This is a genomic window from Sporosarcina siberiensis (assembly GCF_042681925.1).
GTDB classification, from domain to species: Bacteria; Bacillota; Bacilli; order Bacillales_A; family Planococcaceae; genus Sporosarcina; species Sporosarcina siberiensis.
In genome coordinates, this window is the sequence record NZ_JBHUGI010000001.1 from 1 (window position 1) to 50985 (window position 50985).

46 protein-coding genes are annotated in these 50985 nt (G+C 34.2%); 21 read left to right on the forward strand and 25 right to left on the reverse strand.

Translation table 11 applies throughout. The features are described 5' to 3' along the window. Positions 1-32: 32 nt before the first annotated feature. Positions 33-968 carry a coiled-coil domain-containing protein gene (locus tag ACFSFY_RS00005; RefSeq protein ID WP_381535025.1) on the reverse strand — a complete coding sequence of 312 codons (936 nt, stop codon included), beginning with the start codon at positions 966-968 and terminating at the stop codon, positions 33-35. A gap of 361 nt (positions 969-1329) precedes the next feature. Between ACFSFY_RS00005 and ACFSFY_RS00010 the strand changes: the two genes are divergently transcribed. The 6 genes from ACFSFY_RS00010 (at position 1330) to ACFSFY_RS00035 (ending at position 8018) form a co-directional block, all read left to right on the forward strand. Continuing rightward, positions 1330-2124 carry a ParA family protein gene (locus tag ACFSFY_RS00010; RefSeq protein WP_381535027.1) on the forward strand — a complete coding sequence of 265 codons (795 nt, stop codon included), beginning with the start codon at positions 1330-1332 and terminating at the stop codon, positions 2122-2124. Continuing rightward, positions 2111-2371: a hypothetical protein gene (locus ACFSFY_RS00015; RefSeq protein WP_381535030.1), complete on the forward strand. Its 261-nt coding sequence runs from the start codon at positions 2111-2113 to the stop codon at positions 2369-2371. Before ACFSFY_RS00010 ends, ACFSFY_RS00015 begins: the two co-directional genes overlap by 14 nt. A gap of 39 nt (positions 2372-2410) precedes the next feature. Then, a complete protein-coding gene (locus ACFSFY_RS00020) occupies positions 2411-4306 on the forward strand; it encodes a DNA methyltransferase (protein ID WP_381535033.1) in 1896 nt (631 codons plus the stop codon). Next, positions 4299-6920: a DEAD/DEAH box helicase family protein gene (locus ACFSFY_RS00025; RefSeq protein ID WP_381535036.1), complete on the forward strand. Its 2622-nt coding sequence runs from the start codon at positions 4299-4301 to the stop codon at positions 6918-6920. The genes ACFSFY_RS00020 and ACFSFY_RS00025 overlap by 8 nt, the downstream gene beginning before the upstream one ends. 103 nt (positions 6921-7023) lie before the next feature. After that, the gene (locus ACFSFY_RS00030) at positions 7024-7272 is read left to right on the forward strand and encodes a minor capsid protein (protein WP_381535039.1); all 249 of its coding nucleotides are present in this window, start codon (positions 7024-7026) and stop codon (positions 7270-7272) included. A gap of 197 nt (positions 7273-7469) precedes the next feature. After that, positions 7470-8018 carry a type II toxin-antitoxin system PemK/MazF family toxin gene (locus ACFSFY_RS00035; protein WP_381535042.1) on the forward strand — a complete coding sequence of 183 codons (549 nt, stop codon included), beginning with the start codon at positions 7470-7472 and terminating at the stop codon, positions 8016-8018. A gap of 192 nt (positions 8019-8210) precedes the next feature. Here ACFSFY_RS00035 and ACFSFY_RS00040 read toward each other — a convergent pair whose 3' ends face one another. Further along, positions 8211-8813 (reverse strand): recombinase family protein, encoded by a 603-nt coding sequence (locus ACFSFY_RS00040; RefSeq protein WP_381535045.1) that lies wholly within the window; start codon positions 8811-8813, stop codon positions 8211-8213. Between the two features lie 366 nt (positions 8814-9179). Between ACFSFY_RS00040 and ACFSFY_RS00045 the strand changes: the two genes are divergently transcribed. Beyond that, on the forward strand, positions 9180-11429 hold the full coding sequence (locus tag ACFSFY_RS00045; protein ID WP_381535048.1) for an ATP-dependent nuclease: 2250 nt from the start codon (positions 9180-9182) through the stop codon (positions 11427-11429). Next, positions 11411-13339: a UvrD-helicase domain-containing protein gene (locus ACFSFY_RS00050; protein ID WP_381535051.1), complete on the forward strand. Its 1929-nt coding sequence runs from the start codon at positions 11411-11413 to the stop codon at positions 13337-13339. The genes ACFSFY_RS00045 and ACFSFY_RS00050 overlap by 19 nt, the downstream gene beginning before the upstream one ends. Positions 13340-13628: 289 nt before the next feature. Here ACFSFY_RS00050 and ACFSFY_RS00055 read toward each other — a convergent pair whose 3' ends face one another. Continuing rightward, positions 13629-14597 carry an arsenic resistance protein gene (locus tag ACFSFY_RS00055; protein WP_381535054.1) on the reverse strand — a complete coding sequence of 323 codons (969 nt, stop codon included), beginning with the start codon at positions 14595-14597 and terminating at the stop codon, positions 13629-13631. A gap of 117 nt (positions 14598-14714) precedes the next feature. On the opposite strand from ACFSFY_RS00055, the gene merR1 reads away from it, so the two are divergent. The 9 genes from merR1 (at position 14715) to ACFSFY_RS00100 (ending at position 23324) form a co-directional block, all read left to right on the forward strand. Beyond that, a complete protein-coding gene (gene merR1, locus ACFSFY_RS00060) occupies positions 14715-15113 on the forward strand; it encodes a mercury resistance transcriptional regulator MerR1 (RefSeq protein WP_381535057.1) in 399 nt (132 codons plus the stop codon). Positions 15114-15274: 161 nt separating this feature from the next. Next, on the forward strand, positions 15275-16915 hold the full coding sequence (gene merA / locus ACFSFY_RS00065; RefSeq protein ID WP_381535060.1) for a mercury(II) reductase: 1641 nt from the start codon (positions 15275-15277) through the stop codon (positions 16913-16915). A gap of 298 nt (positions 16916-17213) precedes the next feature. After that, positions 17214-17561 (forward strand): ArsR/SmtB family transcription factor, encoded by a 348-nt coding sequence (locus ACFSFY_RS00070; protein WP_381535063.1) that lies wholly within the window; start codon positions 17214-17216, stop codon positions 17559-17561. Between the two features lie 15 nt (positions 17562-17576). Then, positions 17577-18875 (forward strand): arsenic transporter, encoded by a 1299-nt coding sequence (locus ACFSFY_RS00075; RefSeq protein ID WP_381535065.1) that lies wholly within the window; start codon positions 17577-17579, stop codon positions 18873-18875. A 24-nt stretch (positions 18876-18899) separates the two neighbouring features. Continuing rightward, positions 18900-19319: an arsenate reductase (thioredoxin) gene (gene arsC, locus ACFSFY_RS00080; protein WP_381535068.1), complete on the forward strand. Its 420-nt coding sequence runs from the start codon at positions 18900-18902 to the stop codon at positions 19317-19319. A gap of 88 nt (positions 19320-19407) precedes the next feature. Then, a complete protein-coding gene (arsD, locus tag ACFSFY_RS00085) occupies positions 19408-19767 on the forward strand; it encodes an arsenite efflux transporter metallochaperone ArsD (RefSeq protein ID WP_381535071.1) in 360 nt (119 codons plus the stop codon). 12 nt (positions 19768-19779) lie between these two features. Then, positions 19780-21555 (forward strand): arsenical pump-driving ATPase, encoded by a 1776-nt coding sequence (gene arsA, locus ACFSFY_RS00090; RefSeq protein ID WP_381535074.1) that lies wholly within the window; start codon positions 19780-19782, stop codon positions 21553-21555. A gap of 47 nt (positions 21556-21602) precedes the next feature. Continuing rightward, complete coding sequence (locus ACFSFY_RS00095) at positions 21603-21884, forward strand: HesB/IscA family protein (RefSeq protein WP_381535076.1); 282 nt, start codon at positions 21603-21605, stop codon at positions 21882-21884. A gap of 54 nt (positions 21885-21938) precedes the next feature. After that, the gene (locus ACFSFY_RS00100; RefSeq protein WP_381535079.1) at positions 21939-23324 is read left to right on the forward strand and encodes an NAD(P)-binding domain-containing protein; all 1386 of its coding nucleotides are present in this window, start codon (positions 21939-21941) and stop codon (positions 23322-23324) included. Between the two features lie 202 nt (positions 23325-23526). Here ACFSFY_RS00100 and ACFSFY_RS00105 read toward each other — a convergent pair whose 3' ends face one another. From ACFSFY_RS00105 to ACFSFY_RS00210, 22 genes are all read right to left on the reverse strand, one after another. Further along, on the reverse strand, positions 23527-25659 hold the full coding sequence (locus ACFSFY_RS00105; RefSeq protein ID WP_381535082.1) for a type IA DNA topoisomerase: 2133 nt from the start codon (positions 25657-25659) through the stop codon (positions 23527-23529). 143 nt (positions 25660-25802) lie between these two features. Next, positions 25803-26705, reverse strand: coding sequence for a hypothetical protein (locus ACFSFY_RS00110; RefSeq protein WP_381535085.1), 903 nt, complete (start codon positions 26703-26705; stop codon positions 25803-25805). A 12-nt stretch (positions 26706-26717) separates the two neighbouring features. Continuing rightward, the gene (locus ACFSFY_RS00115) at positions 26718-28634 is read right to left on the reverse strand and encodes an LPD25 domain-containing protein (RefSeq protein ID WP_381535088.1); all 1917 of its coding nucleotides are present in this window, start codon (positions 28632-28634) and stop codon (positions 26718-26720) included. Positions 28635-28639: 5 nt separating this feature from the next. Continuing rightward, complete coding sequence (locus tag ACFSFY_RS00120) at positions 28640-29572, reverse strand: DUF3991 domain-containing protein (protein WP_381535091.1); 933 nt, start codon at positions 29570-29572, stop codon at positions 28640-28642. A gap of 29 nt (positions 29573-29601) precedes the next feature. Then, on the reverse strand, positions 29602-29883 hold the full coding sequence (locus ACFSFY_RS00125; protein WP_381535092.1) for a hypothetical protein: 282 nt from the start codon (positions 29881-29883) through the stop codon (positions 29602-29604). Between the two features lie 22 nt (positions 29884-29905). Further along, positions 29906-30343, reverse strand: a complete 438-nt coding sequence (locus tag ACFSFY_RS00130) for a hypothetical protein (protein ID WP_381535096.1) — start codon at positions 30341-30343, stop codon at positions 29906-29908. 12 nt (positions 30344-30355) lie between these two features. Next, on the reverse strand, positions 30356-31501 hold the full coding sequence (mobP2, locus tag ACFSFY_RS00135; protein ID WP_381535100.1) for a MobP2 family relaxase: 1146 nt from the start codon (positions 31499-31501) through the stop codon (positions 30356-30358). Then, the gene (locus tag ACFSFY_RS00140; protein ID WP_381535104.1) at positions 31494-31745 is read right to left on the reverse strand and encodes a hypothetical protein; all 252 of its coding nucleotides are present in this window, start codon (positions 31743-31745) and stop codon (positions 31494-31496) included. Before ACFSFY_RS00140 ends, mobP2 begins: the two co-directional genes overlap by 8 nt. Positions 31746-31954: 209 nt before the next feature. Beyond that, on the reverse strand, positions 31955-32794 hold the full coding sequence (locus ACFSFY_RS00145; RefSeq protein ID WP_381535106.1) for a hypothetical protein: 840 nt from the start codon (positions 32792-32794) through the stop codon (positions 31955-31957). Positions 32795-32796: 2 nt separating this feature from the next. Beyond that, positions 32797-33426: a hypothetical protein gene (locus ACFSFY_RS00150; protein WP_381535109.1), complete on the reverse strand. Its 630-nt coding sequence runs from the start codon at positions 33424-33426 to the stop codon at positions 32797-32799. Between the two features lie 16 nt (positions 33427-33442). Beyond that, a complete protein-coding gene (locus ACFSFY_RS00155) occupies positions 33443-34555 on the reverse strand; it encodes a lysozyme family protein (RefSeq protein WP_381535112.1) in 1113 nt (370 codons plus the stop codon). After that, positions 34555-36510, reverse strand: coding sequence for a VirB4 family type IV secretion system protein (locus tag ACFSFY_RS00160; protein WP_381535113.1), 1956 nt, complete (start codon positions 36508-36510; stop codon positions 34555-34557). Before ACFSFY_RS00160 ends, ACFSFY_RS00155 begins: the two co-directional genes overlap by 1 nt. Before the next feature lie 19 nt (positions 36511-36529). Next, positions 36530-37162 carry a hypothetical protein gene (locus tag ACFSFY_RS00165; protein ID WP_381535116.1) on the reverse strand — a complete coding sequence of 211 codons (633 nt, stop codon included), beginning with the start codon at positions 37160-37162 and terminating at the stop codon, positions 36530-36532. 2 nt (positions 37163-37164) lie between these two features. Further along, on the reverse strand, positions 37165-37461 hold the full coding sequence (locus tag ACFSFY_RS00170; RefSeq protein ID WP_381535119.1) for a DUF5592 family protein: 297 nt from the start codon (positions 37459-37461) through the stop codon (positions 37165-37167). 75 nt (positions 37462-37536) lie between these two features. Continuing rightward, positions 37537-39606 carry a pLS20_p028 family conjugation system transmembrane protein gene (locus ACFSFY_RS00175; protein ID WP_381535122.1) on the reverse strand — a complete coding sequence of 690 codons (2070 nt, stop codon included), beginning with the start codon at positions 39604-39606 and terminating at the stop codon, positions 37537-37539. 49 nt (positions 39607-39655) lie between these two features. Further along, entirely contained in the window at positions 39656-40078 is a 423-nt protein-coding gene (locus tag ACFSFY_RS00180) for a hypothetical protein (RefSeq protein ID WP_381535125.1), read from the reverse strand. Continuing rightward, positions 40078-40317 (reverse strand): hypothetical protein, encoded by a 240-nt coding sequence (locus tag ACFSFY_RS00185; RefSeq protein ID WP_381535128.1) that lies wholly within the window; start codon positions 40315-40317, stop codon positions 40078-40080. The genes ACFSFY_RS00180 and ACFSFY_RS00185 overlap by 1 nt, the downstream gene beginning before the upstream one ends. Beyond that, positions 40314-42839 (reverse strand): VirD4-like conjugal transfer protein, CD1115 family, encoded by a 2526-nt coding sequence (locus ACFSFY_RS00190; RefSeq protein ID WP_381535131.1) that lies wholly within the window; start codon positions 42837-42839, stop codon positions 40314-40316. The genes ACFSFY_RS00185 and ACFSFY_RS00190 overlap by 4 nt, the downstream gene beginning before the upstream one ends. A gap of 15 nt (positions 42840-42854) precedes the next feature. Continuing rightward, positions 42855-43979 carry a hypothetical protein gene (locus ACFSFY_RS00195; protein ID WP_381535134.1) on the reverse strand — a complete coding sequence of 375 codons (1125 nt, stop codon included), beginning with the start codon at positions 43977-43979 and terminating at the stop codon, positions 42855-42857. 86 nt (positions 43980-44065) lie between these two features. Then, positions 44066-44293, reverse strand: coding sequence for a hypothetical protein (locus tag ACFSFY_RS00200; RefSeq protein ID WP_381535137.1), 228 nt, complete (start codon positions 44291-44293; stop codon positions 44066-44068). A 36-nt stretch (positions 44294-44329) separates the two neighbouring features. Next, on the reverse strand, positions 44330-44554 hold the full coding sequence (locus ACFSFY_RS00205; RefSeq protein WP_381535140.1) for a hypothetical protein: 225 nt from the start codon (positions 44552-44554) through the stop codon (positions 44330-44332). Positions 44555-44858: 304 nt separating this feature from the next. Beyond that, positions 44859-45347, reverse strand: coding sequence for a helix-turn-helix domain-containing protein (locus ACFSFY_RS00210; protein ID WP_381535143.1), 489 nt, complete (start codon positions 45345-45347; stop codon positions 44859-44861). 459 nt (positions 45348-45806) lie between these two features. Here ACFSFY_RS00210 and ACFSFY_RS00215 point away from each other — a divergent pair, with 459 nt between their 5' ends. The 4 genes from ACFSFY_RS00215 (at position 45807) to ACFSFY_RS00230 (ending at position 50445) form a co-directional block, all read left to right on the forward strand. After that, on the forward strand, positions 45807-46052 hold the full coding sequence (locus ACFSFY_RS00215; RefSeq protein WP_381535145.1) for a helix-turn-helix domain-containing protein: 246 nt from the start codon (positions 45807-45809) through the stop codon (positions 46050-46052). Positions 46053-46670: 618 nt separating this feature from the next. Further along, on the forward strand, positions 46671-48275 hold the full coding sequence (locus tag ACFSFY_RS00220; RefSeq protein ID WP_381535147.1) for a replication initiation protein: 1605 nt from the start codon (positions 46671-46673) through the stop codon (positions 48273-48275). Positions 48276-48593: 318 nt separating this feature from the next. Beyond that, positions 48594-48824 carry a YczI family protein gene (locus tag ACFSFY_RS00225; protein ID WP_381535150.1) on the forward strand — a complete coding sequence of 77 codons (231 nt, stop codon included), beginning with the start codon at positions 48594-48596 and terminating at the stop codon, positions 48822-48824. Positions 48825-49911: 1087 nt separating this feature from the next. Next, positions 49912-50445: a tubby C-terminal domain-like protein gene (locus tag ACFSFY_RS00230; RefSeq protein ID WP_381535152.1), complete on the forward strand. Its 534-nt coding sequence runs from the start codon at positions 49912-49914 to the stop codon at positions 50443-50445. The last annotated feature ends 540 nt before the right edge of the window (positions 50446-50985 follow it).

Below are 50985 nucleotides of genomic sequence, written 5' to 3' on the forward strand. Positions count from 1 at the left end.
TTTTTTTTTACGCAAAATAAAGTACAAGTAGTTTATTTTGCGTTATTTTTGTTTTCAATTTCTAGTTGTAGTTTTTCTATTTGAAGCTTATAGGATTTTTCTACTTCATATCTTTCCTTCTCTTTACGTTGTATTTCCTCCAAGTAAAATTCACGAATAGCAATTTCAGTCTCTTTTCGTGTTTCGCTTCGCACACTCTCTTTTTCTAGATTGAAACCTTCTAGTAGCTTTGTTTCTACTCTATGTTTTTCTTTCTCACATTCAAAAATTAACTGTTCTTCTTTCTTTTTGAGGGTTTCCCGATGAGCATTTTTCAAGTTCTCTATTTCGATATTAAGGCTGCTGTTCTTTACTTCCAGTTCTTTCTTCTGCTCAACGATTGGAGAAAATTCTTTCAACTGCTCATCTTTAGTTACAATGGTTTCATTTAACTTGTTAATTCTTGTTTCAAAGTCTTGGATGCGTTCAGTTCGGTCGGAAATCAACTGTTCTTGATCGCTGGTTCTTTTTATAAGAGTATCTCTTTCTTTTTGTAAGGAATCATTATCCTGTTCAAACTTAATGGCTTCTTGTTTCTTTGCCTCAAATTCCTCTTTCAAACCGATATATTTATTAAGTTGTTTCTCAAACGCTTCTTGTTTTTCCTCCAACTGTTTCGTTGTAGCTACGTGCCATTGATTCTTTTCTACAGAGATGTTTTCCATTTGAGAAACAAAAATAGAAAGAATCGAATTCGTGGCATTTTTTAATTTCTGCACATCACTTTCAAAGTGCTTGCGTAAATTCACTGAAATATTTTCATCATTTGTATCTGTTAGTCCCTTGATTAATAAATCGTTCACTAATTCCTCGAAAAACTCGGTGTCATTTTTCCCCGACTTCTTAATAATCTCATTGATTGCAGCAAGACTCTTTGGTGAAGCTTTAAATGCTTTCGTTTTGTCACGTTTTTCTTCAATATCACTCATAATGGCTTTCACTCCTTTAATCGTTTAGTAAACCCTAATATATAAAGTTTACCTCATAAATACACGGTTTACAACAGGTTAACTAAGTTACAATATGTTTTATAGTTTTTGTGCTTGATTTTAAGATCGGCCTGCTCAAATATGAAATAAGTCATCCTGTTCAACATTTTAATACGATTTGCCATTCAATACGACCGTCAAAGCCCTAAATTCAATATAAAGAGAAGTAAACCGTTTTATTACCGAAAGAACTTGACTAACCCCCTTGTTAGATATAGGTTTAGAGAGAGTCATAGAGAATAAACGTTTATTTCTTCGTTCTTTTATTCCAACATTTAAATCAAACTGTAGGGGTGATGAATTGGCGAAAACAATTACGATGGGTATCCAGAAAGGTGGATGTGGAAAATCCACGACAACAGGAATCTTAGCCCACTTAATGAAAGAGAATGACTATCGTGTTCTTGTAATAGATATGGATTCACAGGGTAATTTAACTGAACTTTTATCTGGAATGTCCTCGAATGAATTTATAGGGAAATCGGTTCTTGAAGCGATGCAGCAGAACAATGTGCATGATTATTTATATAAAGTCGAGGAAAATCTAGATTTGTTACCAGCTAACAATTTCTTGGCCACTTTCGCGAGATGGATGTACACCTCCAAAACCTACTCAGGCGATACAATTTCTTTTTCTGGAAGTCCAACGCTAATTTTGGACAACTTATTAGATCAAGTACGGGATGAATACGATTTTATTTTAATCGACACCCCCCCTTCTTTAAGCGAACAAACAACCAATGCATTGTGTGCAAGTGAGTTTGTTGTTGTGATGTATGAGTGTTCAAATTGGTGCTATTCTGCAATCCCTAACTTCATGGATTCAATTGAAAGCGCTTTTGAAATTGGAAAACGAAAGACAGAAGCGATTGGGATTTTACGAACGATGAATGATGTACGGAGAAGTGATTCAAAAGCTTTTAATGAAATAATTGCAGAAGACTTTCCGAATCTGGTATTTGAAACCGTAATCACAAGAAAAGCTCCTGTTGGACGATTATCGTTGTATGGGTTCAAAGAGAATAAAGAGCTTAAAAAAGCATTAGAGCAATATTTACATTTCTATGAGGAGCTGATGGAACGTGTCAAAGATTGAGGAAATTAAAAACTTGAAACGCCAACAAAATAGACTAACCCCTTCACAAGCTTTATCCGAAGAAGTAAAGGAAGAAACGTTTAATGAAAACAACGTTTCTTCCAAGGTTGAAAGGAAGAGGGTTTCATTTGACCTGCGGACGGATCTACACCAAGAGTTGAAGATGCAAGCGGTTATTCAAGACAAGAATATTTACGTAATGATTGAAGAGGCTTTGGTGGATTATTTTAAAGGGAAAGAAAGTTAAAACTATAATCAACAAGGAACTAGATAGGGGACTTTCCAAATGGAAACAAAACTAATATCAGAGATAAATGCTACATTGCTTGCATTCCCTGAATACTGGGAAAACAATACCTTAATAAAATCAAAAGTGATAGAGGATTTAAGAAGTTACCGTGTTGAATTATTAGAAGCGCTACTTTCAAATGAAAACGTTAAAGCTGCTTATTCATTAAAAGTAGAAAATGGATTCATCTTTAAGTCGGATGAATTTATTAGTATGCTGCGATTCAAAAATTATTGGGATAACAGTTATACAAAATTCAGCAATGAAATCGGTTTGACGAGCGATGGGAGATATTTAAAATACAATACCGATGTAGTAGTAGACTTCCCGCATAAAGACTGTGTGCTTGAAGGTGGCATGTCTACCGAGGATGTTGATAGGAATGAAATCTACTATCACAATGTTTTGGCAAAAGAAGAAATTGACATAATGCTCACGCCTAAAGTGTTATCAAATGTAAAAAAGTATAGTGAACATGGTGAACAAGAGATAAATGAAGTGAATGATAATGATAATTTAATCATTAAAGGCAATAACTTGATTGCACTGCATTCATTGAAAAGTCGTTATGCAGGAGAAATAAAGCAAATCTTTATTGATCCACCATATTATTTTATAGATAAAAAAAATGATGATACTTTTGGTTATAACTCAAACTTTAAATTATCCACGTGGCTTACTTTTATGAAAACCAGACTGGAAATCGCAAGGGAACTTCTAGCGGAAGATGGTTCATTATGGATTTCAATAGACGATGATGGGGCACATTATTTGAAAGTATTGTGTGATGGGGTCTTTGGATCAAATAATTTTATTAATAATGTTATTTGGGAAAAGAAGTTTTCACCACAAAATGATGCAACCTGGCTATCCGATAGCCATGACCATATCTTAGTATTTGCTAAAAACAAGAAAATATGGCGTCCCAATTTACTTCCAAGAAGCGAAGAAATGGATAGTAGATATAGTAATCCTGATAATGATTTAAGAGGAGTATGGACTTCTGGTGATTTGTCGGTAAAAAGTTATAATGCAAATACCGACTATACGATAACAACACCCTCAGGTAGAAAAGTTAATCCACCGAATACTTATTGTTGGAGGGTAACGAAAGACAAGCTAAATGAAATGATTAAAGATAATAGAATCTGGTTTGGTGTAGAAGGTAATAATGTACCACGTATTAAGCGCTTTTTAAGTGAAGTGAAAAATGGCGTTACCGCAACAACTGTTTGGAAGCATACAGAAGTAGGTCACAATCAAGATGCGAAAAAAGAAGTCAATACCCTTGAAGACGTTGATTCTTTTGCTACGCCAAAACCAGAACACTTACTACATCGAATACTTCATTTAGGTTCAAATGAAAGCGATATTGTATTGGATTTCTTCATGGGTTCAGGAACAACACAAGCTGTTGCTATGAAAATGAATCGTCAGTTTATTGGAATTGAACAGATGGATTATATTAATACTGTTTCTGTTCCACGCTTGCAAAAGGTAATCGAGGGGGAACAAGGTGGTATATCCAAAGATGTTGAATGGCAGGGTGGGGGTAGCTTTGTCTATGCAGAACTTCACGAATTAAATATGCACTTTGTCACTATGATTCAACAAGCAAAAAATGAAGGTGATTTAGGTGAAGCGATAGATGAATTAAATAAGTCGGCATTTTTGAACTTTAAAGTGGATATTGAAAAAGTTGCGATAGATAATAGTGATTTTTCAGGACTTTCATTAGAAGAAAAGAAACAGATATTAATTGAAACATTAGACATGAACCAACTCTATTTAAGCTATTCAGAAATGGATGATTCACAATTTGGTGTTCCAGAATCAGTTAAGAAATTTAACCATTCCTTCTATAAGAATGAGGGAGTGAGTGATAATGAGTAACGAAATATTACATGCTAGAATAGAAACACGTTTTAACGACATATTTGAGAAGCCACCAGAAGTACCACAATACATTTATGATAATTTAAGTCATGAAATGCGACCTTATCAAGAACAAGCACTTAGACAATTGATATACACCCAACAATCCGATGCTGCGGATATTTCTTTCAACCATTTATTGTTCCATATGGCAACTGGTTCGGGTAAAACGTTGGTGCTTGCGGGATCAATATTATATTTATTTAAAGAGAAGGGGCATCAAAACTTCATCTTCTTTGTTGATAGTGATGCCATCATTAGAAAAACGTATGAGAACTTAACGAATACGGCTTCATCCAAATATCTATTCAATCAAGAAGGTATTGTAGTCGATGGATTGCGAATACCTATTCAAGTTGTGGATGTCTTCCCAGCCAGTCCTGCGGATAATACTATTTATTTAAAACTTACAACAATCCATAAGCTACATGCGGATTTAAATAACCCGAAAGAAAATGGGTTGACGTATGATTCATTAGAGGATATGAAGCTTGTTCTATTAGCTGATGAAGCACATCATATTAACGCTTTGACCAAAAAAGATAAAAAAAAGTTGACGACAAAAGAAGCAGGAGAACGAACGTGGGAAAGTACAGTAAACCGTATACTTCGATTGAATCAAGCAAATAGACTGCTTGAATTTACAGCTACAATTGATTTAACAAATGATTCCTTGTTCGATAAGTACCAAGATAAAATCGTATATCAATATGATTTAAGAAGGTTTATGGAGGATCGTTATTCAAAGAACGTAGTACTCCTACAAACGAATGAAGAAGATGACCAAAAGATGTTACACGCAATGTTGTTAAGTCAGTATCGAAAATATATAGCAAAAGACAATGGGATTGATCTGAAACCAATCATTCTTTTCAAGTCGAACAAAATTGCTACATCACTTAATGCGAACAACAAATTTATTGCGATGGTTGAAAATTTATCAATTACACAACTAAAAAAATCAATAGAACATGGTCTTGCTGTATATCAAAACGCAGCAAGCATTTGGAGAAAGGTATTCCGTTATTATGAAGATAAGGATTTGATTCAGCTTGTACAGGACTTACAGTGGGATTTCACGAGTGAAACGACATTAAATGCGAACGATTCCTCTTTTATATCTGAAAGTAATGCCATTTTATTGAATAGCTTAGAGGAATCAGACAATCCGATTCGGACAATCTTTGCGGTCGCCAAATTGAATGAGGGATGGGATGTACTCAATCTGTTCGATATTGTACGGATAAGTGAAGGGGCTACACATACGAAGACGACGACGGATAGCGAAGCACAATTGATTGGTCGTGGTGCGAGGTATTACCCTTTTGTACAAGATAATCAAAACTCTTATCAAAGAAGATACGATCTAAGTGATAGTAAATTAAAAGTAATTGAAACACTTCATTATCACACCATAAACGAAAGTGCTTATATTAATAATTTAACAAAATCGCTCGAAGCAGCCAATATCCAGATAAAAGAAGATGGTGCGAGTCGATTAGAAGCAAAAATCAAATCCAAGTTTAAGAAGTCGGATTTGTTTAAGAACGGAAAGATATACATTAATAAAGTCATACCAACAACTTCTGCCGATTATCAATCGTTTAAGGATTACAATGTATCATCCTTTTTTGAAATGTCTTTTGAATCGTCAATTGAAAAGCAATTTGGCACAGATGCAGAAACTGAGTCTAGTACGCAAAGACGAGAAGAAAAACTTCATGTAACGAGGTCGTTATTGCAAAAAGCAATTCAACGAAACACGTTTTATAGATATAACAATTTGAAAGAATATATTCCTAGCATCACAAGTGTTAAAGAGTTCATCGAAAGTGATAAATTTTTAGGCAGCTTAGTCATTCAGGTATCAGTACCATCAGGTTTAACTGTTAATGAATTAGCCCCTGAACAAAAACTTTCTATTGTAGAGAAATTTTTATCGCAAGCTGAAAATAATATTAGGTTAAATTTTATGAAAGTAAGGGGTACACCTTATTTTGAAGGCGTTATGTTTACGGAACTAATAAAGGACTACTTTATTGAAATCAACCAAGTGCAAAGTCGTGTTAAAACCATGAATGAAGTCGTAAAAACACGGAATATGCGGGATCATGATTGGTATATATATGACCAAGCTATCGTCAATGGGCTAGAAAGTAATATGATTGACTTTATTAATGATTACATGGAACAGCTTCAACAAAAATACGAAGAGGTTTATTTGATTCGAAATGAACGAAAAGTAAAGATTGTTGAAATAGGTAGTACTAGGGGATTCATGCCTGACTTTTTATTGTATCTAAAAGATACTGAATGTACCTACCAAGTATTCTTAGAACCAAAAGGTGAACACTTACACACGCAAGATAAGTGGAAAGAAGATTTCTTGATGTCCTTATCTACTAATCCAGACATAGAGGTATTAAGCGAAAATGAAGAGATACGACTTCTTGGAATCAGATTTTATTCTGGTGATAAGGAATATAAACAAAAATTCAAAGAGGATTTCAGAGAAAAATTACTCGATGAAGAAGCGATTGTGTCGTCGAATTTATTTTCTATCAACGAATGATTCATTAAAGAATCCGTATGTTCCTAATACTTATTCGGATGAGCTAAATAAAGAGATTGGCTAATACTGTTTGTTAGAGAAAAAGAAAAGTGAGGTAAACATAATGGCATATGATAAACACCAAATGGCAAAGGAAAAACTTGATAAAGCATTAAAAGGAAATTCGGAAGGTCTTTTAATGTCTTATACTGTAAATACAATGGAAGATGAAAGGGTTCGTTCTAAATGTGCGAAGTTTGAAGGTCATACAGCGAATGTTTCAGAGGCATTAATAGGAAAGAATCATCCCCCTTTTCATGAAGATTGCCGTTGTTTTGCGACTTACCAAATTCAAAACATACGAAAGAAATAAAAAGCTGTAAATCATAACCCATACAAGATTTATTCAAAGAAATAAAGATAGAAACGTTGAATGGAAACAACGTTTCTTCTAAAGTTGAAAACAAGATCATGAGAATTGTCTATAACGAATATCATTTGGGCTGAAGATTGCTGATACAATAGAAGTAAAATGTGAGGGATCTTCACTCTAGAAAATGGGGAACAAATATGACTGATAAAAAACTATATGAAAATGAAGACTTAGCTATAAAATTAGCCCTTGAACTCGAAGACTTGAAAAAAACCATCGAACAAATGAATGAAAAAAGAGGTGGGATATTTTTAGATTGGATGAAAATCCAAAACAATTATCTACAATGGGAAGAAAGCTTTGATCCATCTTATTTGAGAGCCTACAAACGGGCAGAAATAGTCCTTGCTCATTTCGGTTTTAATGTAGGCGCTGAGTATGGAGGTATGCATTACGCGGTTGTAGTTAAAGACAGCTCGAAGAAGAATCCTAATTTAAATGTTGTTCCACTATCCTCTATGGATGATGATGAGGCTGTAGAAGACCTGCATAGAGATCGTGTTTTTCTTGATGTAATCAAAGCACTGAATGACAAAAGATCTGTTGCGATTCCTGATCAAATACGTCCTATAAGTAAACTAAGAATATATAAGCCGAGAAAGACAAAAGACGGTGTATTCAAGTTGAATGATATACAAATGGATTTAATTGATGATAAAATCAGACGCCTCTATACAAAAAAGTGAACTTTTCGCTTGATTTTTTGTGAAAAACGTTTAGTATAGAGAATGTAGAGAGTACATATACTAATATTGCCCTTGCAGATTTATCTGTAGTGCGGCCTAAAAGATATTACCTGATCGCATCGAGCGATCCAAAAAGGAAAAGCCATCTTCTTCGGAAGGTGGCTTTTTACGTTTCAAAAAATTAAAAATTAATTATAGACTTTTGTACGTCTTCACCATCTTATAAAACGACGTTTTCTTCATATCGGCTTCCTCCATCGCTTTAACTGCTGTAATTTCCCCAGACTGCCATTTATCATAAGCCTGAATGAATTCATCCGTTATTTCGATTGAAGGACGACCGAATTTTACGCCATTCACAAGAGCTGAATCAATACCTTCACGTTGACGGGTCCTAATTCTATCTCGTTCGTCTTCAGCAAGCCACGAAAGAACTTGGAGGATAAGATCCGAGATGAAATTACCAATACTGTCTTTATATTTTGTAGTATCTAACAAAGGCATATCAAGTACCACTATATCAGCCCCGATTTCCTTTGTAAGTTCTTGCCACTCGTTTAAAATATCATCTTTGCTACGTCCAAATCGATCCAAAGAATGAATATAAAGAATGTCCCCTTTTCTAATTATTCGTTTCATTAGTTGATATTGTTCGCGGTGAAAGTTCTTTCCTGATTGCTTATCGAGAAAAATATCACGGTTGCCAATTCCAATACTTTTCATTGCATCCATTTGACGACTCTCGTTTTGATCTTTTGAGCTTACCCGAACGTATCCAAATTTTCGATTCTCCAACTCGCACCTCCTAGAACGTTAGTTTCTATTATTATACCTTTATGTGTTCGTAAAAGTATACACAGAGAAAGGAACGTTCGCAAACTAATTTGTTAGTTTTACGGACATCCCTTTTTATGTTTTGCTATTCCTTTTAGTATGTTCGTAAAAGTGTACTTTTACGAACTAGTTTATCTTGATATTTCGGTTTAGATTTACGTAAATGGTAGAGGTGGATGACATTGGAACTTATAATTACGAATGCTATACTTACTGTACTACTTTCGCAAAATACAGTAGGTTCTGAGTTATAAAAAGAAATAAGACCTTTTGTAAAAATATATAGTTTTTAAAAAAGATAAATTATTGATGTGGAGTGTGAGAATTATGAGGATATCAAAAATAAAGATTGAAAATTTTCGTCTGCTCAAAAAAATCACAATAGAATTGCAAGATAATCTAAGCTTAATATTAGGAAAAAATAATTGTGGGAAAACCTCTTTATTACTTATATTAGATAAATTTTTAAATGGTAGCCCGTTTTCTTTTGATGATTTTAATAGTGATTTTAGAGATGAATTAAAATCACATTTGGAATCTGACTCTTATCCTAATGCAGCGGATGAACCTTTTCCTTTTTTAGGAATCTCTTTAAAATTATTTATTGAATATGAAGATAATGATGACTTGTCCAACATAGGGGATAAAATCATAATGGATTTAGACCCAGAAAACAAAGTAATTATACTCGGATTTGAATATAGACTTCTGGAAGGTGGATTTTCTGATTTTAAAAATGATTATACGGCTATGAATAGTCAAAGAAAATCGGAGTCTATTCAAAAGGTGGAGATTTTATCATTTCTCAAACAGAACTTCCAAAAATACTTTACAACATCAAAGAAAAGTATTCTTTATGATACTGAAACTGAGAATGGAAATGATAGTGTTTATACAGACTTATTAAAAGAAAAAATAAATATAGGAAATATAGTAAACTTCAAATGGATTAATGCCAGAAGAAATGTTTCAAATAAGGATAAGGAAAGAAGTCTTTCTACACAGTCAGCTAAAATCTATAAAAAGATGGAAGATGAAGATGTAAATAGGCCAGTAATTGATAAATTCAAGGATGCTTTAACTGAAACTGATAAGAAGCTTGAGGACATATATGGAGAGATGTTTAATGAAATCATTGAAGATGTAAGAAGATTCGGAGGGACAACACAGGATCAATCTTCAATTAGAATTACATCTACACTTCAACATCAAGAGTTGCTTCAGGATAATACTACAGTTGTTTATGGATCAGGCAATTCAGGTATTGAATTACCAGAAAGTTATAATGGGCTAGGTTATATGAATTTGATTAGTATGATTTTTGAAATAAAGATAATTCTTCATGAGTTTCAAAAGAGTAAAGATTCAAATCCCGCTGATATAAATCTTTTATTTATCGAGGAGCCAGAGGTTCACACCCATCCTCAGATGCAAAGGGTATTTATTAAAAACATAAAATCGTTATTAAGTGAGGGTATATCAGTTGGAAGTGGTAAAAAACCTCGGAAGCTTCAAACAATTATATCTACCCATTCTGCGCATATAGTTGCGGAGAGTGATTTTGAAGACATAAAGTATTTCAGGAAAAAAGGGAATGATGTTAAATCTAAAAGCCTAAAAGATTTAGAGGAAATTTACTGCGAAAAGAAAAACAACTATAAATTTTTAAAACAATATTTGACTTTACATAGATCGGATCTCTTTTTTGCTGACAAAGTCATTTTCATTGAAGGAGATACAGAAAGAATTATTCTTCCTGCTATGATGAAAAAAATCGATATTGAGGATGAACTAAATGAAATAGGAAATGATGGAACTACCTTACTACCTTTATTATCCCAAAATATTTCAATAATAGAAGTTGGAGCTTACTCACACGTATTCGAAGAATTCATCGATTTTGTAGGGATAAAATCTCTTATCATTACTGATATAGATTCTGTTAAAATCGATTTTGACATAGACGAAAAAGGGAATAGAAAATTAAATGCAGACGGAACAGAAAAAACAAAAGAAACGGCCTGTCGGGTTTCTGAGGGATGTGGTACTAGCAATTATTCTTTAAAATACTTCCTAGGAGACCATATAGAATTTGATTCCTTAACCAAATTATCACTTACTGAAAGAACATTGATTAAAAATAATGACGAAAACAATTGGGAAGTAAATAAAAAGGGACATGTTCTCTTTCAATATCAATCTGAAGAAAAAGATAAAGAAAATAAGCTTTACCATGCACGAAGTTTCGAGGACAGTTTTTTTCATATTAATAAAGAATTCATTAAGGATTACACGTTTAATGAAGAAGGAAAGTTTACAGGAAACATATATTTTCCAAATCTGACCCAAAAAATTATGAAAGAATTTGTGAAAGGTAAAATAGATTCTTATGACATGGCAAAAGGGGTTGATAAAAAACCTGCATTTGCAATGGAGATATTATTAAATAGTAAAACGAAAGAAATCGATATGTGTTGTATCAAAACCAGACAGGAAAGAACATTATACCAGGAGTATTCCAATTGGGAAATCCCTAATTATATTAAGGAGGGATTACAATGGTTGAAAGAAGAGTAGACTTGGAGAACGAAGTGCAACAAATATTTAAACATATAGACAGTGGATTTAATTTCCTGTTAAGTGGGGGCGCGGGCAGTGGTAAGACTTATTCGCTTGTTGGAGTAATAAATCAAGCCTTAATTGAAAACCCTACCGATAGGGTTGCTTGTATTACTTATACTAACGCAGCAGTTAATGAAATTGAAGGGCGTATTCAACATAAAAATTTAACGGTAGGGACTATTCATGAATTTTTATGGGATAATATAAAGTCATTTCAAATAGAATTAAAAAAAGTTTTGGCAGAATTAATTAATGAGCAGATACATAAAAGGCTTGTCCTTCCCGAGCGTATCGACTTTAATTATTTCAGTGAAGCGACTATTCAATATAAAGAATACCTGCTAATAAAGGAAGGAATAGTTTCACATGATGAAGTTTTGATTTTAGCCAACTTAATGTTTGAAAAATATCCAAAGCTTTGTAGGATAGTAAAAGATAAGTTTAAATTTATCTTTATTGACGAATATCAAGATAGCGATGAACTTGTAGTTGATATTTTTTTAAATCACCTTAAAAAAGGGAACGGAAAAAATATAGTTGGTTTCTTTGGTGATGCCATGCAATCTATCTACGATAGTGGTATTGGTGATCTTCAGAGTTATATCTCTGAAAATCAGATAAAAGAAGTTAAAAAGAAACAAAATAGAAGAAACCCTAAATTAGTTATTGATTTGGCAAATAAGTTAAGGACAGATGGGATAGTTCAAGAGCCATCAGACGATTCCGAAGCTCCCAATATGGAAGATGGAAAAATTAAAGAGGGAAAGATAAGCTTTTACTATACAACAAAAGAAGAAAAACTAAATCAATTGAAAAAAACTTTAGAATGGGATTTTGCTAATACAAATGAAACAAAAGAATTAAACTTGACGCACAATCTTATAGCGCCTCAAGCTGGATTTAAAGAATTAATGAAAATCTATGATGATGATAAGATTTTGGCTTATAAAGATAGAATTGTTAAATACATTAAGAATGAGGGCGATGTAACAATATTCAGTGGTTATTCATTTGGGGAAGTTATTGAGTCATTGTTGGAGGGGAAAACTGAAAGTGAAAAAAAATCTATTTTACCTACCCGAGGAATGCTTGAATTTATCAATGAAAATCTAGAACTATACGAGAGTGCTAAAAAAGTTTCATTTGATAGCTTTAGAAAAATATACTTGGATAAAGATATGTTGATAGACGATAAAAAGGATAACAGTGATGATCCTTCTAAACCAAGTTCCAAAAGGGATGAAATCATAAAACATCTATTTAAGATTCAAGATAACATTAATCTTTATGAACAAGAGGAGTATAATGAATTTTTAAGAAGAACGGAATTTAAAATAACATCTATAGCGGATAAGAAGGAAATAAAAAGGATTATCGAAAAAATGCAAGATATGTCAGATAGCAAAATTGAAGAAGTAATTGAATTTGCACACGAAAATAGAATATGCAGGAAGGATGACAATTTCAATTCTTTTAAAGAGAAAAAGAATTATGTATATAATCGAGTGAAGGAAGTTCGGTTTAAAGAGTTTCAAAATTTATATGCTTATCTTAATGGAAAAACCCCGTTTTCGACACAACATAAAATAAAAGGTGAAGAATATAATAATGTCTTAGTTTTATTAGATAACGGAAATTGGTCAAACTATAATTTTGAATATTTATTCGATGATAATATATTGAGTAGTTTAACTACCTCAAAAGGTCAGTCATACCCGAAAATTTTAAGACGTACGGAAAAGTTGTTTTATGTATGTTGCACAAGGGCGAAAGAGGATTTAGTGGTTTACTATCATAATCCAACACCACCAATAATAAACAAGGCTAAAAGTTGGTTTGGTCTTTCAAATGTACACCTAATATAATTAAGTTATATTAGGTGTATAAGCTTCATTTATGTTGAAAAAACAGAAGAAATACGTCCAATCACCGGTTTTCAAGGTATTTATTTCCTAAGAATAGAAAACATATAGGATTATAGAAAATATTTATCCTTGTAAATGTACAAATCCTGCCTGTACCCTATTGTTAAATTCCTTGGTAGCGTGCGGTAATTCTTACTGCAATTGAATATTGCGGACAGATCGGCTAATTCGTAATAAAGCCTTTATGCCGGAAACGGGCCAAGATTGCGGAAAATAAAGGTTATCCTGATTATACAGGATAACCTTTATTTTCACTCTTTTTTCTTGTGAATAGTAGTATTTGGGACACAATTGCAAGTATGGGTAATTCAATCAAAGGTCCAATAACTAAAGCTAAAGCAATGAGAGGTTGATCAGGAAATGCTGTCACAGCTATAGCTAAAGATACTGGGGAGTTCCTAGCAATAATCGTCATATTTAGGCTAACCGAATCTTCATAAGAAAACTTTAAAAACTTTCCAACGAAGCGTCCTACTACATAGTTAATAATAAAAAATAACAAAATGGGAATAATTAAAATATAAATAATCTCTATACTTTCGAGTAAATAGGAACCTTGGGAAGCAAACATTGCCATAATAGCCAATGATAAAACGAAAACCTGACCATTGGCGAAAAAAGGGATAACCTTATTATTTAAAACAGTCTTTTTCCCAAATAAGAATCGTGTGAGATGGGCAAGTGCAAATGGAATAACCAATACAATCACTATACTTTCTATAAGCGTTGATATGGGGATTGATTCAATAGTTCCAGCAAAAATCAGCAAATATACTGGCAAAAGTATGACTTGTAGAATTAAATTAATTGGTAAAACTGATGTTGAGAGAGATACGTTTCCTTTTGCTATGCTAGTGAACGCGAGATACCAATCTGTGCAAGGTGTCACCATAAGCATGATAAAACCAATCCATAAAGCTGGATAATCAGATAAGAAAATGGATCCTAAACCCCAAGCTAATACTGGTGTCCACAAGAAATTAATGATTGTGTTAGCTCCAAGGAATTTAATGTTTGAAAAAGCTTTTCTTAATTGTTTCAATGGAATTGTTAAAAACAACCCATATAGCATTAACAATAGAAACGGAGTAATTAGATTTACTGCATATTGTTCAATTATATTTACCTGTCCTAATAAAAGACCTAATCCAACAGCAAATAGCATGATAAAGGTTTGTAGTTTATCTAATGTTCCCAAAGATTAATTCCCCCATTAAAAAATTCACTATAAATTAGTATACAACATGCGGTAAATAATACTTCCCTTGACCTTGTACTATAGTACAGGGTTTATACTTTGTATGAGGTGAGATAAATGCAATTTCGCACTGGAGAACTGGCTAAAAAGTGTGGTGTTAATAAAGAAACCATTCGATATTATGAGCGTATAGGCATAATTCCAGAGCCTGATTGTACTGAAAATGGATACCGAATGTATTCGCAACAAATAATCGATCGATTGAATTTCATAAAGCGAATGCAGGAACTGGGCTTTTCCTTAAATGAAATTGACAAGTTGCTAGGGGTTGTCGATCGCGATGAAGCGAAGTGCCGTGATATGTATGATTTTACTGTTCTTAAAATAGAGGATATTCAGCGTAAAATTGAAGATCTCAAAAAAATCGAAAAAATGTTAACAGATCTTAAAGAAAGATGTCCAGAAAACAAAGATATTTTTGAATGTCCTATTATTGAAACCTTAATGAAGAAATAAAAGGTGGAACAGGTAGAAGCCATTGTCAAAACAGCCATTTAAGTCAGTGATAGCACGGGCGAAGTAACGGTTTCCTTTGATGATAGAAAAAAACTTACAGGCAATCGAGACGGCAATTTAGAAATTTAGTCTTGGAGTCGAGTAAAAGGAGGAATATTGATATGAAAAAGTATCGAGTAAACGTTCAAGGGATGACTTTCACGGGCTGTGAAGAGCGTGTTGTTGTTGCTCTTGAAAACATGGGTGCAGGAGAGATTGAAGTAGATTTCCAACGTGGCGAAGCTGTATTTGAACTACCGAATGGTTTAGGGGTTGAAACAGCGATAAAAGCAATTGTTGAAGCGAAATATCAACCAGGAAATGCACAAGAAGTACAATCGCAAGAAAAGGTTGTTTTAGGTGATGAAGATGATTATGACTACATCATCATTGGCTCTGGTGGGGCTGCCTTTTCATCTGCTATCGAAGCCGTGAAATACGGGGTAAAAGTAGCCATCATTGAACGTGGTACGGTAGGTGGAACATGCGTTAACATAGGCTGTATTCCTTCAAAGACTTTGCTGCGGGCTGGAGAAATTAATCGTCTGGCAAAAGATAATCCATTCATCGGATTGCACACATCAGCGGGCGACGTTGATTTGGCACCGTTGATTATGCAGAAAAATGAGCTAGTGACAAACCTTCGAAACTCAAAATATGTGGATCTGATTGAAGACTACGGCTTTGAATTAATCAAAGGCGAAGCAAAATTCGTAGACGAAAAAACAGTTGAAGTGAATGGCATGAAGTTATCAGCAAAAAGATTCTTAATCGCGACAGGTGCTTCACCAGCAGTGCCCAACATTCCTGGACTGGATGAGGTTGATTATTTAACAAGCACGACATTGCTTGAATTAAAGAAGGTACCCAAACGTCTTACGGTCATCGGTTCTGGCTATATTGGTATTGAATTGGGACAACTCTTTCATAACCTAGGCTCAGAAGTCACATTGATGCAAAGAAGCCCGCGTCTGTTAAAGGAATATGATCCCGAGGTTTCAAAAGCAATCACGCAAGCCTTGATGGAACAAGAGGTCAACTTAGTGACGGGAGCATTTTTTGAACGAATCGAACAAGATGGAGACACTAAAAAGGTCTATGTTGAGGTTGATAGCAAAAAGAGAACCATTGAAGCAGATCAATTGCTGGTTGCTACTGGAAGAACGCCAAATACGGAAAAATTGAATTTACAGGCAGCAGGTGTTGAAGTAGGCCCCCGTGGTGAAATAGTAATTGATGATTATTCGAAAACAACGAATTCACGCATCTATGCAGCAGGTGATGTCACGCTTGGTCCTCAATTCGTCTATGTGGCAGCTTATCAAGGTGGAATCGCAGCTGGAAACGCTCTCGGTGGACTGAACAAAAAGCTGAATCTGGAAGTAGTTCCAGGAGTTACGTTTACAGCCCCAGCGATTGCTACGGTTGGTTTAACAGAACAACAAGCGAAAGAGAAAGGCTATGAAGTGAAAACATCAGTTTTACCATTAGACGCTGTCCCAAGAGCCTTGGTTAACCGCGAAAAAACAGGTGTTTTTAAATTAGTAGCAGACGCTAAAACACTAAAGATATTAGGAGCTCATGTAGTCGCCGAAAATGCAGGAGAAGTAATTTATGCGGCGACACTGGCAGTAAAATTTGGTTTGACCATAGAGGATCTTCGCGAAACACTTACACCATATCTGACAATGGCAGAAGGATTGAAGCTTGCTGCCCTCACGTTTGATAAAGATGTCTCAAAACTTTCGTGCTGTGCAGGTTAAAGCTCCTTTTTAGGAGAGTTTCCACCTTGCCTTCTGCTACAAACGGGTGCTGTTTGCGTGAAATCAAGAGTCGTGAAGACTAGCGAATAAAGTTCATCTAACGATAAGAGACAAAAAGCTGACCCGTGAAGAATCAGCTTTTTGTCTTTTCTTATTGATGCTCATTTACTAAATAATCCACGTCAAAAAACAGTCGTTATGCAAGTAGTTGTTTATTATTTCAATATAATTCCAAAGTAACACACTTGACTATATAAGCATATGCTTATATAGTGATTATGAAACGGAGGGATGATAGATGAATAAGACAGAAACGATTAACATTCATCGTGCGTCACAATTATTAAAATTGCTCGGAGATCCAACTCGTTTGACGATGATGAAGTTACTCAAGTCACACGAATGCTGTGTCTGTGAATTTGTTGAAATTTTTAAAATGAGTCAGCCTGCTATTAGTCAGCATTTGCGTAAACTGAGAGATATTAAATTGGTGAAAGAAGAACGGAGAGGACAATGGATTTTCTTCTCCATCAATGAAAGTCATGAAGATTATCCATTTGTCAAAAGTATTCTTGAACATCTTCCTGAACAAACCGACTCGATTACTGAACTAACAGCACAAGGACTTCGAGTTTGTTGTGAATAGGGAGGAGAAAGTTCAATGACTTCAGTTGTTATCGCATCATTAATTTTTGTAATTACACTTGTTTTTGTTATATGGCAGCCTAGAAATTTATCGATTGGATGGTCTGCATGTATTGGTGCGATCATTGCGTTGTTAGTAGGCGTTGTCAATTTTCAGGACGTCATTGACGTAACAGGAATTGTCTGGAATGCAACACTCGCCTTTATCGCAATCATTATCATCTCATTGATTTTAGACGAAATTGGATTCTTCGAGTGGTCTGCCCTTCATATGGCCAGATTAGCTAAAGGCAGCGGTATTCGCATGTTTATTTACGTCAGTCTTCTAGGTGCAGTCGTTGCAGCTTTGTTCGCAAACGATGGGGCTGCCCTTATACTAACGCCAATTGTGCTCGCGATGGTACGAAATTTAAATTTCAATGAAAAAATGATTTTCCCATTTATTATTGCCAGTGGATTTATTGCAGACACGACTTCGTTGCCGTTAGTCGTGAGTAACTTAGTCAATATTGTTTCCGCAGACTTTTTCGGTATTGGCTTTGTCGAATATGCATCTCGAATGATTGTCCCGAATTTATTTGCTTTAGTTGCTAGTATTTTGGTGTTGCTGCTATTCTTCCGTAAAAGTATTCCTAAAAACTATGAAGTAGCAGATTTAAAACAACCGAAGGATGCTATCAAGGATATCAAGATGTTTCGGCTGTCTTGGGTGATCTTGAGCATGTTACTCATCGGGTATTTCTCTAGTGGATTTACAGGGCTTCCTGTTTCTATCATTGCTGGAATTACGGCCATATTCTTTATGATTATGGCACAAAGAAGTCCTGCTGTTCAAACAAAGAAAGTGCTAAAGGGGGCACCTTGGGCTATCGTTTTCTTCTCTGTTGGAATGTACGTTGTCGTCTATGGATTGCGTAATGTCGGCTTAACCGGTGTATTGGCTGATGTCATACAAGTGGCAGCGAATCAAGGACTCTTTGTAGCAACGATTTCGATGGGCTTTATCGCGGCAATCTTATCATCGATTATGAATAATATGCCCACCGTTATGATTAACGCCTTAGCAATATCGGAAACAAATACAACAGAGCCGATTCGCGAAGCATTGATTTATGCAAATATCATCGGGTCGGATTTAGGTCCTAAAATAACGCCAATCGGCTCTTTAGCCACTTTATTGTGGTTGCATGTACTGTCTCAAAAAGGTGTGAAAATCTCTTGGGGTAGCTATTTTAAAATTGGTATCATTTTAACAGTCCCTACACTTCTGATTACACTAATCGGACTGTATTTATGGCTATCATTCATACAATAAAACACAAAAAAGGGGATTTTTATTATGTCGAAAAAAATACTATATTTCTTATGTACAGGTAACTCATGTCGTAGCCAAATGGCTGAAGGCTGGGGTAAAAAGTATCTTGGTGAAGAATGGCAAGTTCTTAGTGCGGGAATTGAAGCACACGGGGTCAATCCAAGTGCTGTTAAAGCCATGAATGAAGCTGGTGTTGACATTACGGATCAAACTTCGGATATTATTGACCAACAAATCTTAAATAATGCAGATTTTATTGTTACGCTTTGCGCGGATGCTGATGATAAGTGCCCGATGACACCAGCTCATATTAAACGTGAGCATTGGGGATTTGATGATCCTGCAAAAGCAGAAGGAACGGATGAAGAGAAATGGGCGTTCTTCCAGCGTGTACGCGATGAAATTGGTGCGAGAATTGAACGTTTCTCTAAAACAGGTGAATAAGTAAAATTGGCCGTGGATTCATATCTCGGCTTTCCTTGTGAAAGACATATAAGGATATAGTTATATATTAATAAAGGAGATGTTAATGATGAAAAAAGTTGAAATATTTGATCCTGCAATGTGTTGTTCAACTGGTGTCTGCGGACCAGGTGTTGATCCAGAATTAACGCGTGTCGCATCGGCTGTTTATTCACTTGAACAAAAGAAATTTGATATTACTCGCTATAATCTTGGGAATGATCCAGGGGCATTTGTAGACAATGAAGTAGTGAATAAGGTACTTCTTGAAAAAGGTCCAGATGCTCTTCCGTTGATCCTTGTGAATAATGAGGTTGTAAAAGTGGGTGCCTATCCGACAAACGAAGAGTTAGCAGGATGGCTTAATGTAAAGACAGCTGAACTACAGGAAAAACCACGCGTACGTGTTTCAGTCAAGTTTGATAACTAAGGAGGAATGACCATGTATCCATTATTCAATCCAAATAAAGCCGTACTAACTCCGTTTTTGTTTTTTACAGGAAAAGGTGGTGTCGGTAAAACATCGACAGCTTGTGCGACGGCAGTATCTCTCGCCGATCAAGGAAAAAAAGTTCTCTTAGTAAGTACCGATCCTGCTTCAAATTTACAGGATGTTCTCGATGTAGAATTGACGAATGATCCAATAGCTATTCCAAGCGTAAATAATTTATTCGCGTGTAATATTGACCCGGAGGCATCTGCGAAAACATACCGAGACAAAGTTGTCGGTCCTTATCGAGGTAAGTTGCCAGATTCGGTTCTCTCAACGATGGAAGAACAGTTATCCGGTGCTTGCACAGTTGAAATTGCTGCATTTGATGAATTTTCTCATCTGTTATCCGATGAAGATGTGTTAAATCAATATGATCACGTATTGTTTGATACTGCGCCGACCGGGCACACATTGCGTCTGTTACAGTTGCCTACTGCCTGGAGCGGATTTTTAGATGAAAGTACACACGGTGCTTCCTGCCTGGGTCCACTTTCAGGTCTTGGGGAGAAAAAGGAATTATATGCGAAAGCTGTTGAGTCTCTTTCTAATCCAGAAAAAACCACACTGATTTTGGTTTCGAGACCGGATGTGTCCTCTTTAGTTGAAGCAAACCGAGCTTCTTCTGACTTGAAAGATATTGGGATTCAAAATCAATTGCTTATCATTAATGGGCTTCTTCAGACACATATTTCAAAGGATAAAGTATCAACTGCATTTTTCGAACGTCAACGTAATGCATTGAATGAAATACCAGACACATTAAAAGATATTGCCACATTTTCACTTCCATTTGTTTCGTATTCATTAACCGGAGTGGATAATCTTAGGAACTTATTTAGTCATAACCCTGTGACTGTAATGGGGAATGAAGCTGCAAATAAAGAAACCATTCGCCTTCCGGGCTTAAGCAAAGTAATAGATGATTTTTCATCAAAAAACATACGTGTAATCTTCACAATGGGTAAAGGTGGAGTTGGCAAAACATCAATTGCATCTGCGATTGCGGTCGGCCTTTCTGAGAAAGGTCATCGGGTTCATTTGACTACAACAGATCCAGCAGCCCATCTTGCCTATACGTTTGAAGGTAGTGTTTTGAGAGAAAATTTGACGATTAGCAGCATTAATCCGGAAATTGAAGTCGAAAAGTACCAACAGGAAGTGCTTTCGATTGCAGGAGAAGGATTGGACGAAGAAGCTCTTGCTTATTTGAAAGAAGATCTAGAATCGCCATGTACAGAAGAAATTGCTTTGTTCAGAGCATTTGCGGATGTAGTTGAGAAGTCAGAAAATGAAATCGTTGTGATTGATACAGCTCCAACCGGACACACATTGTTATTGCTTGATTCTACGGAAGCATATCATAAGGAAATGAGCCGTTCGACTGGTGATGTACCAGAAAGTGTGAAGAAGCTTCTTCCGCGTTTGCGAAATCCAGCAGAAACTGGTGTGGTTATTGTGACATTAGCCGAAGCAACACCGGTCTTAGAAGCAGCACGATTACAAGAAGACCTCAAACGAGCACAGATTGATCCGAAGTGGTGGGTCATTAATCAAAGCTTGTACGCAACGGATACAATCGATCCTGTCTTAAAAGGGCGTGCACGAGCTGAAATTGAGTGGATTAAAAAGGTTAAAGAAGAATTAGCATCGAAATGTGCGGTAATCCCTTGGTTGCATGAAGAAAAGATAGGCTATGATAGTTTGAAAGAATTTATTGACGCATAAAAAATGCCACGATGCAAAATTATGGATGGGAAAGGAAGGAACTAAACATGAATATTACGAATGAAGCGAAACAATACATTCAATCCATGTTGGAACAGCAGCAAGCAAAAGGGCTTCGGGTTTATGCTGTCGAGGGCGGTTGTTGTGGGCCGCAAATAGGTTTATCCCTTGATATGCCAGAAGAGTCAGATGTGATTTCTGTCATTAATGATGTGCAAGTTGCAGTTGCTCCGCAAGCTAAAGAACTAGTAACCAGTTTGACTTTAGACTTTGAATCAAAGGGTGGCCAACCCGGGCTTGTCATGGTTGGTGCGCCAAACAATTGTTAAAAAACAAATAGATCATGAAATAGATTTTCTGTTTTTTCTGAGGAGGAATAAGAAATGAAGGAACAAGTAAATAGAAAAGTAGATGGTGGAAATTGTTGTTCAACTAATACTGTACCTGTGCAAATTGACTTTTCTGTAAAAGAAGAAAGTCGATTGCCTGTTGTTGTCGTTGGTGCTGGTCCAGTTGGGTTAGCTGCAGCTGCACATTTGGCGAAGTCAGGTGAAAAGTTTTTAGTTTTAGAATCTGGCAAAAGCGTCGGTAGCAATATACTTCAGTGGGGCCATGTTCGATTATTTTCACCTTGGCAATACAATGTTGACAAAGTGGCACGGGAGTTACTTGAAAAGCATGGGTGGGACGCACCTTCCCCTGATGAGCTGCCAACGGGCAAAGAATTGGTTGAGCATTACTTAGAGAAAGTAGCTAACTTACCTGAAATTCAGCCAAGTATCCATTTGAATTCCAAAGTGCTATCTATTAGCAAAAAAGGTCTGGATAAAATGAAATCCGTAAATCGAGAAAATGTTCCGTTCATTCTTTATGTTGACCAAAATGGTGTAACCGAAAGAATTGAAGCGAAAGCAGTTATAGACGCAACAGGAACATGGGGACAACCAAACCCTGTAAACGCTGACGGTGTATGGACTAGAGAAGAATTATCCTTACAAAGCCATATTCACTATGGAATTCCGGACATTAACGGCAAAGATCGTGAAAAATATCTAGGTAAACGCGTAGCTGTGATCGGTGGTGGTCACTCTGCGATAAACACAATTTTGGAGCTATCTCAACTGAATGCAGACAATTCCAATGAAATTGTTTGGATACTTCGTAAAAACAAAGTAGAAGAAGCCTATGGTGGTCAAGAGAAAGATGAGCTTGAAGCACGAGGAGAATTAGGCGTGAGAATTCATCAATTAGTGGATTCGGGAAAAGTTAAAGTTTATACACCGTATAGGGTTCAAACAGTTTTGAAGGAAGCCAATTCATTAAAAATTATCGGCGAATTTAAAGGAGAAAGTCTTTCGATTGATGGCGTAGATAAATTGATTGTTAATACTGGAAGTCGTCCTGATTTCACATTCTTAAACGAAGTTAGACTACGTATTGACTCAGCTACAGAAAGTATCGAAGCACTGGCTCCATTAATAGATCCAAATCTTCATAGCTGTGGAACTGTGCGTGCACATGGTGAAAGAGAATTAAGACAGCCAGAGAAAGATTTTTATATAGCGGGGATGAAGAGTTATGGAAGGGCACCTACTTTTCTAATGGCGACTGGATATGAACAAGTTCGTTCAATAGTGGCCTATCTGACAGGTGATTATGAATCTGCTAAAAGAGTAGAACTGGACTTACCAGAAACAGGCGTATGCAGTGCCAATTTAACGCCAATAAAGCAGGAGCAATCATGCTGCGATACTACGTCCAATTTTTAACATAATTTATTATAAAGACAGCTCTATATTAACCTGATATTCTTCAGCACTCGGGCGCGTTTGCGGTAGATCAAAAGCCTAATTCCTCGTTAAAAAACGGAGGAATTAGGCTTTTTTATCTTTCGTATATTTGTATTTCTTGCTAGTAACCCATAGCTAAATTCCTTGGCAGTGTGTGGTAATTCTTGTGGAAATCGCTGGTTTAAAACTTAAATCCAACTTTTCCTTTTTCAATCACAAGCATAGCATCAAAGGGTTTACCTGCTTTGCTTTTAAATCCTTTTATCTTAGATGTCTCACTTTTTTCTAGTAAATCTATTATGTTCTTTTGAGTAAGTTTTTTACTTGCGATTGTTTTTGAAACAGAAAAATTGCAGTTATTTTGATATTCACTACAGCTATAAAATGTTTTTCGATCAACCATGCCACCTTTTTTACAAACAGGGCAAGTTCCAACAGTTATAGATTGCTGTTGTTGTTTTATTGCTTGCGACACTCCACTGGATTTAATCATTTTCGGTGCTTCATCTATTGTCTTGTTTAAAAACTTTGTAACATTTGCGAGAAATGATTCCATTGAACCTTTTCCTTCACCTATCTTTTTTAAGTAACTTTCCCATTGAGCTGTCATTGAAGGACTGGACAATAAATTTCCTTTAATTGCTTCACAAAGAATTATTCCTTTATCGGTTACAGAAACAATATTCTTTTTTACATGAATGTAATCATTCTTTTTAATCGTTTCAATAATTCCAGAGCGAGTCGCTTCTGTTCCGATTCCTTCAATTTCTTTTAGTATTTGGCTATCTGCTTCATCATCGACCATTTTCCCTGCTGTTTTCATTAAGGTGATTAATCCACCTTCTGTGAAGGGTTTCGGAGGACTTGTGTGACCTTCTTTAACTTCTAAGGAAGATAACACTAAATCTCGTTTTGAAACGCTAGGAAGCACCTTTACGGAGTCTGTTTTTGGTTCATCTTCATCTTTTTCATTCGAAAAGAGTGATTTCCACCCTAAACTGACCTCCACCTTCCCTTTTGTAAGGAATTCAATGTTTTTAACATCTGTAACGATAGTAGTTTCTTCAAATTCATAATCGCTATGAAAAATTCCCAATGTAGTTTTTAAAACCTCGTAAAAAATGTTTCTTTCTTCTTCTGTTAAAGAACTTAAAGTGCTTTCCGTTGGGGTCGTTTTTGTAGGAACAATGGCAAAGTGCTCTTGTACCTGCTGGTTATCTACAAATCGTTTGTTTTTTTCTAAATTAGCTTCAAATGAAACACCTAATAATGACTGATACTTTCCGACATTATTCGACAAGTATTCAAATTCACTTTCAGTTATATAATTGCAGTCAGTTCGTGGGTATGTCATGATCTTTTTCTCATAAAGAGTTTGCACGACTTCCAAAACTTTTGCAGGGCTGTATTTCCATAGCCTATTCGCTTTTGTTTGCAATGTAGATAGCGAATGTAGCTGTGGTGATTTTATCTTTTTTAGTTGCTTGGTAACATCCTTAATTGTAGCTTTATCATGTTTTAAGCTTGATAAATCATGCCTATTTAATAGGTCTATAACTGTTCCCCTTTTATCTTCTTTCATCTGAGATTTGCCACTATATGTGCCGTTTTCATGAGTAAACTCAGCGAACAATTCATAAAAGGGTTTTGATACAAAGTTCTCAATTTCCTTTTGTCTTTGATAAATCATATACACTGTGGGCGATTGAACACGTCCGACAGAGAGCGATGTATTCAACAATAATGAAAACAACTGACTTGCATTGATCCCCACTAACCAATCAGCAATTTGTCGTGTTTTGGCTTCCTCATACATTAATAAGTCCTTTTTATTATCAAGTAAATTATTAAAACCTTTACGGACTTCTTCAACTTCGAGTGAGTTAATCCATAACCTTTTAATATTTTTATTCTTGGTACCCGTCATATTGTAAATGGAATAAAAGATATTGGCGCCTTCTCTATCAATATCTGCACAATTGACCAGACATATTTTTTCACCTGTTTGGCACTCATTAAACAAGGTTTTAATAGCATTGAACTGCAATAGCTTTTCTTTATTCGTCTTAAATTCAAAGCGTTCAGGAATGATTGGGAGATTTTTTAAATCCCATTTACTCCATTCTTCTTTATACTCATTCGGCATTTTTAACGATACTAAATGTCCGATTCCCCACGTTATTACAGCACCCTCTGGAAACGTGCTGCAAGGTTCTAATTCAATATGTGTTTTGTCACGTTTTGCAACTGTAAACGCTTCTGCATATGCCTTCGCTTGACTAGGCTTTTCAGCCAATAAATAAAATCGAGTCATTAATTTTAACACTCCTTCTGAGCTTTTAAACAGAATACTGTTATTGGTAACTAAAAAAAATACACCACAATAGTATTCTGTTTTAAATCATACCGTTTGGCCAAACAAGAAGAAATTTGGCAGCACTCCATAGTTCACTTGAATTATCGTTCCAAAACTTGTTCCTTCTCTTGCTTTAAAGGCTTTTTATTAGTAGAAAAATCATCAGCAATTTTTATGTTCAATGACTTATAACTTGCTTTTAAATGGGGTATTTCCTCTTTTGCTATACCATTATTAGCTAGTGTATTATCAAACGATTTTTTCAAGCCTTCATCAAAACTAAAATCGTGGTCTTGGAGGTCATTCCCTACGAGTTTTCCGAAATCAACTAGATCACTCTTTTCTAGTAAATCACATTCACTTTTAATAAGAATATCAGCCAGTTCCTCATCTATAATTATTTCCTGCAAACTCATCGTTAGTTTTTCATTTGGAATATCAAAACTAAATTCAGTACAAACTCCGTCATGGTAATCACCAATCACTGTTTCAATTTCATCGTCTTGTTCAATTATATCGAATAGTTGACCGTCAAATAAGCTGTTAGATAAAGCATTCTGATAGGTATCGTTATTTTCAAAATCAAGTTCCCCAGGCATATTCATATACACATAATAAGGTGCTAATTCATTGTTTTCTGCATCACTTGCCCAAACCGACAATTCATGTTCTTTTCCATTCACGCCATTTGTAATAACGATTGTAGCAAGTTCATCTACATCCCTAATACCCTCAATATTTTTAATCTGCATAGTATGATTATGTTCTTTTTCAAACTTCATATCGTTAAAATCTTCATTTCCATTGTCCTCCGCATGTCTAATCACATTATTTTGTACTCGGAAGGGAATGCTATTTCTATCAGCTTTTTCAAAGTTATATTTTATTGCACTGTCACTTTTCTTTATTTCATCTACATCATTATCTTTTTTTGCGACTAATTGATTTCTACGCCAAAAATGCAAACTTTTAAGAATGGATTCTTGTTCTTTATTTAGTCTCATTTTTTATCGCCCTCACATTCCCACTCCGAGCGTGTTATTTTTTTGTTGCTCTTTTTCCTCTTTTTTAAGTTCAGCTTTTATTCGTGGTAAAATCTCTTTAAAATCTGTAGATTCTTGTTTGAATAGTGCTTCATGATAATTGTTTTCAAGTATTTTATAGCTTTCTGGACTAACTAACTTTTCTTTTTCGATATGGTGTAGAGGATGTGCATATTGTTTAGAATCAAAAGATGAATGAACTACTTGTAGTTTTTCTTCTTCCATAAAAACAGCAGTATATTTTATGTCTTCTTTTTTGGTATCTTGCCCATAGAAATCCGTAGCATTAACTTTCCCAAAACTTTCAAATCCAGTTGATCTATCACGAATTAATAATTGTGGCTCATTTGTTTTTTCGTGGGCATGGATCGCCATATCCCTTAATAAAGCATCATGATGTGCTGGTTTTAAATTAAGTTCTGCATTCAATTGTTGGTATGCGTTTTTGTAATAGCCATCCCCGATGTCATGACGGTCTGGATTAATCATTTCAACCTTTGCATCATCTGGAATTAACACATGATAACGTGTTTTGTAGTAACCCATTTCTTCTTTGCTGTTAGATACTTCTGCAAATCGTTCATTCGCTTCACTAAATCTAATTAATTCATTGGATTGGAATTTATCACTTTCTGACCACTGGACAAGCATGGTTGGTTGTTCAATTTCGGACTTATCTAAGACTATAAAAGCCGAATCCATTTCTTTATTAATTAATTCAACAGCTTTATCAGTGAATTGTTCGGCTACGAAGAATTCCTTTAACTTTTCGTTATAACCAACTTGTGTTTCTACTGGATACTGTCCTATACGAGTAGCTACAACCGTTTTTAATTCATCAAGCGATACTTCCTGTAGGCTTGCATTTGAAAGTGAACCATATTCAACTAGCATCATTGTATCCTGTGAATTATCCTGTTTGAGTTCTTTTGATTGTTCAATTCCAGAAAAATGTCCATCAATAACATCAATGAATTCACTTGCTGTTTTCTTCACTTCATTCAATAGCTTTTCTTTATCTTGAAGTCCTGCATCTTTAGTCCATCCTGCTAAATATGGAACTGAAAACTTCTCCATTTCAATTCCGTAATGCGAACCAACTACATATGCGACCATTTCGGCTTGAAATTCCTTTTCATTCGTTGATAATTCTTTACCACGCCCATTGTTGCTCTCATTGCTGTGCAACTCAGCATGTGCTAACTCATGAACCATGACAGGAATATTGTCAGCCATTGTATTACGTGGATTTAAAGCTATTGCATTTAAGTCCCTGAAAAACCCACCTTTTGCTGTACCAAATTCATAGTTAAAGGGAGGTTCATCTAATAGTTTCACTCCGACTTTATCGGCTAATTTTTCAAACGCCTGCATGAACTCTTTATCATTTTCAACCGTACCTTCTCGGTGGTAGTTACTAAAAAGATCCGAAACCTCTAAGCTCTTTTCACGAGCGTTAGTTTGAGTATATTCAAATACATGACCAATTTTAAAGAACAATTTCCTTTCAGTTGAAATTGAACCATTAGCAATTCTTTTCTTTTCATCTGGTGTTGCATATTTCACTTGAACTTGTTTATTGTTTCTAGAAAAATATTGAACGGGTGTAGGAACTAAAACCTTAATTCCTTTTTCACCTTTCTGTACAGATGCCCCTTTTTCTTTCCAATATTGAAATGACCCGACTGCTCTTGCCCCTTTAAATTGGTCGTCAATTAAGGTCATGTTTCGCAGCGAATAATTATGAAAGGTAGACATAAATTCTAAGTGTTCTTGTAGTTTTTCAGGTGAAACAAAGTATGACTCAATTTTATCTTCCATACCCTTTGTTAAATCATTAATTTCCTTGGCTAATTCTTCTGCTGTTTTGGGTTTATAATTCTTGGCCATATAAATCACCTTTCCATTTCAATTTCTCGTTCTTTCTTCATGACTTTTTCTTTTTTTCTTTTTTGCAAATCTAAATTCCAATCCTTTAATTCGGGTTTATGATGTTCAGTATTTTTTAAAAGGTCTCTCCAACGTTCTGTAAACGTCTTTCCTGCTTGGTCGTTATCAACGGCTAGAATTACTATTTCAAGGCTCTGATCACGTTGATGGCATTCCCTAATCAACTCTTTAATAGCTGTTGTAGCAGTTTGATCTTTCAATCCACTCATGGATTGTAAACGGATATTCTCTGGTTTTTTTAATTCATAGTAAGAAATAGCATCAATCGGACTTTCAAATAAAGCTATTTTATTTGGTGTACCAACATCAACACGAAATCCACCGTCTTCTTTTGAGTTTGCTAAAATCTGTTTAAAATAACCTCTTTTAGTGTCCATTTTCACAGTACCCTGTCTATCCGCACCGATTATTTCACCTTCGCTATTTTTCCATTTAAACACGCAATTTTTTAATTTGTCCTCGACTACAAAATCATTTTTAATAAGCGAATCAACTAATCTTTTATCTATCATTCGTTCATTAACTAAATATTGTCTGATATTTTTTTGTGTGGCTACTTCGTATTGCGATGGGTATTGAAAGACTTTTGCTTCTTCCTTATTTACATCTCTTGTGTAATCCCGAACGATTGACAGACCGTTTACATCACGCACAGCATCTTGAAAAGATAAGTCATAGAAAGACCTAGCGAAACTTATTGAACCATGTCCACCCTCACTACGACTATTCCAATACCATTTACCGTTCTCGTTGATAATTAATGAATCATGATCAGCATGGCGATAATACTTACCTTGCTTCATTACACTTTCACCTTTTGAATTTAGGTAGTCCAAAATATGAACGTCACTAGCTTTCTGAATTTCTTCTTTACTCACTCTGTCACCCACTTTTCAGCACCCCTTTTTTATTCCTCAGGAATATCTTCTGTTGCACCCTTCAATTCATCAAGTGCTGTTTCTGGGAATGCTTCATATAAAATTGCTTCTTCCACCGTCATTAGCAACTCGTTATTTTTACTGTCGTATGGAATTAAAAACACACCTTCTGTCACAGCATCTAAAACTGCTTGCCTATTTCCTTCGCTTAAAGGAACAACAATATCAATGTTATTTACTGTTAATAAAACATCATCTTCTCCGACTTCTTTAATCAAACCTAGAGTATAATTTTCGTGGAATACGCTCATGCTTTTTTCTCTCCTTTTTTAGTTAAGTATCTTTTCTTTGCTTTTGTTTTGTAATTCTCTCTTGAATCAGATTTTCAACTGCCATTAAAAATTCTGGCTTCATAATATCCGTTGTTATGATGTGTTCTAAGTTTTGCATCTGCATATGCCCTTGCACCAATTCAATCAAGACTTGAGTATTTCGATCAATATTATTCGTACCAAGTCGAACCTTATTAATCTCTCTTGATATTGATTTCTGCAATGCGACTTGTACAGATTGCGTTACATTTTCAGTAACAGTTTTCGTAATATATTCAAGACTAAAAACTTCCTTATTAATCTTCATATGCTCCCTAATTATTTTTTCAAGAGCTTCACTACTACTGTGATACGGCAGCCCATTTATAACTGCATAGTCCTTAATATAATTAGCCACTTCGTCAGATAATCGGTGGCGATAGTGTTTCTTTTCATCCAACATACATATCACCTACCTTTCAAATCCTGATTCTCTTTGTAGCTCTTGAAATGCTTTTTGATTCTTTATATTTTGTAAATCATCCTTCATATATCTATTCATAAGAAACATGGAACTATTGATTTCCCTTTTCACATAAAATGAATTAATCTTATCGTTTTTTGTCGGGAAGCTGTTTTTCTTTTTATCAAATTCTTTTACTTCATTTAGAATGGTGTTACCCATTCGTGTATACATATCAGTCATTTTTGTATCACGGTAGTTTTCGGCTTTAGAATTATTTCCGTATGTCCTTTTGTAAATTGCTACTTCTTTATCTAACTGATTTTTAAATTCGTCAAACTCCTTTTTGAAATATTTATCAATGTACATGTCTGTTAACTTATTTATCTCTGGCCGAATTTCTTTAATGCCGTTCATATTGTATTTCCACTGTCTTTTATCTTCTGGCAACATTGAATGGATTTTTTGAAATTGCCTAATTAAGTCCGGGTTAACAAGTTTGTTTTTGAGTGACATTAATTTATCTTCTTGCTTATTTTTAATTAATTTGTTTCGTATAAAGTCATTTAATACTTCATTTTCCTTTGAACGATCCATCATTGTATGAACAATAGTTGATTTCATTTTATTAATTGAAGAGGGCTTTCTCTTGCCACGTTCCCGAAAGTTTTTTGTTTGCACTGTTGCAACGTGAACATGGATATTTTCTGTATTGTAATGGATGGCACTTGTCCATAATGCGCTATCCAAAAGCCCTTCACTTTTAAGCATTTCATTTACAGAGGAACGTGTGACTTCTTTTAACTTTTTTTCATCAATTCCTTGTTCATTTAACACGCCCATCTCTTTCAACCAATCATTATCAAAGGAAATAACATCTTGCCATAAGACACTTCCTTTCTCTTGTGCATTTTTAAAAATGTCTTTGTATTTATCTTTTTCCTCTTTGCTCAAAAAGTCTTTTTCATTCGTAAATAATCCAGTTGATTTTTCCTCATTCCCCATATAATCTTGATAGCTTTCAAAATCATTTTTTTGAGTATGTGTTTCATGACGATCCATATAATTTATATAGTTTTTAAAAGAGGTACTTGATTTACCGATTTCATTTGTTTTGAATTGAGATTTTATTACTACAGCTGGTGATTTACTCAACTAACATCAGTTCCTTGAACATCGTAACCAATTCTTCCATCTGGTCTGCACTCTTTTCTAGCAACATGGTGTTTACTTCTAGTTGTTTTTCGTACCTGTCGATTAAGCTGCTGTGTAAATCATTTACCGCAAATGATTCGAAGTGTTCTTTCAAATACTCTTGTCTTGAAGAATCGTTTTTTTTAGCAAGTTCGTCTAACTTCCTTACGGTTGCTGGGTTTAGATTTCGGATTATCAGATCCACACTATCACCTCTCATTAATTATATAACAGTATTCTGTTATTTGGTAGCGAATTACACGGTTAGTTAGAAAGAGCATAAGGGGAAACTGATATCACTTTCAGCGATATACTAGGCAGAGCCTAGTGTTTGGGTGATATCACTTTTCTTTGAAAAAGGTACAGTTTTGTACCTACTAAAAAAACAAAAAAGGTACAGTCTTGTACCCTTATTTAATAGCTGACATCTCGCTTTTTCTGATTCAATCGCTCGACTTTTGAATCCATATTTTTAATATCTTGTTGCAGGTTTTCAGCATCCTTTTTTTTCATTTCAACATCACGTTCTAAACGGTATATCATATTATTTGTTTCAATCTGTTCATCCATTGTTTGATATAAAAGATCCTTTTTGAGCGTTTTAATTTCTTCATTTAGGTCTTCAATAAATGAATCAATAATCTCTATTCTTTGGATAATTTCTTCTTTTTGTTCTTTCGTTTTATCAATTAAGTTTTCAGTTACCTGAACCAAATAACTTCTATTATCCTTTTTTTCTATTGATCCTCTTTCAACTTTTCTTTCATCTGCATAAACTGTTGATACAATTTTTTCATTCTCATTCTCGTTATCTTCCACAAAAACATCTAGCATATCTTTTTCTGACTTATGCAGTCTTATAGCAACTTGCTCAAACTTTTTAGGTACTTTATTAATATGCAAAATGTAAATTTCGTTATCGTTAAACACTACCTTAACGGGCATTTCTTGTTTTAAATTCTTCTTTGAAACAGATGTGAAGTCTAATTTATTTGAGAAATCTTTCATACCGTTTGTCACCAGTATTACTTCCATAAGATTTAATTTCTCATCATATACCCAGGAATTTATGCTAAATTTCCCGTTTGCTCTTAAATCAAATTCTGTGTTTAGTTCCGTTTGATTTATTGGAATTTCCTCAGCTATAAATAACTTAGAGGTTCCAAAAAACATAAAACCCAATATAAAAATTGCTGCTAAACAGATATACATATTTGAAAGATTTAATTTCAAGTTCTTTCGTTTTTTATTCAAAATTAATATCCCCCCTCTGTCATTACTAAAGGTTCTATCTTCGAAACTTTTAGAACATTATCTTCTTTAACAACTTCAACTTTTATATAGTTTTGAACCGTTTCTTTAAAGCCAGATTGAATCAATTCTTTTTCCAACGTATAAAAAACAATGACTTCATCACTTTCATTATTTATGAATACTTCTACTTTTTCAGTCTCCAATTTAACTTTTTGAGCATTTTCCTCTACGCCATCTGCTGTATATATCGTTTCAAACAAATTATCTGTCATGTAATTATTAGCTAGTTTTTTTCTATCAACATAATTGTCTGGATTGGTATTAAAGCTGTACTCTACAAATCTTTTGACTGTGCTATCTATCTCATTAATAAGGCTATCTTCTATTTTTTCTGATTCGGTTACTTCTGAAATATCTTCTAAATCCTTGGGGTTCTTTGTAAGTAATATTCTTTTGTTTAAATCAGTATTTTCTTCTTTAATATCTTTGATTTCGATTACATAGTTACCCAGTTGCTCAGTTAATTTTTCATTTATTTTACTTCTTTTTGAAAAAACATACACATTAGCTACTAAAGAAAATAGTAATGTTATTGCTAGAAAATATACGAATGACTTTTTGGAAAATAACATTTTAGTCCTCCTAAACTTATAGTCCTAAATATGAAGCAGGATCTATATATCCCCCCCATAGTTGGGTGTGGATTTCAAAATGAAGGTGGGGATTTGTTGATCCCCCAGTACTTCCACACATCCCGATTTGTTGCCCTGAAACAACACTTTTACCGACACTGACATCGAGCCTGCTCATGTGACCATACGTTGTAAAGTCTGTTGGTGAATGTTGAATTTTTATATAGTTACCTAAACTTCCATGAAATTCAGATTTAACAACCGTTCCATCTTTAGCAGCATGAATTGAATTGGATAGATTACAATTCAAATCAATTCCTGCATGTAGTTTTGGTACTTTTTCAATCGGGTGAAGTCGCCAACCAAATGAAGAAGTTTTTAATAATCCGATAGATAATGGTGAGTTTATACCTCCTGCAAGGACTCCTGAACTTTCTACAGCGGACGGCAAATACTTTAATACTGCATCCACATATGCGATATCTCCATAACAAGCATTGTGTTCAATTGCTTCAGGCCTGTGGCATTTATATATGCCTGTTTGCTTCAATTTCTCATACATCATTTGTGAAAAAGATATGGTCAATTCCTTTGTATATGCCCCACCGTTTTTTAACACATAGTCAATAAAACCTCCACCGAAGTTATAACTTTGCAATGTTAGTTTCACGTCTTTATTTGCACTTTCTAAAACGTTCTTAAAATGCAATACCCCTTTTTCTATCGACAATTGCGGATCAGTTATGCAACCAATTTCCCCACAATAGGACTCGCTTGCCTGCATTGGATCATTACCTTTACCCCCACTTTCTTGCATCATTAACGCCAGAACTAACTCTGTATACTCACTTAATCCATGTACACTTAATTCCGTAAATACTGCATTTCTATATTGTGCTACCTCTGCCGATACGACTGCTTGACCTGCCCCAATTACAGACGGTGAATCCTCTTCTCCACCACTAATAATTGAAACTAGTCCTGTTATTATTACAGTCATTAAAAGCAAGCCCAATATAACTGCTAAAATAATCAATTGGATTTTAATAGTTGCCAAGTTCATCTTCTTTAAAACCATTCTAGTAGCAACTTTTTTCGCTGTATTTTTCACTACAGAACTATTTGTCATTAAGCTCCACCACCAAAAATAGATAGCTCAGCTTTAGATACATCAACTTCAAAGACTAAATTTTTAAATCCCGAAATGCACAAAACAACTTTTCCTGTTTCAAGTGTTGGAATGATTCTTGATTCTGATTCTGTCAACTGACCATCAAATACAGATTGTATCGTTGGCATTGACTCAGCATCTTGTTCTCCAATAAATTTGTACTGCGTTAACTGAAATAGCTTCTTTACATTCTCAGCATTTTCACTGTTTGATCCAGAAGGAACAAAATCTGAAATAACATGAGATACAAAGAAAATACCACCGAAATACTTTCTAGCCTCACGCATAAATCTTTCTAAATAAAGAACCGCTGGCTGCGAAATATCACGCGTATTGATTAAGTGATGTGCTTCATCAATGACTATTAAAAACCGCGTTGCATCGCCAAATTCTAAATTCCCTTTATTGAAAGCTTTGAATTGGCTAGAACCATTCACAATCATTCCATCCCACAGCATGTTCATGATGTTAAATATCTGCGCTTGATAAATCTCTGGCTTTAAGTTTGTAAGGTTACGTAAAGGAAAAGATACGACTAACTCATCATCAAAGTTATCAATAGACGAAACACCATCAAAAATATTGCCGTAGTTTTCTACTAGATTTTTCAAGGACAATTCAATATTTGCTAGTCGAACCTTTCTTTCTTCCCCCAAATTCTCATGTCGTCTTTTATTTCCGAAGTCTATATATAATTCCTTTCTTACTAGGTCAAGTAAATCCGTTAAAATGGGAAACTCATCGGCTTTAAACTTTGTTATTTCGATAACTTCATCTCGATTATCCGACCACATTCCCCGATCCACATATAGTTTCCTTAGTAATATTTCAAATTCTGTCGCTTCATTTCGATCAGAAGAAGGATTAATAAAGTTATAAAAAACGCTCATTTTTGATAAATGTTGAGTAAATGAAAGAGTTTCATTTGTTGAACCATCATCATTAGTGACTGTTTTAAACACCTGTAAAACGTTAATAACCCCTTCTGAACCATCAAGAGCAATTTGTTTCCCATTCAGTTGTTTTACCACTTCTGAAAACTCACCCGTAACGTCCAAGATTCTAATTTTATGACCTTTTATTGCTTGATCTAAAACCGTCTTTTTTAATAACGTAGATTTTCCAGAACCCATTTTCCCAATCATTAAAGCATTAAAAAACTTACGGTTTTTGTCCCTATGAAATAAATCAAAAACGACACTACCGTTTGTTTCGGTTGTGCCGTAATAGGTCCCGTATTCATCATTTAAAAAGGTGTAGTGGAATGGATATCCACCTGCAAGCGTTGTTGAAGACATTTCCTTTCCCTTACGTTTATTCACATAGTCTAATTGATTTGTATAGCTTGTAAATAGGCTTTCCCACTCCCACTCCTGTTCGTTAATAAACACAGCACCTCTAAAGTTCAAGCTTTCTAATTCCTCTAATACGCCTTTGACACGAACCTCTAATTCTTCAAGTGTACGTCCTTTTACAAATGCCCTTAAATGTACACGCTTCATGATCTCTCCCTTTGTTATTTGGTTGTATAAATCATCTAATTCAACATAGCTTTCACGGGCGTTAATTCGATCAACATTATCTTTTGCATTGACGTAACGAGTATCTTGTTCAGCCATTGATTTATTAATATCCTCTATAATTTGTCGTTTATTAGCTGTCGAAATATCAAGTGTTACAAGGGTGTTTTCAATGCCCATTAATTGTTCAAGCCAAAAATCATTAACGAGTGTTTGATACTTATAAACATGAACACAAGATACATAACCATCTCCCATACGAATATAATTTGCTTTAAAGTTAATTCCACCTTGTGTTTGCATTTGCGATATAAGAAACGGATTATATCCTTTCTCTGCTTTTATTTCTTCATCTGTTTTTTTCTTGAATGCTTTAGTCAATGTATTCAGCATGTCTTTTACTTCCTTTCTGTCAGTCGATTTTCGGCTTTGAATTAAGATTAGATAGTTGGTATAAAACATTGATTTTTTTTGATATATCTAATTCGACAATGGGATTACTTCTAGCCAATAGTTTTTTCAGTTGTACTTTTCGCTCCTGAAGATTTCTCACGCTATCACCATAGATAAAGAAGAAATATTCCTTGTTTGTTCGATATTCTTCGATAAATTCAAGCTCCGCAAGCTTTTTTTCTAAAAAAGGAATGTAGGCTGGTTCTTTGCACTTTCGTATATTACGAACAATATTATTTTTTTGCAGTTCTAAATTTACAGGCGTGTGTAAAGGCACTAATTTAATATCTGGAATAAAAGCTTGGAACAAATAAGCCAATGAAAAAATGTCATTATCTTTATCATTTTCATTCAAAGAATAAACGTCTTTGCTTGTTACTTGGATAATTTCCATAAACTCTCCGTTTCTCATTTCAAGAAAATCAAATTCTGCAATATCGACTATTGGTACAATATCAGCAAAAGAAGATATTATTTTCTTCTTCTTTCCCTTTTTTTCTTGCTGCGACATCATATTTTTTTCATTCATAATTGCATTATCATTACTGATTACTTTTCTCTTTTTATACTTTTTCTCATTAAACAGTGCCATACCTATTTATCACTCCCTTCATAATCAATTGCGCTATAAGAATCCTTTTTTCTAACTAGTGCAAACAAAATAGCGTGAAACATTCTTTTTTGTGGATTTGTCGTGGGTCGAACAATCATGAATAAACCAAAAACAATTAAAAATATTGTGAAATAGATTGTAAGTGACGAGTGAATGAATGGTAATGCCATCATTCGAAATACAATCAACCCGATAATAAAAAGCAAATCAAACAAATAGAGCATTTTATTTATTTTTAATTCTGTTGAAATTTCATTTGGAATTCTATAACTTCTCATTTTTTCAACTCCTAAAATAAAAAAGAATGACCACTATAATTAGTGACCATCCTTTCTTTATTTTTTTGATTTTCATCATTCTATAGTGTAGTTTCTGGGACGTTTTCGATCATTTGATTCATTGCCATTGATTGACTCCCTATCACTTGTATGTGCTTCGAAATCACCTGTAACTTCTTGGATCACATTAGTTACATCAGTATCTACTATTACAGTTGAATCATGAACAACATTCGCTGTTTGTCTAGTCTGGGAACTACTTGTAGTTTGTGAATTACTTGTACCACCAGATTGGTTCGTTGGCGCTTGTGTAGTGCCACTACCTGTACTTGTTGTGAAAGTCGTTGTAGTACCGACAACCTCTTGAACATCGTTAGAAACGATGGTGTCTGTCGTTATAGTTGAACTCTCAGTAACATTCGCTGTTTGTCTAGCATTGGAACTACTTGTAGTTTGTGAATTACTTGTTCCACTAGGTTGATTTGTTGGTACTTGTGTAGTGCCACTACCAATATTTGTTTGCGAGCCTGCTGTGCTTCCCTGAACATTATCTTGAGCACTTGTTGCGTTGTCAGCAATATTTTCCGTTCCAGCAGAATTAAAACTACTTGTAGTTTGTGGGTTGCCTGCCCCAGTAATTGTAGAAAGTCCCTCGACATCATTTGGAGATGGCGCTGTTATTTGATTTCTTTGTCCTGGTTTTGTTGGCTCTGATTGCTGTGAAACGTTTGAGTTGCTACTCGTAGTATCTCCCGTGTTAGTGTTATCAGTTTCTACATCATTTGGTGAGGGGGGATTATTTTCATCAGAACTGTCACTTGCGGATGAACTTGCATTAGCAGCGTTTATACTAGCACTATCTTTCTTTTTATCTTGGCCAGATTCATTTTCTGCATCATTTGGTGAGGGTGGCTTTTCTCCACTAGCACCACCTGAAACATGCGACAATGAAGTATTTGAACTCTTTTCTTTTCCATCTTTCCCTATATTCGAAAGACCTTTTCCAACACCTGCAACCATTCTTCCTCCTGCATATGCACCTGCAAGCACACCCCAACCATTTTTAAGCCCTGCATCAATGCCAAATAAACGTTCAACAATATTTGGTCCATCCACAACAGCTACCGAAAAGGCGATTAAAGCAATTAAATACGCTAATCCACTTAACTGGTCAGCAATAAATACTGTTCCAATCATGTAAACTTTCATGGATAAAAATATCAAGATGATAACTAGAAAAGTATTTAGGATTGACTGTAATATCTTCTTTGTTTTCTGCCCATCATGAATATCCGCTGGTGCAATAATAATCGCTAATATATAATTGAAAGCTAATTCAAATGATAAACGAGCCAACTTATATGCTATTGAAAATAAAGTGAAAGCCATAACGATTATTGTTGTCAGCAAAGTTACCCAATTTAAGGAGTACCTGTAATAGTAAGAGTTATTCCACTCCACGCCTGATTGATCAAATTTGGATAAGTCTTTTTGATTCGCTACCCAGATTAACTGTTTTTTAGATAAATCCTTTCCTGAGGTAGTTAAACCTAATTCGCTACGGCTACTATCCAATTTTTCTGTAATGCCGATTCCACCAATCATGTCTAATGGAATTGTATTCGGTCTATCTAATTCAATAGTAGACCATCCGTTTATATCAAATTCCACCAAGTCGTGTATGTTTCTCGATAATATGTTATCGGAAAGTGTCCCCTCTTCTTCTTCGTATATTTGAGCGTTACCGATTGCTGTTATCGCTGCATTTGTAAATTCATTTGTTTTCTCCATACCAGTACCTAGCAACGCTATAACGATTAATGCGATAAATAAATTAATTGCTATGCCTTCCCTATCGAACTTTTTCTGGAAAATCAATAAATAGCCTACATACAGCAAACTAAATGCTAAAAGAACGTACAAAAAAGGGCGTATCGTAGAAACGAACGCCACCACTTCATCATTTTTAAAAAAGGTTTTAATTAATAAAACATCATCTGTCACTTTTTCTAATCCATCCAAAATATACGCAAGACCTTTTACAAGTACCCAGCCAATCCATCGAAATGGATCACTGAATATACTACCTACATGTAAAAACTCCTTAAATTTTTCAAGGGTTGATATAATTTCATCATTGTTCATACTTTTTCAATCACTCCTTTTAAAAGGCAAATAACGTTGACTCTTTCAATCAGTTATGAAGATCCATGAAGTTCATAACTTCCTTTGCCAATTGGGAATCTGTGTAACTATTAATTGATAGTTCGCCCGTCACTTCATTTTTTTCAAGATAGTACATTGCATCACCTTTAATTTCACTAGAGTTCGGGAATATTGAAGTACCTTTATTATCATTTTTTCCATCAGATTGATATGGGTTATACATTACAACTTCGACCTTTTTTTCTTTCGCTAATCTCTCCACAGTTGGAACAAAATACTCGTCATTATCCGTTACTAGTAAGACGAATCCGGTTTGATTTCCTTCGAAATATTTATTGGCTTCATCAATATTTACTTGCTTAAAATAAGCGTTATTATTTGAAGAACAACCAACCAATGAAATACTTGCTGCTAACAGTAATATGAATAAGAATCCTGTTTTCTTGATCATTAACTATCATTCCCTTCATTTTTCACGCCCTTTTCAAATACCTCTTTCATAGAAACTTGCAAAACTCCATCAAATTCTGAAAAGTACGTCACTGTTTTTTGTGAATTTGTTGCTTCGTCTATTTCATTACGAATTGAAAGATAGCCATCATTGACTTGCACATATAAAGTTTCACCTTTTTCTAGTAACTCTTTTCGAGAAATTATGAACCTGTCGATTAATGCAAATGTATTATTCATTTAACGGTACGCTCCTTTTCAGTTTCATTTCCAATTTGTTCAAGGGCATGATCAATTTTCGATAACATAATAGCACACATATTATCTTTAACTTTTTGATTATTCGCTAAGACTATATCTCTAAATTCCAATATCCCCATTTCGGAGTATCGCTCCACACTCTCAATATCATTGTTAAATGCCTGTTGTAACAGTCCTTTAGCAATGACTTGCGATGTTTTTACATGTTCGTTAATTTTCGCGTTCAATCGTTCTTCTTTTCTTTTTTGTTGTCTATTTGCCGTTTGATTTTTCTTTACCTCTTTAACAAGTACATCTGAATCATTTTGAAGCAATTCATTATTTTCATCAGCTGCATTTTCCAGTGGGGGTTGTTTTTCATTGTGATCAATTAGGATATAATCAGATTGTAAAGTTGTTAAATCTGTCGTTGCGTGGGTACATGGAATATCAATATCGTTTATAGATTTATCTGTATCATAAAAATCAGATAGGTATTCCCAGCGATACTTCAAAGCAGTTTTACCCGTTAAAAAGATTGGATATTGTTTTATTCTCTTTCTTTTTTTATCTTGTCGTTTAATGACACGAATAACAATCATTTCACCTTCTTTTAACCCCATTACCTCTGTGGACGTCATTAATCTCCTTGAATCCACGCTTTCAGTTTTAGATTTGTTAAAAGATATTGTTTGCCCTGAACGAGATTTCGTTAAAATTGTTTCATCCCCTAACTTTTTTGATATTATTTCGGCTGTGCTTTCGTCTGCCGTCAGTAGGTATAGCGTGTTACCACAATTCCCATCTATCGTTTTCCACTGATCCCCGTAGAGGCTTTCAAGTTGCGAATACGCCTGTATAATTAAATTAAATCGTATGTTTCTACCTAAACAGACAGTAATCATATTTGTCATACCTTCAATTGGTGGCATGTTTCCAAATTCATCAAGTACAAAAATCACTTCCCGAAAACACTTACCTGAAGCAACGTTCGATGATGCCCTTGCTAATGTCGTATAAAGCTGTTTTACATATAATGAAGCTATAATGTTAAATGTTTCATCATAATCTGGAACTATCATAAAGACGGCTATCGGTTTTTCAAATTGTACCCCAGAAGACACCTTTACTAGATCTGTGTCATATGAAAAGGTCATTTCTCCACTATCGCTTATACTTTCAACTGTAAATATCGTTTTCTCTTTACAGTTTAGATCATCTAATATGACTTCAAAAGACTCCCCGACTTCTAAATGGTTATCATGATAGTAATTGAAATAACCTTTATCATCCGTTTTCACACTGCCACTTTTCCCATTAGAAAACACAAAATGTATTCTAATTAAAGGTTTGGACGTTCCCCTAATCCAATGGTTAAATCCTATCTTCTCCATTTCTAAACTATTTTGAGAAGTTAACTTTCCAATCCCCTCTAAAGTGAAAGTTCCTAATGGTGTCGTCGTATTCATTAATATACTTGCTCTAGTTGCACCCATAGCGCCTTCATAAGTAGCGAACTGTAGCCTTGCAGGATGATTTGCGGGAAACTGTTTGAAAAACTCAACTAGACCTTCTTCATCTTCCCCATTTTCATCTTGAACAATTTTAGATGAAAGCTCCGACAACATTAAAGCTAAATTGTACATAGTAACTCTTTCAGGTGTTTTCTTGTTCACTTCACATAAACCGAGTATTAGAGCCGTACAAAGATTTGTAGACGCTTTCGACCAAATTTGATCAGTTGACTTTGGATCATGATATAGCATGAAAGACAATGACCTGGCATATTGTTGCGCTTGTGAATAGTTTTCTAGTAAAAACTCTTGTTTTACTATTTCCAGCAAATCATAACTCATTGATTGGTTTGGATTCATCAGATTCAAAACCTCAACGTGATACCCTAAGCCTTCTAGCGTATCTTTTGAAGCTGAATACAGTTCTCCTTTTGGATCATTTAAAATCATACTGGCTTGCGTTGCTGCACGACTATAAATATCAATGGCTGAAAATACAAATGTTTCTCCCTTCCCTGAACGAGTAGTCCCTATAATCATGTTATTTACTGGACTATCATCTATAAACAATTTGTCTTTATAACGTGCTATTGGGACACCCCCCCCACCTTCAAAGCGTTTTCCCCTATCTGGTACTTCCCGATACTGTTTCTGAATTTCATCAAAAGTAGTGAAGCGAGCACTTCCTTTTTGGTCTTTTTTTAGGTTTCCGAAACTATTAAATACTTTAAATGCTAGAAATGAACCCGAAGCAACTGTAAACATAAACATTGCAACGTAGACTAAAACTGATGAAACTATAAACGGAAAAGCTGTTAACATTGTTGCATCAATTTTAATTTCCTCGATTTCAAAAATGGAACCTGTTCCTATCGTCTTTTGAAAAATTTCTACTGACATATTTAATAGAAAATTTAACGATAGAAATATTAGAGTGGATATTACTAGAAAAACTAATATCGGCAACCCAATTTTCTTTACTAAACGAAAAAAGATTTTTTCATTCAATTCATACCACCCCTTTTACAACCCATCAAATTCTGCTGTCTTTTCTTCTAATTCCACTGACAATGTTTCAATCGTTTCTTCATCTTTTTCTTTATTTTGTGCCTCCCGATCAACTTTTTCAGTTAATGTTTTAATTTCAGCTTCTAAAATTTGATACCGATCAATTTTCCCTGATAATCTTTCATCATTATTATTATTCAGCTCTATTTTTGCTTCATCAATTTTCCCAAGCTTCATCAAAGCATATGTTTTCATTCTGGAACGCTTAACAGTCATATTAATAGTCGGTAAATTTAACATCAATTCATATTCATTTTCAAAATAAGCTACATCAAACCTAGCCTCATTTGTGGGATATAGTTCATTGAACTCTTTCAGTTTATTAATTTTCACTTCTCCGTTCTTCCAGAAATCATTATTTAATATAAGGGTTTCAACTTCTACTGGATCTCCCAAAGTGCTAACAGCTTTATCGTATTCATTTTCCTTTAAATACATATCGACTAGAATAAGTTGTTGATTTTGATTCATTTTCTTTCCTTCAAAATACTTTTCCAAATCTTCCTTTTTACCTAACAAAGCCAATTCATAGACATCAATCATTTCCTCGTTTTCACTAACCATTCTTCTGCCATCAGATAACGCTTTTTCATATTGTTCTTTTTGTAGAATAAAAGATATTCCAACGGCAACTAATCCAATCGTTGTTGCTAAAGTAAAAGAGTAAATGATAATCCTTTGCCACTTTTTTAATTTGGATATTTTCGATCGGTCAAGATTAACAAGGGTTTTATCTATTGTTTCTTTTACTTTATATTCGGCTGGTGTTAATTCTTCAATCTGTTCAAGTAAGTAGGTTTTATCGGATAAGTTCTTTTTATTCACCTTAATAAGTCGTGTCATTTCTTTAATTTGATGATAAATATTTGGGTAATCATATGAACCGAAATTAACTATTCCAACGTACAATGTTGTTTCCGTTTCTGGTGAAATAATTGTAAACTCCGCTGAAAACGTTCTTTTTTCTTCTCTGCACTTCATTTCTAAATCATGTGTCATAGCTACAGCTTCAACAAAATCAATTCTGGTGTGGTTTTTAATTAAATTATCTTCAACACCTGCAAATAATACTTGTAGCAATTTAGCCAACTCTCCTTTAAAGTCCATTTTTAGACAAAGAAAAAAGCCACATTTACATATGTAGCTTTCCAAACTTTCTTATTTTGTTAAAACTTGATATTACTATCGACACTTTGAGCGATTCCTAACGCACCCATTACAATTATTAATCCAACAGCTGCACCAATGAACCAGCCAATTGACTTACCCCTTCCCCGATCACCACCCCAAATCAAATAGTAACCACCAATACAGAAAGCAATCGCTGCACTAATCATTCCAAGGCGCTGAGCCCACTCCAAAACTGCTTGTCCTGTCGAAATTAAACCTTCCATTGCACATTCCTCCTTTCAAACGGATTTGTGGTCAATTTAGAAATTAGTAGATGACGGCACGTTTTTATCAGTTACGATTACATTTTCTTTTTTCTCTTTGCCTTTATTAATCTTGCTATCAAGTGCTTCAAAGATTAACTTCTGATTAGATTGAATATAGCTAGTATGAAATTCATCAACCCAATTATCATATTCAATGCCTTCAATCAATAATAATCGCTCTACCATTTGTTTATTTTGACGTTGTTCTTTTGTAGCCATGATGCCCACCACCTTTCATTAAAATAATGTTGGTAGTAACACACCATTAAAGACAGTATGCTTACGCGAATTTCTAGCAGGTTTATTCGCAAACTCCTTGAAGCATATAGCTTCAATGCACGAGGTTTTTAGATAACCAAGAACTATCACGTGGCCATTTTTAAAACAACAAGTTTTAGGATTCCCTTGTTAAACCTTTTAGTTGGATATATCTATCCGCTCTACCACTAAACGAAAGACATCCCGATATTCAATTGTCTTTTTCTACTGCCTTTAACGGTGTGTTACTTTACTTTACGAATAGTTAATTCAACTTCTTTTCTCGTTTTTCTTTAATTAATTCCTCGTTTTCTTTTCTTCTTTTTGCTAATAATTTTGATTCAGAAACGACCGTTTTCGCTCGATAATATAAATCGGTTATGTGTTTTACTTCGCCTGTGTGTTTTTCTATTCCCACGAATCCTTTTAAGTCATACGTTTTGCCTTCAAAGGTTTTTACTGAACAAGCTGACGGTAATTCGTATAAACTGAAACGTTTTTTCATTTCTACACACCTCGTTTCATTTTCTTCTTCCAATGTAAAGTGATCCCACGGAACACTCTGTAATGAGATATTTAATGATTCGGTTACAGTAATGATGTTTTGGATTGAGGGTATAATTATTTCCTTACGTTCCCACATTGAAATTATGCTTTGGGTAATTTTCTTTTGTGTTATTTCGGATAAATCTTTTTGAGTTAAATTAAAGAAATCACGTTGTTCTTTTATCCAATCCCCAAAATAATAAGACAAGAACACACCCCCTATATAATTTGGTTGATTTCGAATAACTCAATAATATCAGTATACTGATATTTGTCAACAGTATACTGATATTAAATTGAATAAACTCTTTATTACAATGACTCCAAGTTATATCAACAAACTTATATTAGTTCAAAATAACTAACACGGTATTTTATGAAATCCATTAACTAGTATGAAAAAAGTTTTTCTTGTTGTATTCTAGGCTTTTAATAGCTCATTGCTTTATTAAATCTTTAAAGCGAAAAAGTATAGATGTGAAATAATATAGGAAATTAGACTTGAATTACAATTGCAAACTCATTTTTGATGCCTTATTATTGAATAAGGTTTAATGATTCTGTTACAAATGATATATATACTTAATAGTTCTCTTGGAAATGATACATACATTTAATAGTTCTGTTTGAAATGAAATGCTATACGAGAAGGAAGGAGGTTTTTTTTGTGGATGTACATGATGCGGTAACTGAAAGAGTGCGTACTTTATGTAAAGACAGGGGTTGGACTACTAATGAATTAATTAGAAGATCTGGTGTCAATCAATCGACCATTTCTGAAATAATGTCTGGGCGTTCAAAGTATCCTAGAATCATCACATTGAAAAAGATTGCCCACGGATTCGATATGACCTTATCCGAGTTTTTTGATACTGAACTTTTTTCAGAATTAAAAAATGAAAAAAATCATTAAAATGGTAATGATCGATGATTAGCGTCTAAAAAGATTAAAACATCGTTTTGGATACTAATCTATAAGATATGTTTAGACGCGTTTTTTTCGGTGAATTATCTTTTAAGGTTTGAATCGTACAATCAATGTCCTTTAAAGGTCTTTTTTTTTTGCATTTTTATAAATCTATTTTTCTAGTAAAGTGTTTTGATTTTGAATTAAGTAAAAGAGTTAATAAATGAATTAATATCTAACCAGACGGGTTTGAGTAGCTTGTTATGTATGTTATTAATAAATGTTATTAAGAGATGTTATAAACCTTATAACTGTTATAGAGGGGCTATAAACACTGTAGTGAAGGTCTTCGTAGAGGTTAACTATCACAAATCTAACGCCAACTATCACAAATCTAACGCCAACTATCACAAATCTAACGCCCAACTATCACAAATCTAACGTCTAACTATCACAAATCTAACGCCAACTATCACAAATCTAACGTCTATATATTTAAAAATCACAAATCTAACGTCAATTATCACTTGAATTAATATGTGTGATTATTGTGTTGCAAATAACAGTAAACTGTTTTATAGTAGATTCACACACATCAAATATATAGATAGAGGGGTTTTTGTTATGAATGATATTAAGTTGAGCAAGGACTTTTTAGTCACCTTGCACAATGATTTAGTACAGGCTAGATTTTCAGATGCATTAAGTTTGAACGAGCAAAAAATCCTATTCGCTGTATTAAGCAATATACAGCCACCAGAGTTTGATATTGATGAAAATGGAAAAAGAGTAATAAAAAAACCTATAAAAGAAATTGAACCCTTTAGAGTGCCAATTAAAGACTTTACAGAATGGCTGGAATTCAAAGATCCGAATTACTCAGCCTTTAAAAATACAATAAAAAAGTTAATGAAAAAAATTATCGAAATACAGCAAGAAGACGGAAGTTGGGAAATGTTTCAGTGGGTAACGAAATCAAGCTATATTGCAAAGGAAGGCGTTGCAGAAATTAAACTTTCTCCAGAATTGTATCCTTATTTATTAAATTTGGAAAATAACTTTACAACTACTAAATTAAATATACTTCTTAGTTTTAAAAGTATTTACTCGTCAAGATTATATCAGCTAGTGAAAAAGTGGGAGAAAATTGGTTCATGGAAAGTCGAAGTCGAAGAATTAAAAAATTTGTTAGGTGTTCCTGTTTTGAAGGAAGTTAACGGTAAAAAGGAATTTAAACTAGCTCAATATGGTCACTTCAAACAAAGAGCATTAGAGGTTTCATTGAAAGAGGTTAACGAACATTCAGAGTTCGATGTAAAGATGATCGAACACAAAACGGTTAGAAAAATCACTTCATTATCATTCATTATTAAAAGGAAAAATACAAAGAGTAATACAGAGCCTGGAAACAGCCCTAAAAGCTCGCAGGTTCGATTAGAGGGACAAGCAGAGTCTGACATGCAAAAAGGAAAAGAACGCTTTGGAATGTATGCTGAATCATTTAAAAAGGCATACGGATCTAAAGATAGAAAGTATTTTAATAGACTTACAGGTGAAAATGTACTTTTTGATGATGATGAGCGTGTAAAAGCAATAATATTGAACAATATATTTGAAAGTATTGGGAATGATGCTTGTTATGCAATTGAAGAACTTTTATTGAAAATAATTAACGTTGGCTCTTTTGATATTAGTAGAGAGATACATACCCTTTTTGAATACACAAGAAATGCTGAGACAATTAACAATCCAGAAGCTTTTATTATTAGCAAATTAAAGTCGTTGGTTGAAAATGTTTTAAAGGGAAAAACAGGTATTGAAATAAAAGATATTATAAATATTAGAAAGCAGCAGAAGGTAGAAAGATTACCTGATTGGTGGTTTGAAGGTGAAAAGAGTAAGAGGGAAATTGAAAGAAAACAACAAATTCAATTTGAATTAGGTAGGTTAGGAGACTCAAATTTAGCATTGAAAGATGCGGAGATTATAGAACTAATGATTAGCTTAAATACTGGTAAAGAAGACAAAGAAATAGATCAGAAATTCGATAATCATATGGCAGAAAATTACCAAGAATATAAGAGGTTAAAAGGCATGGGGATACTGGAAAGATTGATGGAAGAAAAAAAGGAAGAGCTTCAATCATTAGGGTATTTAAATTCTAATGGGAAGATTTCTGAGGATATAGTTATGAAGATATATCAAGGTGAATTGGAAGTACCAGCGTAATCTAACCTTTATATTTTTTTAAAATCACACGAACAATAAACTATTTGTAGTTTATTGTTCGTGTTTGTATTACTAGAATATAGAAGATTGGTAACTGATTGTTGTGAACAAAGAAATGTACCAAAGCTAAAAAACTTGTTACGATCGAATGAAAGGTATTTACTACTTCATATTTAAAGGTGTTCAAAAACCATATTGGTTATAATTAAAAATGCTATACTAGTTGTATGAAATAACGAATATTCAGTAAGAACAGTATTCAGCTAACGGGCCAAATCGTGGAGTAACCGTAATTTTGGGCGAAGGAGAATGGGCATATTGCTGAAAATACTTAGAATTGTATTAGTTATCATTGGTTTTGTTTTGGGGGGATACATCTTAATATCTAGTAACTATGAAGGATTGCCATATATGATGTTTGTTATAGGGACAATGTTGCTGGTTATAGGCATAGCTGAAATCAAACAGAATCGAAAGAAAATGGGCATTGTCAGTATAATTGGTTCCCTTTTTGTTTTTTACGTTTCCGTGGAGGGTTTATTATTTTAATAACTGATTAATTTGAGCAAACCGGTGCAATTGTCGTATAAGGTTAGGCCATAATTTATTGTGTATTAACACAGGTATTAAATATATCGTATGGACTTGCTATGGGAATCTTTTTAATAGGTTTGGGCTTTGTTAAAGGTTTTTTAAGCGAAGAATCAAAAGATATCTTTAATCTCAAAGGAACTAGGTGCTTGTATCAAAAAAATGGACTTAAAGAGTCTTTAATTGAGCTGTTGTCTCTAGTTTTAATTTTTATTAATTCATATTTAATTGATTATGAGCCATTCACCATTTTTGAATTTGTTTATGCCTTCTTTCTCATTGCGGTTGTATTCCGTTTTCTGTTCTGGGGCATAAATCAAATGATTATGGAAAGAATTATACGAAAATAGGGTGCGTAAGTTGAAAATCACAATCCTAATTCCTCCCTCAAAATACGGAAGGGTTAGAATTTTTTATCTTTAAAAATCCTTAACGTTGTAAATTTGCACTTTCTTGGCGTTAACCTAGTGGTAAACTCATTAAGAACGAGGGTTAGTCTTGCGGCAATCGCTGGTAAAACCATGGCAGAAGTGGTACATTTTTGTGGCCGTAATCAAAAGTTATGTAATAAGGATTAAAGAAAGCTATGCAGAAATATCAACACAAAAATGTAACAAACAGACCAGCTCTGGTTTATCTATTTTTTTATATTTCTCAGATCAGCCGACATATATTTTAATAGAATAGGGGAATTTAACAACCAAATCATAGGCTGTTAGGAATTGTTTGATTTAGAGTTTACGGGTTGATTGGAAAAAACTAACAGACGTTAAATATATGTATTCAATGAATTGGATACTATTACATAAGCAAAAGTATTAATGTGCTCTTGATTTAAAGAATATTATGCACTCGTAGTTACAAAAAATGTCCCATCTGAAAGTACGTTAAAAGGTTTATCGAATAAAGAGAGAAATGTTTATTACGAAACACTAAATACAACACTTGCAATGTTTTATGAAGATTATATTTACGAAGAAACAAAAATCATTACATTTCAAGAATTTGTGTAAAAGAGCTAGTTATAAAATTGGAGGGAAATTAGATGAATACATATAGCTATCAAGGGCCTTACGTAAAGTCAAGTACTGTTCGAGCGACAATTAAAGATGTAAATGGAAAAGAGCATGGCTCTATCGAGAGGTATTTTAAGTCCATTTTCCATAGAATCTTTGATATGTGGATTGGTGAAAATAAATTAATTTCCACCTTCAGAGCATTTAATGAAAAAGGGATACAATTAATTGCTGCAAAAAAAAATCATTATAAATTAAAAAAATCTGATTTTGATATTCAATTTTTAAACGATGATAGTAAAGAAAAATTTATTGCTAGGCAAAAAGGGATGGATATTCTTACCCCTGAATATGTTATAACAGGTAATAATTTGGAGATTATATCCAAGAAAGGTATTTTAGACTGGGTCAAGTTTTATGAAGGGGGTAAAGAGATTGCTAGGTGGAAGTTTTCAATTAAGGAAAAATTTAAAGTCAATGTTGAAATTGAAGATATAGCTACAATAAAAGATCCACTCTTTTATTCAGTATTAGGACAAATACTATATTTTGTAGGTGATTGATGTAAATAAATTGAAAGTCTCAATAGATGGAATGCTATTACAAAAAAATGTGTATTTGAATAAGGAAAAAGTTATGGATTAGTTGGAGCAAATGAAGCAGGCAAAACTACCCTAATGAAAAAGCTTATGTTCAATGAGTGGTTTGGCTCTCGTGTGCAAGAATCGGGCGCGTTTGTTGTAGATGGAAGAGAAAATATACTGAATCGATTTAGCAACTTCCTACTTGTAGTATTATAGTTTTTTGAATGCTTTCTACTTGCTAAAAAAGAAGAGCAGAAAATAAAACAAAAAATGTGCTTATCTACGGTTCTTGAAAAACTCTTTAAAAAGTGTTAAAATAAAATTATTCTATTTTAAGTAGGTACGATTGTATCTACTTACATTTGATGTGTGTAATAAACTTTAAAAGAAATGATCCCTTCAAGGAATCATTTCTTTTTTTTTTACGCAAAATAAAGTACAAGTAGTTTATTTTGCGTTATTTTTGTTTTCAATTTCTAGTTGTAGTTTTTCTATTTGAAGCTTATAGGATTTTTCTAC

Coding starts and splice junctions, on each gene's coding strand:
- ACFSFY_RS00205 (WP_381535140.1), bottom strand. CDS start 44,554: ATGGCTACAAAAGAACAACGTCAAAATAAACAAATGGTAGAGCGATTA.
- ACFSFY_RS00155 (WP_381535112.1), bottom strand. CDS start 34,555: ATGACAAATAGTTCTGTAGTGAAAAATACAGCGAAAAAAGTTGCTACT.
- arsD (WP_381535071.1), top strand. CDS start 19,408: ATGAAAAAAGTTGAAATATTTGATCCTGCAATGTGTTGTTCAACTGGT.
- ACFSFY_RS00030 (WP_381535039.1), top strand. CDS start 7,024: ATGGCATATGATAAACACCAAATGGCAAAGGAAAAACTTGATAAAGCA.
- ACFSFY_RS00200 (WP_381535137.1), bottom strand. CDS start 44,293: ATGGAAGGTTTAATTTCGACAGGACAAGCAGTTTTGGAGTGGGCTCAG.
- merR1 (WP_381535057.1), top strand. CDS start 14,715: ATGCAATTTCGCACTGGAGAACTGGCTAAAAAGTGTGGTGTTAATAAA.
- ACFSFY_RS00160 (WP_381535113.1), bottom strand. CDS start 36,510: ATGCTGAATACATTGACTAAAGCATTCAAGAAAAAAACAGATGAAGAA.
- ACFSFY_RS00070 (WP_381535063.1), top strand. CDS start 17,214: ATGAATAAGACAGAAACGATTAACATTCATCGTGCGTCACAATTATTA.
- ACFSFY_RS00105 (WP_381535082.1), bottom strand. CDS start 25,659: ATGACTCGATTTTATTTATTGGCTGAAAAGCCTAGTCAAGCGAAGGCA.
- ACFSFY_RS00025 (WP_381535036.1), top strand. CDS start 4,299: ATGAGTAACGAAATATTACATGCTAGAATAGAAACACGTTTTAACGAC.
- arsA (WP_381535074.1), top strand. CDS start 19,780: ATGTATCCATTATTCAATCCAAATAAAGCCGTACTAACTCCGTTTTTG.
- ACFSFY_RS00165 (WP_381535116.1), bottom strand. CDS start 37,162: ATGGCACTGTTTAATGAGAAAAAGTATAAAAAGAGAAAAGTAATCAGT.
- ACFSFY_RS00100 (WP_381535079.1), top strand. CDS start 21,939: ATGAAGGAACAAGTAAATAGAAAAGTAGATGGTGGAAATTGTTGTTCA.
- ACFSFY_RS00045 (WP_381535048.1), top strand. CDS start 9,180: ATGAGGATATCAAAAATAAAGATTGAAAATTTTCGTCTGCTCAAAAAA.
- ACFSFY_RS00185 (WP_381535128.1), bottom strand. CDS start 40,317: ATGAATAATACATTTGCATTAATCGACAGGTTCATAATTTCTCGAAAA.
- ACFSFY_RS00175 (WP_381535122.1), bottom strand. CDS start 39,606: ATGAACAATGATGAAATTATATCAACCCTTGAAAAATTTAAGGAGTTT.
- ACFSFY_RS00050 (WP_381535051.1), top strand. CDS start 11,411: ATGGTTGAAAGAAGAGTAGACTTGGAGAACGAAGTGCAACAAATATTT.
- ACFSFY_RS00220 (WP_381535147.1), top strand. CDS start 46,671: ATGAATGATATTAAGTTGAGCAAGGACTTTTTAGTCACCTTGCACAAT.
- ACFSFY_RS00110 (WP_381535085.1), bottom strand. CDS start 26,705: ATGAGACTAAATAAAGAACAAGAATCCATTCTTAAAAGTTTGCATTTT.
- ACFSFY_RS00125 (WP_381535092.1), bottom strand. CDS start 29,883: ATGAGCGTATTCCACGAAAATTATACTCTAGGTTTGATTAAAGAAGTC.
- ACFSFY_RS00005 (WP_381535025.1), bottom strand. CDS start 968: ATGAGTGATATTGAAGAAAAACGTGACAAAACGAAAGCATTTAAAGCT.
- ACFSFY_RS00115 (WP_381535088.1), bottom strand. CDS start 28,634: ATGGCCAAGAATTATAAACCCAAAACAGCAGAAGAATTAGCCAAGGAA.
- ACFSFY_RS00095 (WP_381535076.1), top strand. CDS start 21,603: ATGAATATTACGAATGAAGCGAAACAATACATTCAATCCATGTTGGAA.
- ACFSFY_RS00035 (WP_381535042.1), top strand. CDS start 7,470: ATGACTGATAAAAAACTATATGAAAATGAAGACTTAGCTATAAAATTA.
- ACFSFY_RS00020 (WP_381535033.1), top strand. CDS start 2,411: ATGGAAACAAAACTAATATCAGAGATAAATGCTACATTGCTTGCATTC.
- ACFSFY_RS00150 (WP_381535109.1), bottom strand. CDS start 33,426: ATGTTATTTTCCAAAAAGTCATTCGTATATTTTCTAGCAATAACATTA.
- ACFSFY_RS00180 (WP_381535125.1), bottom strand. CDS start 40,078: ATGATCAAGAAAACAGGATTCTTATTCATATTACTGTTAGCAGCAAGT.
- ACFSFY_RS00170 (WP_381535119.1), bottom strand. CDS start 37,461: ATGAGAAGTTATAGAATTCCAAATGAAATTTCAACAGAATTAAAAATA.
- ACFSFY_RS00230 (WP_381535152.1), top strand. CDS start 49,912: ATGAATACATATAGCTATCAAGGGCCTTACGTAAAGTCAAGTACTGTT.
- ACFSFY_RS00075 (WP_381535065.1), top strand. CDS start 17,577: ATGACTTCAGTTGTTATCGCATCATTAATTTTTGTAATTACACTTGTT.
- merA (WP_381535060.1), top strand. CDS start 15,275: ATGAAAAAGTATCGAGTAAACGTTCAAGGGATGACTTTCACGGGCTGT.
- arsC (WP_381535068.1), top strand. CDS start 18,900: ATGTCGAAAAAAATACTATATTTCTTATGTACAGGTAACTCATGTCGT.